A 52,851-nucleotide genomic window follows, 5' to 3' on the forward strand; every position below is an offset into this window, starting at 1 on the left:
GACCTACCCGCTGCTCGGCGGCCTGCGCTCCACCGCCCAGATGATCTCGTACGAGGTCGCGATGGGCCTGAGCATCGTGGCGGTGTTCATGACACGCCTCGGTCAGCGTGGTCACTTGGCGTTGAGGATGCTTTCCATCTCCGCGGCCGCGTCGGCGGTAGCCTTCTCGACCGTCTTCTGACCCTTCATGACCGAGCTGTTCATCGCCTGGGTCACCGTCTTGGTGCGGCTGACCTCCACCCACTTCGGGGTGAGCGGCGTGAGCTTGGTGTTCTGCATCGTGGTGGCGAACGCCGCCATGATCTTGTCGCTGGCGTACTTGTCGCCACCGACCAGGTCCTTGTAGACCGGGAAGAAGCCGAGGCTGTCGGCGAAGGCCTGGTCGTTCTTCTTGCTCAGCAGCACGGTCAGGTAGTCCCACGCGAGGTTCTGCCGCTCGCTGTCCTTCCAGATCGCGATGTCGGAGCCGCCGGCGAAGCCGGGCGCGGCCTTGCCGTCCGGGCCGGGGATCGGGAACGTGCCCCAGACCTTCTCGATCTCCGGGTTGTCCTTCTTGATGGCGCCCTGCTGCCAGCTGCCGCCGAAGGCCATCGCCGCGTTGCCGGTGGCGAACTGGGTCCGGGCGTCGATCTCGTTCCAGCCCGCGGCGGCCGTCGGCGCCACCTTGTGCACCGTCACCAGGTCGGTCCAGAACTTGACGGCCTTCTGCGCCTCCGGCGTGGTGTAGCCGGACTTCCAGGTGTCGCCCTGCTGGGTGGCGATCTCGGCGCCCGCGCCCCAGAGGAACGAGTAGAACGGCAGCTCGGAGTTGCCCGGCAGGGCGATGCCGTACTTGCCCGGCTTCTTGGCCTGCACGGCCTTGGCGGCGGCCACCAGCTCGTCCCAGTTCGTCGGCGGCTTCACGCCCGCCTCGGCGAACCAGTCGGTGCGGTAGTACATCGCCCGGACGCCGGCGTACCACGGCACGCCGTACTGCTTGCCGTCGAGCTGGGCGTTCTTCACCAGGTCGGGGAGGATGTCCTTGCCCTCGGCCCAGCCGTTCATCTTGTCGGTGACGTCGGCCAGCGCCTCCTGCGCCGCCCAGCCCTGGGTCTCGGTGTTGCCCAGCTCGGTGACGTCCGGCCCCTCACCGCCGGCGAGGGCGGCCTGGAACTTCTTCGGCGCCTCGAGCCAGGGGATGTACTGGACCACCACGTCGGTGTCCGGGTGCTTCTGCCGGAACTCGGCCTCGACGCCGTCGAGGAACTTGGTCTGGGCCTCGCTTCCCTCGCCCATCATCCAGACCGTCAGCTTGCTGTTGTCTGCGGCCTTCTCGTCATCGGAGCCACCGCAGCCGGCCAGCACCATCGCGGCCGAGGCCACGACGGCGGTGACCGGGGCCAGCCGCTTCCACCTGTTCACGCCATATCTCCCTCGCGCCACTTGGCACTAACCTTCTCCGCCGCACCTTAGTAGGAAAAAATCCTTTACGACAGTGGGCGGTCAGGCGGAAGAGAGGCGACGGTACCGCAGGGGAGGATCCTGCGGGGGTCGCCACCAGGGCGAATCCGGTCGTACCCACGCGAACGGGCGCCCGACCTGCCGGTCGGGCGCCCGTCGAGTCCAGGCTGTGATTGTTACCGGTGGGTGATGCTGCGGCGACGACCCACGCCGGCGACCAGCGCCACGGCGATGGCGGCCAGCACGACCTGGACCAGCAGCTCCCCCCAGTCGATACCGGCGGTCTCGGTGGCGATGCCCACCGCCCGAGCCAGGACGGTGCCCAGCAGCGCGGCGCCGACACCGATCAGCATGTGCAGCCACATCGGCATGTTCTGGCGGCCCGGCACGAGCAGGCGACCCAGAGCGCCGACGATCAGACCAACGATGAGCGCAGTGATGATGCCCCAAACGGTGAGCTCCACGTCGCCCTCCTTCTGATGAAAGAAATGAGTTCCACGTTCTGTGGTGTTCCTGTCGTGACCGATAGGTTCCCTGCCCGCCACAGCCCCAAACCGGCTTTCCGGGACACCGGATGGCCCGCCCGCCCAGACGGGACGCCGACCGCGAAAAAGGGCCGGGCCGGGCGGCGTCACGGCCCGGAATGCGGAGTCCGGACACGTGCTCACGCGGGCCGCGCGCCCACCGGTCGGCCCCGCCCGGGGGCGTCCGGGAGGCCGACCGGACCGTCGGCGGACGCGAAACGGGCGCCCGACCCGGTGGTCGGACGCCCGCCGAACGCGGTGCGGGGGTTACCGGTGGGTGACGCTGTGGCGACGACCCACGCCGGCGACCAGCGCCACGGCGATGGCGGCCAGCACGACCTGGACCAGCAGCTCCCCCCAGTCGATACCGGCGGTCTCGGTGGCGATGCCCACCGCCCGAGCCAGGACGGTGCCCAGCAGCGCGGCGCCGACACCGATCAGCATGTGCAGCCACATCGGCATGTTCTGGCGGCCCGGCACGAGCAGGCGACCCAGAGCGCCGACGATCAGACCAACGATGAGCGCAGTGATGATGCCCCAAACGGTGAGCTCCACGTCGCCCTCCTTCTGCGAATAATCAATTCCACGGTCTGTGGTGTTCCTGTCGTGACCGCAAATGTGCCCGGGTCGTGGAAAAGCCAAACCGGCTCGCACTCGGACAGGCGGCGTCGGCTGTCAATGGCCCGCCGCGGCGAATACCGCCCGCGGAACCGTCCACGCAGGTGGCGGCCCGTCCCGTCGCGGGTCGGCCCGTCCTCGGGGCGGGCCGCAAAAATTCTCCGGACGCGAACGGCCGGCGCCCCGGCCCGGGCGGGACCACCGAGGTCCGCTGCCCGGCCGGGGCGCCGGCCGTCGTACGTCGTCATCCGCCGGCGATGGCGTTGAAGCTCACCGGGGTGCCGTGCGGACCGGCGGCGCGTCACTTCTTGCCGGGGGCCTTGCCGTCCCCCGAGTCGGACGAGAGCGCGGCGATGAAGGCCTCCTGGGGGACCTCCACGCGGCCCACCATCTTCATCCGCTTCTTGCCCTCCTTCTGCTTCTCCAGCAGCTTGCGCTTGCGGCTGATGTCACCGCCGTAGCACTTGGCGAGCACGTCCTTGCGGATCGCGCGGATGGTCTCCCGGGCGATCACACGGCTGCCGATGGCCGCCTGGATCGGCACCTCGAACTGCTGGCGCGGGATCAGGTTGCGCAGCTTCGCCGCGATGGTGACCCCGTAGTTGTACGCCTTGTCCTTGTGCACGATCGCGCTGAACGCGTCCACCGGCTCGCCGTGCAGCAGGATGTCGACCTTGACCAGGTCGGACGACTGCTCGCCCGAGGGCTCGTAGTCCAGCGAGGCGTAGCCCTTGGTGCGGCTCTTCAACTGGTCGAAGAAGTCGAAGATGATCTCCGCGAGGGGCAGCGTGTAGCGCAGCTCCACCCGGTCGGCGGAGAGGTAGTCCATGCCGAGCAGGCTCCCCCGGCGGCCCTGGCAGAGCTCCATCACCGCGCCGACGTAGTCGTTCGGGGTGAGCACGGTGGCGCGCACGACCGGCTCGTACACCTCGGCGATCTTGCCCGTGGGGTACTCGCTCGGGTTCGTCACGACGATCTCCTGGCCGTCCTCCGTGATGGCCCGGTAGACCACGTTCGGCGCGGTCGAGATCAGGTCGAGGTTGTACTCGCGCTCCAGCCGCTCCCGGATGATCTCCAGGTGCAGCAGGCCGAGGAAGCCGCAGCGGAAGCCGAAGCCGAGCGCACCCGACGTCTCCGGCTCGTAGTCGAGCGCGGCGTCGTTGAGCTTGAGCTTGTCGAGCGCCTCGCGCAGGTTGGGGTAGTCGGAGCCGTCGATCGGGTAGAGGCCCGAGTAGACCATCGGCTTCGGGTCCTTGTAGCCGCCCAGGGCCTCGGTGGCCGGCCGGGAGTTGATGGTGACCGTGTCACCCACCCGGGACTGGCGGACGTCCTTCACGCCGGTGATCAGGTAACCCACCTCGCCGACGCCGAGCGCGTCGGCCTTCACCATCTCCGGCGAGATGACGCCGATCTCCAGCAGCTCGTGCACGGCGGCGGTGGACATCATCTTGATCCGGTCACGCGCGCTGATCCGCCCGTCGATGACCCGGACGTAGGTGACCACGCCCCGGTAGACGTCGTAGACCGAGTCGAAGATCATCGCGCGGGCGGGCGCCTCGGCGTCGCCGACCGGGGGCTTGAACTGCCGGACGATCTCGTCGAGCAGGTACGGCACGCCCTCGCCGGTCTTGCCGGAGACCCTGATGCAGTCCGCCGGGTCGCCGCCGATGAGGCGCGCCAGCTCCTCGGCGTACTTCTCCGGCTGGGCGGCCGGCAGGTCGATCTTGTTGAGCACCGGGATGACGTGCAGGTCGTTCTCGAGCGCCAGGTAGAGGTTCGCCAGGGTCTGCGCCTCGATGCCCTGGGCGGCGTCGACCAGCAGGATCGCGCCCTCGCAGGCGGCCAGCGACCGGGACACCTCGTAGGTGAAGTCGACGTGGCCCGGAGTGTCGATCATGTTGAGCACGGCGGTCTCGCCGGCCCGGTCACCCTCCCGGACGGTCCAGGGCATCCGGACGGCCTGGCTCTTGATCGTGATGCCGCGCTCGCGCTCGATGTCCATCCGGTCGAGGTACTGCGCACGCATCTGCCGGGGGTCGACCACGCCGGTGAGCTGCAGCATCCGGTCGGCCAGGGTCGACTTCCCGTGGTCGATGTGGGCGATGATGCAGAAGTTCCTGATGCGCGCCGGGTCGGTGGCACCAGGAGCGTTCGCGCCGGAATCGAGCGTCGGTGGCACAGCGGTCCGTTCTGGTCGGCTGACGTGAGCGGGCCGGCGCGACGCCGGCCCCCTCTATGCTCCCACGTCGCCGCCGCGCGCCCGCTGCGCGGGCGATCCCCGCCGCCGAGGATCGCCTGCGGACCCCACGCCGGGCCCGCCGGCGCACGGCGTCACTGCCCCGACGCCCCGGCCGGCGTCACTCCGCGGGCGGCTCGACGAAGAGGGCGGCGAGCCGGGGCAACCGCCGCCTGGCCTCCTCCTCGTCGTCGAAGTCCCAGAGGTCGTTGAGGTCCGGCACCGGCGCCGGCTCCCGGTCCGCCGGCAGCTCGGTGGCGGTGGCCCTGCGATAGGCGTCCCACGGCACCGCCAGCATCTCCTCGGCCGAGAACTCCTCGCCGCTGAGCGCCGCCGCCCGCACCTGCGGCAGCCCGGCCAGCGAGTCCGGGTCGCCGACGGCGCGGGCGAAGACCTCGCGGCCCTGGGCCATCAGCCAGCCCCGGAAGTGGTGGAAGCCCTCGTCGGACACCCCGCCGTTGATCAGGTAGGCCGCACCCCAGAGGTCGGCCTTGTGCGAGGCCGACAGCACCCGGGCCTGGTGGCGGGCGTACCCGACGATGTCGTCCGGGTCGCGCTCGGCGAGCAGGGCGACGGCCCGCGCGGCGACCGCGTGCGGCTCTCCCCCGCCGCCCACCCGGGCCCGGTCGATCAACTGCCAGAAGTCGTCGGTCCTCATGGCCTGGCAGTCTGGCAGACCGCGCCGCCCGTCTGGCCGCAGCGGGAACACCCCGACGAGTCGCGGCCCGTGTCACAGGGCACCGTGCCTCGTGCCCGTGCAGCATGGTGGCATGACCCCGACGTTCCCGCCCCCGGTGCCGTACCACGCCACCGCCCGCCGGCCGGCGTGGGAGACGCTGCCCGCGGCCCTGCGCACCGCGATCGCCGCCCGGATCGGCGCCCCGGTGGTCGCCGCCCGCGTGGCCGGCGCCGGCTTCACCCGGGGCTTCGCCGCCGTCCTCACCACCGCCGCCGGGGATCGGGCCTTCGTCAAGGCCGCGTCCGCCGCCGAGCAACCGCGCCTGCTCGACTGGTACGCCCGGGAGGCCGCGATCCTCGACCGGCTCCCGGACGGCCTGCCGGCTCCCCGCCCCCGCTGGACGCTGTACGAGGCCGGCTGGTTCGCGCTCTGCCTGGACGCCGTCGACGGCCACACGCCCCGGCTGCCCTGGGACCCGGCCGAGCTGACCGCCACCCTCGCCGGGTACGCCGAGGTCGCCGCCGCGCTGGCCGCGCCCCCGGCCCCGCTGGCCGCGCTCGGGCTGCCCCACCTCGCCGACCTGGCCCGCGAGGACATCCTCTGGTGGGGCGAGGTGGCCGCCGGCCGGGAGCCGTCGCCGCCGCTGCCCGAGCGGGTGCGCGACCGCCTGCCCGACCTGGTCGCGCTGGAGTCCCGCCTCCCCGGGTACGCCGCCGGGGCGAGCGGCCTGATCCACGGCGACCTCCGGCTGGACAACGTGCTGATCGACGGGACCGGCCGGGCCTGGCTCTGCGACTGGACCTGGCTCTGCCACGGCCCCGCCTGGTTCGACCTGGCCAGCCTGCTCCTCACCGCGTACGCCGGCGGCCTGGACGCCGACGCGCTCTTCGCCCGGCATCCGGCGGCGGCGGGCGCGCCCCCGGACGCGCTGGACGTCACGCTGGCCGCCCTGTCCGGCTACTTTCTCACCACGGCCGCCTCGGCACCCGCGACGGCGTCGCCGCACCTGCCGGCGCACCAGCGGTGGAGCGGCGAGCAGTCACTCGCCTGGCTCGCCCGCCGGCAGGGCTGGGCCTGACCTCCTGTGCCCTCGGCCGGCACCGGGCCTCTCCGCACGCGCCGGCCGGACTCCCCGCCCCGGCTGCCCGTGCCCGGCCGGTGTCCGGCTCCCGACCGGCCCGTGCCCGACCGGCCCGTGCCCGACCGGCCCGTGCCCGACCGGCCCGTGCCCGACCGGGCACGCCTCACCAGGGCCTGGGCGGAGCCGTTTTGGCTCGTCCCGGGCGACCTGGTAACCTGGCTTTTCGCGCAGCGATGACGCATGCTCGTCGCGCGCAGAAGCAGACCAACCCGAGCTATCAAGACGAGGCTGTCGCGTGGCGAACATCAAGTCCCAGATCAAGCGCAACCGGCAGAACGAGAAGCGCCGGCTGCGTAACAAGTCGGTCAAGTCGTCGCTGAAGACCGCCGTCCGGAAGTTCCACGAGGCCGCGGAGGCTGGTGACGTCGAGAAGGCCACCATCCTCATGCGCGACGCCTCGCGCAAGCTGGACAAGGCGGTCAGCAAGGGCGTGATCCACTCGAACCAGGCCGCGAACCGCAAGTCCGCGATCGCCAAGCGCGTGGTGTCGCTCTCCGCCTGACGCGGCGACCTCAGACCTGACCGGAAGCCCCGGGCACTCCCCGGGGCTTCCGGCTGTCTGCCCCTTCTGCGTTCCGCACCACCACCCGGCCGGGAGAACCCGGCCGGGCTTCCGGCGTGCCGAGGATCACGGCCGAGCGGGCCGACGATCACGGCTGGGCGGGCCGACGATCACGGCCGAGCGGGCCGACCGGTCTCCGTCCCGTCACCGGCCGCCCGCGCCACCGGCTCGGCCGTGACGACCACGCCGGGCACGCTGTGCGTGATCCAGTCGACCCTGGCCCGCCCGACCACGGGCTCCATCTGCTGGCGGAAGCGGTCCCGCTCCTGCTCCGGTACGAGGGCCGCGGACCGGACCACCATGGCGGCCACCATGTCGTTGAGCTTCACCATCACCGCCACCGTCGCGGGCAGGATCAGCACCGCCCACCAGGTGACCAGCTCGGCGAGGGCGAGCAGCGCGGCGAGCGCGACGGCGCCCTCGAAGAAGAGGAAGCAGAGCACCCCGCCCGGGTTGACGACGCGCAGCCCGAGGACCCGGGCGTAGAGCGGCCGGTAGCGCTCCTCGTCGGCGGGGATCGTGGCCCACGAGCCGCGAAGGGCTCCGCTCACCGGGCGCCACCCTGCCGGGCGGCCGCGACCGAGAAGACGGCCCGCTCCAGCGCGTACGCCCGGTCGTCCGCCCCGCCCTTGACGGCCGCGTTGCACTCCGCGGCGGCCCGCATCGCCTCGACCAGGCCCTCGGGCGTCCATCCGCGCCCCTGGCGCTGCGCCCGCTCGATCTTCCACGCCGGCATGCCCAGGCTGCTCGCCAACTGGTAGGGGCTGCCCCGCCCGGCGGACGCGACCCGGGCCACGGTGCGTACGCCGTCGGCAATCGCGTCGGCGATCGGCACCGGGTCGACCCCGACGTGCAGCGCCCAGCGCAGCGCCTCCAGGGCAGCCGGCACGTCGCCGACCATGGTGGCGTCGGCGACCGTGAAGCCGCTCACCTCGACCCGGCCCCGGTAGTAGCGGGCGACCGTGTCAGCGCCGATCCGGCCGTCGGTGTCGGCCATCAGCTGGGAACAGGCGGCGGCCAGCTCGCGCAGGTCGTTGCCGACCGCCGCGATGAGCGTCTCGGCGGCGTCGTCGGTGCACTTCCCGCCGGCACGGCGGATCTCGTCGCGGACGAACGCCACCCGGTCGCGGTGCCCCTTGAGCTTGGCCGCCGGCACGACCGTCGCGCCGGCCGCCTTCAGCCCGTCGGCGAACGCCTTGCCCTTGGCCCCGCCGAGGTGCAGCACGACGAGCTGCACCTCGGGGTCGGGGTTCTTCGCGTACGCCAGCAGGGCCGCCACCAGGTCCTTGCGGGCGTCCTGGCCGGCGCGGAGCACCAGCACCCGCCGCCCGCCGAAGAGGGAGGGGCTGAGCATCTCGGCGATCTCGCCGACGGTCAGGGCGCCGGCCTGGTACTCGCGGACGTCCACGTCGGGGTCGACACTGCGGGCCCGGGCGACGGCTTCGGTGACCGCGCGCGTGGCGAGCAGCTCCTCGTCGCCGAGGACGAGCAGAATGGGAGCGAGGCTGGCGGCGGTCACGCCGCCCATATTCGCACGGCCGGCGGCCCGATCCAGCCTGCTCATCCGCACTGTGACGGCAGAGCCCGCACTCAGTGCAAATCCAGACATTTATCTCAGTACACCGCCAAAGCCGAGAATTGACATCGACTCCTACGGCTGCCGCCCCGGCGGGGTGCCGCGCGTCACGACCGCGAGGCCCGACCGGCCGAGCACCGCCGCCACGTCCCCGTCGGTGTCGGTACGCAGCACCCGCGCCCCGCCCCGGGCCAGCCGCCCCAGCACCGCCGGGTGCGGATGCCCGTACGTGTTGCCGACCCCGACCGGCACCAGGGCGACCGCCGGGCGGACCGCGTCCAGGAAGGCCGGATCCTGGTAGGCGGAGCCGTGGTGCGCCACCTTCAGCACGTCGGCCCGCAGCCCGCCCGGCACGGCGCTGTCGAGCAGCGCCCGCTGCTCCTCGGTCTCGGCGTCGCCGGCGAGCAGGATCCGCACCCCGGCAACCGTGGCGAGCAGCACCAGCGAGTTGTTGTTCGGGTCCGACCGGGTGCCCCGCAGCGGGTGGGGCGGACCGACGACGACCAGGTCGAGCACGCCCTCCCGGTACCGCCAACCGGCCCGGCCGGCGACCACCTCGGTCGAGTGCGCCGCCGCCTCGGCGCGGACGAGGTCCCGCCCGGCCGCCGGCTCCGCCCACTGCGGAGCGAGCACGGCGTCCACCGGCCGTCCCCGGAACACGCCCGCCACACCGCCCGCGTGGTCGACGTGGAAGTGGCTGAACACCAGCAGCGCGACCTCGCGTACGCCGAGCCGGCGCAGACAGCCGTCCGCCGCCGCCGGATCCGGCCCGGCGTCGACCACCACCGCCCGGCCCGGGGCGACCGGCAGCACGACGGTGTCGCCCTGGCCGACCGCGCAGGCGGCGACCACCCAGTTCGCCGGGGGCCAGCCGGGGGCCGCCAGCCGCACCGGCAGCGCGCCGGCCACCACCGCGACGACGACCACCGCCACCAACCGGCGGACCACCGGGCGTCGGGCGGCCACCAGCAGCGCGACGGTCAGCCCGGCCAGCAGGAGGGCCCCGGGAACCCCGCCCGGCCACGGCAGCGTCCCGGCCGGCAGCCGCGCCCCGTGCCGCGCCACCGTGACCAGCCACCAGGCCGGCCAACTGGCCAGCCACGCGAGGAACTCCGCCCCGGCGGGCCAGACGGGCGACACCGCCGCCGCCAGCACCCCGAGCACCGTGGCGGGCGCGATCGCCGGCACCGCGAGCAGGTTCGCCGGCACGGCGACCAGGCTCACCGTGCCCGAGATCCCGGCCACCACCGGGGCGCAGGCGAGCTGCGCGGCGGCCGGCACCGCCAGTGCCTCGGCGAACCCGGCCGGCACGCCGCGGCGGCGCAGCCCGTCGCGCCACCTCGGAGCGAGCAGCAGCAGGCCGCCGGTGGCCAGCACGGAGAGCGCGAAGCCGGCGTCACCGGCCAGTTCCGGGTCGAACAGCAACAGCACGGCCACGCCGGCGGACAGCGCGGGCAGGGCCGCCCGGGGACGCCCGGCCGCCAGCGCGGCCAGCCCGATCGCGCCCATCGTGGCGGCCCGCACCACGCTCGGCGAGGGGCGGACCAGGACGACGAACCCCACCAGGGCCAGCCCGCAGAGCCCGGCGGCCAGCCAGGGGCCGGCCCGCGCCCAACGGGCCAGCAGCAGCGCGCCGCCGACGACGATGGCCACGTTGGAGCCGGAGACGGCGTTCAGGTGGGTCATGCCGGTGGCGAGGAAGTCCTCCTCCACCGTGGGCGGCAACCGGCTCGTGTCGCCCACGACCAGGCCGGGCAGCAGGCCGCCCTGCTCGTCGGGGAGCGGCGCGCAGGCGCGTTGCAGGCCGGCGCGGAGCGCCCCGGCCGCCCGCTGCGACGTCGGCGCCGCACCGTGCCGCTCCGGCGGGCCCGCCGCGCTCAGCACGGCGGCCGTCAGGTCCCCGCCGCGCGGGACGGCCAGCCTCCCCTCGGCGGTCAGCCGCTGCCCGGGCAGCAACCCCTTCCAGCCCGGGTCGGTGGCGAGGACCAGCACGCGGACCGGCGCGACGACCCGCCGCCCGTCCGGGCCGGTGACCCCGGTCAGCTCGCTCGGCACGAGCATGGTGGCCGGCCGTCCGGCGACACCGCGTACGGGGCGGGGGTCGTCGCGGACGACCAACTCGGCGGTGACGACGGCACGCTCCTCGACCAGTGCGCGTACCGGCCCGGCGTCGCGGAGGGACACCCGGGCGGCGGTCGCCGTCGCGCCGCAGACCACGCCGATCAGCACCGCGACGGCGATCCAGCCGTAGCGCCGGGCGGGGGCGGACGGCCGGCCGAGGACGCCGACGAGGTGGAGCCCGGCCAGGCCCGCCACCCCGGCGGCCACCGCCGCCAGCAACAGCGTCACGCCGGCGGTCAGGTGCAGCCCGGCCAGCGCGGCGAGCCAGGCCGCCACGGCCAGGCCGGCCAGCCGCAGGTCCGGCTCCTCCGCCGGCCGGCGCCCCGCAGCACCCGGCGTGCCGCCGACGGCGGCCGTCACCGGCGACGGTCCCTCGGCCCGCGCCGGCGGTGCGCCCGCCGTCACACCGTCACCAGGTCCTTGAGCTGCTCGTACCGGGCGTCGCCGATGCCGTCGACCTGGCGCAGGTCGCCGACCGAGCGGAAGCCGCCCTGCTGGTCGCGGTGGGCGAGGATGCGCTGGGCGAGCACCGGACCCACTCCGGGCAGGGCGTCGAGCTGCGCGAGCGTCGCGGTGTTCAGGTTGAGCCGGCCGCCCGCGCCGGGCGCCGCTCCCGGCGCCCCGCCGGGAGCGGCGCCGGGCGGTGGTGCCGCGCCCGGCGCGGCGGCGACGCCGACCAGGATCAGCTCCCCGTCGGTGACCTTGCGGGCCGGGTTGAGCAGGGCCACGTCCACTCCGGGCAGCGCCCCGCCGGCCGCCTCGACCACGTCGGCGACCCGCGCGCCGGCCGGCACCCGGACCAGCCCGGGACGGCGTACCTTGCCGGCGACCGCGACCACCAGCTCGCCGGCGGGGGACGCCCCCGGCTCCACCGGCCCGGTCGCCGACACCACGGGCGGCTCGGCGGTGGCCACCGGCCGGACCGGCTCGGCCTGCGGTCGGGACCGCCAGGCCCAGAAGCCGGCGCCGAGCACCACCAGCACGGCGACGACGGCCAGCGCCCGCACACCCCGCCGCCCGGGATCGAACGCGCCCGGCCCCGGCAACCGGGAGGACGTCGCCGCCGTGGTCCCGGGCGGCGGATCGGATTCCGGCGGCGCCGTCCGCCCGGCCGGGGCCGGGGCGGGGGCGGGGGCCGGCGCCGACCGGAACGCCGCAGCGGTGTCGGGACCCGACCCGGGCCACGACTCCGGGTCCGTCCCGGCCGGTGCCGGCGGAGACCATTCGGTGTGCTCGGCGAACCGGGCCTCGCGCGCCGGCCTACCCGCCGAGGGCGGGCCCGTCACCAGCCGGCGCAGCCGTTCCCGGACCACCGTCTCCTCGTCGTCTGACACGACGCGAGGCTAGGACCGCGGTGGCCGTCCGGAGGGGGTCGCGAGGCCGGCTGTGGACGGCGCGGCCCCCTGTGGACAACCGCCTGATCATGCCCAAGCTGTGCTAAGCCCCGGAAAGCCGCAGGTCAGCGCGCCTCCGGATCCGGACCGAAGACCGACCGCCCCCCGTCGACCGGCAGGGTCACCCCGTTGACGAAGCCCGCCACCGGCGACAGCAGGTACGCGACGGCCTCCGCCACCTCCTCCGGCCGGCCGATCCGGCCGACCGGGTGCAGCCGGGTCAGCTCGGCGTCGATCCACTCCGCCGCGGCCGGCTCCTGCCCGGCCAGGAAGGCGGCGTGCCGTTCGGTGGCGATCGAGCCCAACGCCACGGTGTTGGTCCGGATGCCCCGCGGGCCGTACTCGACGGCCAGCGACCGGGTCAGCCCCTCGACGGCGGCCTTCGCGGTCGCGTACGGCAGGCAGCCGGGCACCGGCCGCCGAGCCTGGTGGGAGGAGACGTTCACGATGGCTCCGCCCGTGCCGGCCGCCAGGTAACGGCGCACCGCCGTCGCCGCACCGACCACGGCGGGACGCAGGTTGCGCCCGATCAGGTCGAGCACCTCGCCGACCGGATCGGCGTGCAGCGAGGCGTCCCGGAACACCGCCGCGTTGTTGACCCAGCCGGTCAGCGGCCCGGTCTCCTCGGCGAGGTCGGCGGCCCGGGCGGCGACCTGCTCATCGCCGGCGTCACCGACGACCGCCGCCAGCCGGTCGGCGGCCGGGTGCGCGGTCAGCCAGGCCACCGCGTCGGGATCGTGCTCCACGACCACGACCGCGTCCCCCGCGCCGAGGAGCCGCTCCACGACCGCCCGGCCCACCCCGCGCCCGCCACCGGTCACCACACAGGACATCGCATCCTCCCCGATTCCGTCAGCGGCGCCGCCGGGCGCGCGCCGGCCGCCCCCACTGCCCCGTCCGGTGGGGCAGCTCGACAGCGTCAGCGGGGCGTGACCGTCGCGGGATCGACGTTAGTCGGTGGCGGGCGGCCGGCGGTGCACGACCACGCAGGCCAGGCCCGGCCCGGCGTGCGCGGCGACCACCGCGCCCGCCTCCGAGACGTACGCGTGGTGCAGGCGTTCGCCCAGCCGGGCGGTCAGTGTCTCCAGCAGCGCCTCGGCCCGCTGCGGCGCGGCCAGGTGGTGCACGGCCAGGTCGACGTCGTCGTCGCCGGCCGCCTCGACGGCCAGGTCGACGAGGCGGGCCACGCCCCGGCTGGCGGTGCGCACCTTGTCCCTGACGACGATCGCCCCGTCCGGCATGTGCATGATCGGCTTGACCGACAGCGCGGTGCCGAGCAGCGCCTCCGCGGCGCCGATCCGGCCGCCCCGGCGCAGAAACTCCAGCGTGTCGACGTAGAACCAGATGCTGGTGCGGTCGACCGCCGCCAGCGCGGCGTCGCGTACGCCCGGAAGGTCCCCGCCCCGCTCGGCCGCCGTGGCGGCGGCGACGGCCGGGAAGCCCAGGCCCATGCCGGTCGAGCGGCTGTCGACCACGGCGACCCGGTCGTCGAACTCGGCGGCGGCCAGCCGAGCGGCCTCCACCGTGCCGGAGAGCTCGGCCGACAGGTGCACCGAGACGATCCCGTCGGCGCCGGCGTCGAACAGGTCCCGGTACGTCCGCGCGAACTGCTCCGGGGCGGGGCGGGAGGTGCTCACCGAGACCCGCCGCCCGCCGAGTGCCCGGGTGGCGTCGACCGGGGTGACCTCCACCCCCTCCAGCCCCTCCGCGCCGTTGAGCACGACGGTCAACGGCACCACTGTCAGCCGGCGGGCGTGCAGCAGTTCGGGCGGGAGGTAGGCGGTGGAGTCGGTGACGACCGCGACGGGCATGCCCGGCACGCTAGCCGATTGCGGCGGGTAACGCCGGGGTCAGACGGCCTCGGTGGTGGCCGGCACAGTGATCAGGCCGACATTGTGGGCGCGCAGGTGCCAGCCTCGGGCGTCGTCGTGCCGCAGCTCCGTCCAGTGGCAGTTGGACAGCGACCCGACGGTGCGCAGCACCGCGTGCTCCCAGCCGAGCAGTTGGCCGACGCCCTGCCGGGCGCCGCCGCCGTGGGTGGTCACCACGACGGTGCCGCCGGGGGCCAGGTCGGCGGCGTCCTGGAACGCCGCGCCGATCCGCTTGCCGAGGTCGTCGAGGGTCTCGATGCCGGAGCCCGGATCCGGGTCACCGGCCCGCCAGCGGGCGAACTCGGCGGGGTGTCGCTCGGCCGCCTCGGTGAGCACGAGCCCCTGCCAGAGCCCGAAGTGCCGCTCCCGCAGCCGCGGGTCGGTGCGCACCGGCAACCCGGTCAGCGCCGCGAGCGCGGCGGCGGTGTCCGCCGCGCGGCTCAGGTCGCTGGCGACGATGGCGTCCGGCCGCAGCGCGGCGAGCAGGGGCGCGGCGGCGCGGGCCTGCTCGCGGCCGAGGTCGTTGAGCGGCACGTCGGTCTGCCCCTGGACCCGGCTGGCGGCGTTCCAGTCCGTGTTGCCGTGCCGCCAGACGATCAGGCGGGTCATTCCGCGGCGGCGGAGCCGGTGCCGGACTCGGCGTCGACCAGGTCCCGGTCGACGAACGGGATCGTCGGGCAGTCCTTCCAGAGCCGGTCGAGGGCGTAGAACTCGCGCTCCTCGGTGTGCTGGACGTGCACCACGATGTCGACGTAGTCCAGCAGCACCCACCGGCCGCCCCGCTCGCCCTCGCGCCGGACCGGCTTGGCCTTCTCCGGAAGCTGGAGCAGGCGCTCCTCGATGGCGTCGACGATGGCGAGCACCTGACGCTCGTTCGGGGCGGCGGCGAGCAGGAACGCGTCGGTGATGGCGAGCTGGTCGCCCACGTCGATGATGACGATGTCCTGCGCCTTCTTGTCGGCCGCGGCCTGGGCGGCGGCGATCGCCAACTCGTGAGCGCGTTCGGAAACTGTCACCGTTCTCCTTCGATCAACCGTGCGATCCTCCAAGCGTCTCACACACGGCGGAATCCCGACTCGTCAGTTCTGACGCGTTACCCGGCCGAACCACCTGATACCGGGTCGAATCACTGCTGGTAGAGACGCCGTTTGGCGATGTACTGCACCACACCGTCCGGCACGAGGTACCAGACCGGCTCCCCGCGGGCGACCCGCTCGCGGCAGTTCGTGGACGAGATGGCCATCGCCGGCACCTGCACCAGGCTCACCGTGTCGGCGGGCAGGTGCGCGTCGGTGAGCTCGAAGCCGGGCCGGGTCACCCCGATGAAGTGGGCCAGCTCGAAGATCTCGTCCAGGTCCTTCCAGGAGAGGATCCGCTCCAGCGCGTCGGCGCCGGTGATGAAGTAGAGCTGCACCTTCGGGCCGTACTCGGCGTGCAGGTCACGCAGCGTGTCGACCGTGTAGGTCGGCCCGCCCCGGTCGATGTCGACGCGGCTGACCTGGAAGCGGGGGTTGGAGGCGGTGGCGATCACCGTCATCAGGTAGCGGTCCTCGGCCGGGCTGACCGGCTGGTCCTCCTTCTGCCACGGCTGGCCGGTGGGGACGAAGACCACCTCGTCCAGGCCGAACCGGTCCGCCACCTCGCTGGCCGCGACGAGGTGCCCGTGGTGGATCGGATCGAAGGTCCCGCCCATGATGCCGATCCGCCGGATGTCCTCCTCCATCCGATGATCGTAGGCCGGGCACGGTCGACGGCGACCCGGGGCCGCCGGCCGTCCCGGCCACCGGTCCGCTCAGGCCGACCGGGCCACCAGCGCCCGGCGCAGGTCGTCGTCCAGGTCGGTGACCCAGCGCCGCAGGCCGGGCGTGAGGTCGTCCCGGGTCAGCAGGGCCGCGGCCAGCTCCCGGGTGGGCTGCGCCACGGCGTACCGGGGGAAGGCCCGCACGGTGACCGCGTCGGCCACCCAGGGGGTACGCAGCTTCGCCGCCGCCGGCATGTCGGCGAAGTACCGCTCGACGTACGGTGCGGTCAGCTCGGCCTGCTCCGGCTGCCAGAAGCCCTCGGCGGTCGCCTCCACGAGGCGGTTGGACAGCTCGGTGTTGCGCACCACGATCTCCCAGGCGACCCGCTTGGCCTCCCCGTCCGGCAGCGCCGCCCGGCAGCAGGCGGCCCGCTCCGCCCCGGTGGCGCTACGGTCCGCGGCCGCCTCGGCGGCGATCTCCGCCTCGCCGGCCGCGCCCAGCACCACCAGGCGTAGCAGCAGCGCCCAGCGCAGGTCGGCGTCGACGGCCAGGCCCTCCGGCGCGCCGTCACCGGCCAGCCACCCGGCGAGCAGCCCGGTGTCGGTGGTGGCCGCGATCAGGCCGCGGGCGGCGGCGAGCTGCAACGAGCCCCCGGCCGGCGCCCCGGCGAGCAGGGCCGCGCACGCCCCGGCGACCCGGAGCAGGGCGGCGTCCCGGGCGAGCGGGTCCAGGTAGCGGTCGATCAGCCGGCGGCTCAGGGTGAGCACCTCCTCGGCGATCGTCACCTCCGTCTCGGCGGGCAGCGCCGCGGCGACCAGGGCGACCAGCGAGGTGACCGGGCGCTCCCCGTCGGTGGCCGCGTCGAGCGCCTCGCCCCAGAGCAGGGCCCGGGCCAGCGGGTCGGCGAGCCCCGGCAGCACCATGGGCACCGCGTCGACCGAAGCCGGGTCGAGGCGGATCTTGGCGAAGGTCAGGTCGCCGTCGTTCGGCAGCAGCAGCCCGGTGGCCGGCTCGCCGAGCAGCGGGGTCAGCGTGGTCCGCCCGCCGTCGGCGTCCGGGTCCAGGTCGACCTCGAAGCGGCTCGCCGTGCCGTCGGCGTACCGGCCCACGCCGACGCGGTGCGGGCGCAGCACCGGGTGCGACGCGGGGGCGGTCTGCACGATCGCCGCGTCCCGCCAACGCCCGTCGGCGTCGACCGAGGTCTCGATGCGCAGCGTGTTGACCTGCGCGCTGCGCAGCCACCGGTCGGCCCAGGCGCCCAGGTCCCGCCCGCCGGCGTCGCCGAGGGCGGCCAGCAGGTCGGTCAGCGTGGCGTTGCCGAACCGGTGCTTCGCGAAGTGCGCGTTCAGCCCGGCGAGGAACGCCTCGTCGCCCAGCCAGGCGACCAGCTGCCGCAGCACGCTGGCCCCCTTGGCGTACGAGATGCCGTCGAAGTTGAGCAGGGCCTCGGCGGCGTCGGCGACCTCGGCCGGGGCGACGGGGTGGGTCGACGGCCGCTGGTCGGCGGTGTAGCCCCAGGACTTGCGGCGGATCGCGAAGGTCGTCCAGGCCCGGTCGAAGCGGGTCGCCTCGGCGGTCACCCGGGTGCCCAGGTACTCGGCGAAGGACTCGTTCAGCCAGAGATCGTCCCACCAGCGCATGGTGACCAGGTCGCCGAACCACATGTGCGCCATCTCGTGGGCGATGGTGGTGGCGCGCACCTCGCGCTGGCTGTCGGTGACCGCCGAGCGGAACACGTAGTCGTCCCGGAAGGTGACCAGTCCGGGGTTCTCCATCGCGCCGGCGTTGAACTCGGGCACGAACGCCTGGTCGTACTTGCCGAACGGGTAGCGATCGGCGAAGAGTTGGTGGAAGCGGTCGAGGCACTGCTTCGTGACGGTGAGGATCTCGTCGAGGTCGGCGTCCAGGTGGGCGGCGAGGGAACGGCGGCAGTACACGCCGAGCGGGATGCCGTCGTGGGAGTCGCGGCGGACGTGCCAGGGGCCGGCGACCACCGAGAAGAAGTACGTGGCCAGCGGGGCGGTGGGGGCGAACTCCCAGCGCCCCGGCCGGGGGTTCGCGGCGAGCGCCCCGTTGGCGGCGACCGTCCACTCCGCCGGGGCGGTGACCGAGAGCGTCACCGGGGCCTTCAGGTCCGGCTGGTCGAAGGCGGCGAAGATGCGCGGCGCCTCGTCCAGGAAGGACATCGCGTACAGGTACGTCTCGCCGTCGGCCGGGTCGACGAAGCGGTGCATCCCCTCGCCGGTGTTCGAGTACGCCATCTCGGCGGTGACGGTGAGCGTGTTCTCCGCCGCCAGGTCGGCCAGCGGGAACCGACCGTCGGCCAGCGCGGCCGGGTCGAGGTCCCGGTCGTTGAGGCGTACCGTCAGCAGCTTCGCGGGCTTGACCTCGACGAAGGTCTGCGCCCCGGCGGCGGCCCGGAACCGGATGGTGGCAGTCGAGCGAAACCGCTCGCCGTCGCCGGTCAGGTCGAGGTCCACCTGGTAGGACTCGACGGTGATCGCCGCGCCACGCGCGGTCGCCTCTACACGGGTCAGGCTCGGCATCCGCTTATCCTGCCCGATGGGGATCCGCACGTGTTTCCCATGACCCCGTGGCACTGGAGGACTGAACCATGGCTTCGCACCCCAAGGGTGACTTCGACCTCTCCCGGGCGGTCTGGCAGCGGGCCGAAGGCGACACCTCCGAGAGCGCCGTCGAGGTGGCCTTCGTCGACGACCTGATCGGCATGCGCAACTCCGCCGAGCCGGACGGCCCGGTGCTGGTCTTCACCCAGGCCGAGTGGGACGCCTTCGTCGCCGGTGCCCAGGACGGCGAGTTCGACCTGGACTGAGCCGAGGAGGCCGGTCGGGTCGGTCGGCGGCACCGCCGTCGGCCCCCCGTCCGCCCCGCGGGGCGGGCGGGCCGGGGCATCCCGTGGGCCGCGCGCCCCTAGTCGCCGTCGCCCCAGCCCAGTCCGCCGGGGCCGGGGGCGTGGTGGAAGCCGGGGTGGTCGGCCACGTCGACGCAGCGCTCGCCGTCCGGCCCGGACGCGCCGCAGAAAAGCCGCTCGGCGTGCTGCCACGCCTCGGCCGGCGACAGCGCCGACGCGCCCAGGGCCAGCTCGGGTCGCAGCAGGCTCAGCGCCTCCGCGTATCCGACGGCGACCTCCCGGGCCGACTCCAGGTCGGGCGCGGTGAAGCCGAGGTGCACGGTGAAGAACCGGCCCGGCCGGGCCGGGCGGCGAGGCGGCGCGATCAACGGGGCGCCGGCCGCGTCCCGTGCCGCGCCGAGCACCCCCAGCGCCTGCCGCTGCCGCCAGTACGGCGGCCTGTTGTCCCGCATGGGTCCTCCCGTGGCGATCGTGGACGCGGCCCTCCCCCAGGTGACCCGCCCGGGTTCCGGCCCGGCTGCCTGCCGTCGGCACGCCGTCGGCGGCCCGACCGGACCGCTCCCCCGAGCCAACCAGCTTTCCGCTCCCCTGGGAGGGGCCAGCGGGCGCGCCGTGCGCTGGCCCCCTCCCCTCACGTTCCGCCATCCGGCCGGACGTGGCCGGCGACCGGGAACCGCGTGCGAGTCCCGGGCGGCACCGGGTGCGCACCGGACCAGCCCGGCGGGACGGGGTCCCCGACCGCCCGCCGCCCCGGACCGGCCAGCCAGCCAGACCGCCCACCACCCGGCACCGGCCGCACACCGGCCAGCCAGACCGACCGCAGCCCGGCACCGGCCGCACGCCGGGCTGCGCGGGATTGCGTCACGCCGGCCTGGGTAGACGCAGAGGCATCGACGAGACCGGCCGGCCGGCAACGGCCGCCGCCCGCGGCAGGAGGCCCGATGGCGACCATCCCGACGGAGCGCAGCCCGGAGAGCTCGGTGGCGTTCCTGCGCGACGGCTACCGTTTCGTCGGCCGCCGCTGCGACCGCCACGGCAGCGACATCTTCCAGGCCCGGCTGCTGCTGGAGCGCACCATCTGCCTGCGCGGCCGCCCGGCGGCCGAGCTGTTCTACGACACCGAGCGGTTCGTCCGCGCGGGTGCGACGCCGATGCGGGCGCAGCGCACCCTGACCGGCCGGGGCGGCGTGCAGGGCCTGGACGGCGCCGACCACCGCGACCGCAAGGCCATGATCATGTCGATCATGACGCCGACCGCGGTCCGGCACCTCGGCCAACTCTTCGACGACGAGTGGCGGGCCCGCGTCCCGGCCTGGGAGGCGGGCGGGCCCGTCGTGCTGTACGACGAGGTCGGCCGGATGCTGACGCGCGCGGTCTGCGCCTGGGCGGGCGTGCCGCTGGCGGCCTCCGAGGTCGACCGGCGCACCGCCGACCTGCACGCGATGATCGAGGGACCGGCGGCGCTCGGCCCCCGGCACTGGCGCGGCCTGCTGGGCCGCCGCCGGGGCGAGCGCTGGATCGGCGGCGTCATCGACCGCGCGCGCGTCGGCACGTTCCCGGCGCCCGAGGGCAGCGCGCTGCGGGTGATCGCCGAGCACCGCGACGCCCACGGGCGGCTGCTCCCCCGCCGGATCGCCGCCGTCGAACTGCTCAACGTGCTGCGCCCCACCGTCGCCGTCGACCGGTTCGTCGTGTTCGCCGCGCTCGCGCTGCACGACCACCCGTCCTGGCGGCAGCGGGCCCGCGAGAGCGAGGAGGCCACCGAGAGCTTCGTGCAGGAGGTACGCCGCTTCTACCCCTTCTTCCCGGTGGCCGCCGCCCGGGTCCGTCGCTCCTTCGACTGGCAGGGTTACCACTTCCCGCGTGGCCGGCGGGTGCTGCTCGACCTGTACGGCACCGACCACCACCCGGAGCTCTGGCCCGAGCCGGAGCGGTTCCGCCCGGAGCGCTTCACCGGCTGGCGGGGCGACCCGTTCCGCTTCGTCCCCCAGGGCGGCGGGAACCAGCTGTCCGGCCACCGCTGCGCCGGTGAGTGGATCACCATCGAGCTGATGAGGCGGGCGGTGACGAACCTGACCACCGCCATGCGCTACGACGTGCCCCCGCAGGACCTGGCGCTGAGCCTGAGCCGGATGCCGGCGCTGCCGCCCAGCGGCTTCGTGATCACGAACGTCCGCCGCACCGCCTGAGTGCACCACCCCCGGCCGGTCTGGTCGGTCGGCAACCGGTGACCGGGGACGGGCCGCCCGCTCCCGGCGCGCCGCCCGTGGCCGCCCGGCGGAACCGGCGAACCGGTTTGACCGGCCGATATGCGGGCACCTGCTGCGGGCACCCACCGTCACCGGGAGACACCGTTGTCCTTCGACGCCAGCGAGTACGGCCGGCACGTGGCCGAGGTCTACGACGAGACGTACGCCCACCTCGCACCGGACGCCGCGGTGGAGCGGCTGGCCGCGCTGGCGGACGGCGGCCCCGTGTGCGAGTTCGGCGTCGGCACCGGCCGGCTCGCGCTGCCGCTGGTCGCCCGGGGGCTGACCGTCGCCGGCATCGAGGGCTCCCCCGAGATGGTCGCGGGGTTGCGGGCGAAGCCAGGCGGCGACGCGGTCGAGATGGCCGTCGGCGACTTCGCGCAGACCCGGGTGCCCGGCGAGTTCGCCCTGGTGGTGCTGGCGTTCAACACGATCTTCGCGCTGCCGGACCAGGCCGCCCAGGTCGCCTGCTTCCGCAACGCCGCCGCCCACCTGCGCCCCGGCGGCCGGTTCGTGGTCGAGGCCTGGGTGCCCGATCCCGGGGCCTTCCGGGCCGGCGGCGCGCTGCGCCCGGTGCGGGTGGCCGAGGACGCGGTGCTGCTGGAGGCGGCCCTGCTGCACCCGGCCGAGCAACGGATGATCACCACGAAGGTCCGGTTCAGCAACGCCGGGGTGCGGTTGCTGCCGGCCAACCACCGCTACGCCTGGCCCGCCGAGCTGGACCTGATGGCCGAGCTGGCCGGGATGCGCCGGGAACACCGGTGGCAGGACTGGACCGGGCGGCCGTTCACCGACGACAGTCGCGACCACGTGTCGGTCTACCGGCGCCCGGCGCGGCCGTGACCGCCCCCGCCCGCCCGGCGGGCGACGCGCCCGGCCCGGACCACCACCGCGCGGTCGGGACCACCGGTGACCACCGCGCCACACCGACGCCGGCGGCCGGGACCGCCGACGACCGCGGGCTGCCGATCGCGTACGTCCTGCCGCTGCGCTGGACCGACGACGCCGGGCTCCCCGAGCTGACCGGCTACCTGCGCTGGCTCGGCTCGCGGGTCGACGTGACCGTGGTGGACGGGTCGCCGCCGAAGCTGTTCGCCCGGCACCGGGTGGCCTGGCGGGGACTGGTCCGGCACCTGCCACCCGATCCCGCCGTACGGGGCGTCAACGGGAAGGTGACCGGCGTGCTCACCGGCGTCGCCGCGGCCCGGCACGAGCACGTGGTGATCGCCGACGACGACGTCCGGTACGACGAGGCGGGGTTGCGCGCCGTGCACCGGCTGCTCGACCGGGTGGACCTGGTCCGGCCGCAGAACTACTTCGACCCGCTGCCCTGGCACGCGTGGTGGGACACCGGGCGGACCCTGCTCAACCGGGCCCTCGGCGCGGACTACCCCGGCACCCTGGCGGTGCGCCGGAGCACCTTCCTCGCCATGGGCGGCTACGACCCGGACGTGCTCTTCGAGAACCTGGAGCTGATCCGCACCGTGCGCGCGTACGGGGGCACCGAGGCGGCACCCGCCTGGCTGCACGTACGCCGGCTGCCGCCCGACACCGCCCACTTCCTCGGCCAGCGGGTGCGCCAGGCGTACGACGACCTGGCCCAGCCGGCCCGCCTGGTGGCCTCGCTCGCGGTCCTGCCGGCGCTGGCCGCGGCGGTCGCGGCCCGGCGACCGGGGCTGCTGCTCGGCGCGGCCGCGACCACGGTGGCGCTGGCCGAGGCGGGCCGGCGCCGGGCCGGCGGCAGCGCGGTCTTCCCGCCGACCGCCGCCCTGGCGGCCCCGCTCTGGGTGCTGGAACGCGGCGCGTGCAGCTGGCTCGCCCTCGGCCGGCGGCTCCTCCTCGGCGGGGTCCGCTACGCCGGCGGCCGGGTCCGGCGCGCCGCCCACTTCGACCGCACCCTCCGCCGCCGCCTCCGCTGACCCGCCCCACGCCCACGCCCACGCGATCTTGCACTTCCTGCCCGGACAGTCCGGACACAAAGCCGCAAAAGGCGGGGCACAAACTGCAAGATCGCGGCGGGCGGCGGGCGGCGCGGGGGCGGGACGCACGCGACAGCTCGCGGCCACTCTCCGGAACGTTTCCGGGAGTGGCCGCGAGCTGCGGCGTGCGGTGGCCGGGTCGGTCAGTACCGCACCTGTTCGCGCGACTGCTGCGCCTGGTCCTTCACCTCCTGCGCAACGGAGCGGGTGTCGTCCTTGACGGCGTGCACGGCCTCCTGCGCGGTGGACCTCACCGACTCGGTGGCGTGCTGCGCCGGCTCACGCAGCTCTTCCTTCAGCTCGCCGGCGACCTCGCCCAGCTTCTCCTTCACCACCCCGGCGTGCTCGCCGGCCTTCTCCTTGACCTGCGTCGCCACCTGCTGCTCACGACGGGTGGCCGGGATCAGCGAGGAGGCGAGCCAGCCGACGCCGAAGGCGATCAGGCCGGCGGCCAGCGGGTTGCCCTCGGACTTCCGCCGGATCGCGTGCGGGGCCCGGTGCGCGGCGTCGCCGACCGTCGAGGCGGCCGAGTGCGCCCGGTCGCCGACCGTCGAGGCGGCCGAGTGCGCCCGGTCGCTGACGGCGGACGCCGCCGACGAGGCGTGGTCGCCCACCGAGTGGGCGCGGTGCTTGGTGCTGTGACCCAGGTCGGAAGCGGTTCCCATCACCTTGTCCCTCACATTCTGCAGTGCGTTGCGGGCCCGCTGCTTGCGGTCGTCGACGATGCGGGCGGGGCTGACCTTGTACGCCAGCGCGTCCACGTCGGAGCTCAGGTTGCTCCGGGTGGCTTCGATCTCCCGGCGGATCTGGTCCGGGTCGGTGCTCATCGGGGGACCTCCTGCGGGTGGGGCTTGAGCGCGTCGGGAATCCGCTGCACGCTCTCGTTGGTCTGCTTGAGGCCGCGAATCCGCTCGGCGTTCTTCTTGGCCATGGAGTAGAGGACCGCGGCGATCGCCCCCCAGATGACGGCCACGACCAGCGCCGCCCAGCCGGCGTCCATCACGTTGGACAGCCCGGCCCAGAGGGCCAGCGACAGGAACAGGGCCACCATGTAACCGCCGAAGCCGGCGCCGCCGAAGAAGCCGGCGGCCTTGCCCGCCCTCTTGCCCTCCTGGCGGATCTCGGCCTTGGCGAGTTCGACCTCCTGCCGCATCAGGGTGGACAGGTCGGCGGTGACCTGACGCATCAGCTCACCGATCGAGCTGCCCCGGACCTCGTCCGCGTCGTGGGGGTGGTGACCGGAGTTCAGCCCCGACCCCTGCGTCGGCATGCTCATGCCGCCGCCTCCCTTCGGATGACTCGTGGGCTCACGGACGGGTGGTCCCGCTCGACGGCACGCCCGGCAGCGGATCGGTCCGGGTCACCGGCGGCAGCGGCTGACCGACGCCACCCGCCGGGTCGGCGTAGCCGGTGGTGGTCTGCGGATCGGCGTACCCGCCCGGGGCCGGGTCCAGGTAGCCGCCCGGCGGCACGGCGTCCGGCACCGCACGCTGGGCCGGCGTCGGCGGGATGACCGCCGTCCGGTCCGGGTCGTAGCCGGCACCCGAGCCGTACGCGGAGTGGCCGTTGCCGCCCTGGCCATCGCCGGCGGCGGAGATGTTCCTGGTCAGCCGGCCGGCGAGCACGCCCAGCACGGCCGCGCCGACGAGGAAGGTGCCCGGGTTGCGGCGGGCGTAGTCACGCACCTCGGCGATGATGTCGCCGGGCTCCCGCTGCTCCAGCCAGCCGGCCACGCCGTGCACCCGGTCGGCGGCCTGGCGGGCGATCTCGCTCACCGGCCCGGCCTGACCGCCCTGCTCTGCCATCGAGCGCATCTCGTCGGCCAGCGAGCGGAGCCCACCGGCGGCGCGCCGCTGCTGCTCACCGGCCTGGCTGGCCACCTGGCTGCGGGCCTCGCCGTAGAGGTTGCGCGCCTGGCGGGTCGCCTCGCCGACGACCTCCCTGCCCTGCTCCTTGGCCGTCCCGGCGACGGCACCGCCGGCCTGCTTCGCCTCCGACCCGACCTGGCGGGCCTGCTCGCGGACGCCGCCGCCGTTGGTCGACTCCTGCCCGTACGTGGAAGTCGTGGGTGACAGATCGTAAGTCATGATGTCCCTTCCGCTCGGAAAGTCGTCGCGGCTGTGCTGGGGGAATGCGACCGGCCATTGCTGCCGCCGCCTCCTCTGACCTACCCTCCGTCGCCGCTTCCATACCTCGTTCGTGACTTCTCCTGCGGCCCGTCGGGTGCGGACTACAAAATGGAGGATCGTCGGGCCGGATGCCGGTGCCATCACGGACAGTGACGGCCGGTCGCCGCGACCCGCGCCGCGGGCAGGGCGTTCCGCGGGTCCACGGAGGTGACATCGATGGCACGGAACGCTCGCGGCGCCCCGCCGGGACGGAAGCCCGGGGTGCAGTTCGCCGCGGTGGCCGCGGCCGGGATCTTCGCCCTGGTCGGGGTGCTCGGGTTCATCCCCGGCATCACCACCGGCTACGGCGACATGACGTTCGCCGGTCACCACTCCGAGGCCCGACTGCTCGGCCTGTTCCAGGTGTCGATCCTGCACAACGCGCTGCACCTGGGCTTCGGACTGGCCGGGCTGGTGCTGGCCCGCACCGTCGCCGGGGCCCGGATCTTCCTCGCCGGCGGCGGCGCGCTCTACCTCGGCCTGTGGCTGTACGGCTTCGCGATCGACCGGGAGAGCGTGTTGAACTTCATCCCGGTCAACGACGCCGACAACTGGCTGCACCTGGCCCTCGGCTTCGGCATGCTCGCCCTCGGGCTGCTGCTGTCCAACCAGGTCGGCACCGGCGGCCGTCTGGACAGGCCCTTCGACCGCCCCTGACCGCAGACGGCCCGGGATCGCGACAAGGAGGTCGTCATGCTCCGCCGGCTACGGGACCACGCGCTGACGATCTCGATGTTCGGTGCCTTCCTCGTCTTCCTCGCGTTGCAGAGCGTGTTCGGCTGGCACGCCCGCAACGAGGAGTTGACCGATCTCGGCGCGGCGCCCGTGGCCTGGCCGGCGTACCTGCGCAGCGGGCACTTCGCCGAGGCCGTCTTCGAGAACTGGGAGTCGGAGTTCCTCCAGATGGGCGGCTACGTCCTGCTCACCGCGTACCTGGTGCAGCGGGGCTCGGCCGAGTCGAAGCCCGTCGGGCAGACCGACCGCCCCGCGGACGACGAGCGACGCGCCACCCCCGACTCACCCTGGCCGGTGCGGGCCACCGGCCTACCGCTGGCGGTCTACCGGAACAGCCTCTCGATCGCGCTGCTGCTGATCTTCGCCGGCTCGTTCCTCGGCCACCTGGTCGGCGGCACGGCCACCTACAACGAGGAGCAGGCGCTGCTGGCCGGCGCGCCACCGATCGGCGTCCGGGAGTTCCTCGGCACCAGCGAGTTCTGGTACCAGTCGATGCAGAACTGGCAGAGCGAGTTCCTCGCGGTCGGGATGCTGATCGTGCTGAGCGTCTTCCTGCGTCAGCACGGGTCGCCGGAGTCGAAGCCGGTCACCGCCGCGCACTCGCACACCGGCGACTGACCGGCCGGCCGGCGCCGGACGCGGGCGCCGTCAGGCCGGCACGCGCAGCCGCTTGGCGAAGCAGACGCTGTACGGGTTGCTGACGTACTCGCCGTACACCGGGATCGGCTCGTACCCGCAGGAGGTGTAGAGGCCGATCGCGGCCGGCAGGTACGTGCCGGTCTCCAGGCAGACCACCGCGTGCCCCTGCCGGAAGGCCAACTCCTCCAGCGCGGCCAGCAACTGCCGGGCGATGCCCCGCCCCCGGTACGCCGGACGGACGTACATCCGCTTCAGCTCGCCGGTGCCGTCGTCGAGCGCCTGGATCCCGCCGCAGGCGATCGCCCGCCCGCCGGCCACCACCACGAGGTAGCGGATGTCGTCGTGGGTCACGGTCGCCTGGCCGTCCAACCCGCCGTCCGCCTCGCGCAGCTCGCGCTGCTGGGCGGTGACCAGGGCGTCGATCTCCGGGTCCGTGGCGGGGCGGGACTCGATCAGCATCAGGCCACGCTAGGCGGCGCGGATTTCGGGCAGGTTTCCGGCAGTCGACCCGCTCACGGAGCGCGACGAGCTATTCGGCGTCGCCCTCCTCGACCCCGTCGTACGGGCCGACCTCGTCCGACGGGCCGGCCTCGACCTCGTCGGCGGGGCGCTGCCGGCGGGCCTTGCGGGCGGCCAGCCGCTCCGCCGCGGAGGCGCGGGTCGACTTCTCCTCCAGCCGGACGTCCGTGCCCCGGTTGCCCGGGACGAAGTCGGCGCCGGCGTAGAGGGTCGGCTGCCAGTCGAACTCGCGGTCGCCGATCCGGACGAGGTCGCCCGGCTCCGCGCCGGCCTTCCCGAGCTTCTCCTCGACGCCCAGGCGCGCCAGCCGGTCGGCCAGGTAGCCCACCGCCTCGTCGTTGTCGAAGTTCGTCTGCCGCACCCAGCGCTCGGGACGGACGCCGCGCACGAGCCAGCCGCCGTCCGGCGCGGCCTCGATCGTGAAGCCGGCGTCGTCGACCGCCCTCGGCCGGATCACGATCCGGGTCGGCTCGGCCGGCGGCGCGGCGCTGCGCGCCTGCTCCACCAGCTCCGCCATGGCGTACGTCAGCTCCTTCAGCCCCTCCCGGGTGGCCGCCGAGACCTCGAACACCCGGAAGCCGCGCTCCTCCAGGTCGGGGCGGACGATCTCGGCCAGATCCCGGCCGTCCGGCACGTCGACCTTGTTCAGCGCCACCAGCCGGGGCCGGTCGGCCAGGCCGCCGTACTCGGTCAGCTCGGCCTCGATGGTGTCGATGTCGGCCACCGGGTCCCGGCCGGGCTCCAGGGTGGCGGTGTCGATGACGTGCACCAGCACCGAGCAGCGCTCGATGTGCCGGAGGAATTCCAGGCCGAGGCCCTTGCCGGTGGCCGCCCCCGGGATCAGGCCCGGCACGTCGGCGACCGTGAAGGTGTGGTTGTCCACCCGGACCACGCCCAGGTTGGGCACCAGGGTGGTGAACGGGTAGTCGGCGATCTTCGGCTTGGCGGCGGAGATCACCGAGATCAGCGACGACTTGCCGGCCGACGGGAAGCCCACCAGGCCGACGTCGGCGACGCTCTTGAGCTCCAGCACCACGTCGAGCTGCTCGCCGGGCTCGCCCAGCTCGGCGAAGCCGGGGGCCTTGCGCCGGGCGTTGGCCAGCGACGCGTTGCCCCGGCCGCCGCGCCCGCCCCGGGCGACCTCGAAGGTCGTGCCGGCGCCGACCATGTCGGCCAGCACGGTGCCGTCGAGGGCCTGCACGACGGTGCCGTTCGGCACCTTCAGCACGAGGTTGTGGCCGTTCGCGCCGTCCCGGTTCGACCCGGCGCCGCCCTTGCCGTTCTCGGCCTTGACGTGCGGGCGGAAGTGGAAGTCGAGCAGCGTCGTCACCTGCGGGTCGACCACGAGGGACACGCTGCCGCCATGCCCGCCGTTGCCGCCGTCGGGGCCGCCGAAGGGCTTGAACTTCTCCCGGTGGATCGAGACACAACCGTGCCCGCCATCGCCGGCCTGCAGGTGCAGGACGACCCGGTCAACGAACGTCGCCACGGGCGTCAATCCTTCCAGCGAGGTCGACTCCCCGCACGAGAAAAGGCGAAGCGGGCCGGGACACGAGGTCCGCGGCCCGCTGCGCCGGAGAAACTACTGCTGCGGCACGATGCTGACGGTCTTGCGACCGCGCTTGGTGCCGAACTGGACCGAACCGGCGGCCAGCGCGAAGAGCGTGTCGTCTCCGCCACGGCCGACCAGGTCACCGGGGTGGAACTTGGTGCCACGCTGACGGATGAGGATCTCACCCGCGCTGACGACCTGACCACCGAAGCGCTTCACGCCGAGCCGCTGGGCCGCGGAGTCACGACCGTTGCGCGAGCTGGACGCACCCTTTTTGTGAGCCATCTGAGGACGACCTACTTCCCGCTGGAGATGCCGGTCACCTTGACCTGGGTCAGCGGCTGACGGTGACCCTGGCGCTTGTGGTAGCCGGTCTTGTTCTTGAACTTGTGGATCCGGATCTTCGGGCCCTTGGTGTGCGCGGCGATCTCGCCGGACACCGCGACCTCGGCAAGCTTCGCCGCGTCGGTCACCAGGTCGTCACCGTCGACGAGGAGCACCGCGGTGAGCTTCACCGCGTCGCCGGGGGCACCGGCGAGCTTCTCGACCTCGATCACGTCGCCCTCGGCGACCTTGTACTGCTTGCCGCCGGTCTTGACGATCGCGTACATCGGAGGCGGACTCCCTGTCGTTGAGGCTGCTGGCGGGTGTTCCCGCGCCGGCTCGCCGGGTAGCAGAGGCACGGCGGCGCGGGCGCGCGGGAACTCGGCACACCAAAGTGCGCCGCAGGCTAGCGTACGCCATGGGAGGGCCGACGCCCAAACCGGCCCCGCAGGTCAGCGGGCGCAGAGCTGGTCGAGCCGCTGCCGGAGCCGGTCCAGCTCGGTCTCGTCGATCGCGTCGACGTCGGTGCCCAGCGTGCCGACCTCGGCCGCCATGTCCGCGAGCAGCGTCTTGAGCTGGGCGTCCTCGGCCCGGCCCGACTCCCGCCGCAGGGCGGCCCGCCAGTCGGTCAGCGCCGCGGAGATGCGCTTGCGGGCGGTTTCGGCCGCGGCGCCGTCGTTCGCCCCGACCGCCGCGACCATCTTGCCGAGTTCCTCGACGTACGTCCGCACGGCGATGTCCCCGGCCGCCTGTGCGGCGGCGCACACCTCGGGGGCGTTGCCGCCCGCCGCCCCGCTGCCGGCCCCCGGCCCGCCACCCGGCCCGGTGCCCGTCGCCCCGCCGCCCGGACCGCCGGTGGGCCCGCTCGACGCGGTGCCCGAGGCGGCCGGCTCCGGCCGCTCGGCCGCGCACCCGGCGCCGGTGAGCAGGACAGCGGTGACCGTGGTGACGGCAAGCAGACGGCGCATCGTTCTTCTCCTGACCGGGGTGGCCGATCGTGGCCGGGGATCGACCATACGACAAGGCCCCCTCCCCGGGACATTGCCGGGGAAGGGGCCCTGCCAAACGCCGGGCTGGTCAGCCGGTCACGGCCGGGTGCGCCGCCGCGCGCCGCTGCGCCGGGACCGGCGCCGGCCGGAGCCGCCCTCCGGCTCGTCGCCGTCGGTGTCGGCCAGCGCGTCCGGGTCGTCCGGGGCGGCCAGCCGGGCGGACTCGCCCGTCTGGCTGTCGGCGACCACGGGCGCGGCGGGGGTGTCCGTCTCGTAGCGGGACAGGTCGTAGCCCATGGTGTCGTGGTAGTCGGCGTCCGGGCTGGTCGCGGTGTCGGGCTCGGTGACCTCGGCCACGGTCCGCTCGACCGGCGCGCTCTTGCGGGCCCGCTTCCGGGACGCGCCGCCGCCCTGCTCGGTGGCCGGGGCGGCGACGGCCGAGGCGACCGCCTTGACCTTCTCCCCCGCGCCGCCGCCGGAGCGCGGCTTCTCCGGCACCGGCTCGGTGTGGATGATCAGGCCCCGGCCCTTGCAGCACTCGCAGGTCTCGCTGAACGCCTCCAGCAGGCCCGCGCCGATCCGCTTACGGGTCATCTGCACCAGGCCGAGCGAGGTGATCTCGGTGACCTGGTGCTTGGTGCGGTCCCGCCCCAGGCACTCGGTCAGTCGGCGCAGCACCAGCTCGCGGTTCGACTCCAGCACCATGTCGATGAAGTCGATCACCACGATGCCACCGATGTCGCGCAGCCGGAGCTGGCGGACGATCTCCTCGGCGGCCTCGAGGTTGTTCCGGGTGACCGTCTCCTCCAGGTTGCCGCCCGCGCCGGTGTACTTGCCGGTGTTGACGTCGACCACGGTCATCGCCTCGGTGCGGTCGATCACCAGGTGGCCGCCGGACGGGAGGAAGACCTTCCGGTCCAGGCCCTTGAGGATCTGCTCGTCGATCCGGTACGTGGCGAAGACGTCCGTGGTGCCGACGTGCCGGCGCAGCCGGGCGACCAGGTCCGGCGAGACGTGCGACAGGTACGACTCGACCACGTCGTACGACTCGTCGCCCTCGATCACCAGCTCGCGGAAGTCCTCGTTGAACAGGTCCCGGACGACCCGGATGACCAGGTCGGGCTCCTCGTAGAGCAGCACCGGGGCGCCGCCCTCGGCCGCCTTGGCCTGGATGTCCTCCCACTGCGCCTGCAACCGCTTGACGTCGCGGGCCAGCTCGTCCTCGCTGGCGCCCTCGGCGGCGGTCCGGACGATCACGCCCGCGCCGTCCGGCACCAGCTTCTTCAGCACGTCCCGCAGCCGCTTGCGCTCGGTGTCGGGCAGCTTCCGGCTGATGCCGGAGGCGTTGCCGTTGGGCACGTAGACCAGGTGCCGGCCGGAGAGCGCGATGTGGCTGGTCAGCCGCGCGCCCTTGTGGCCGATCGGGTCCTTGGTGACCTGCACGAGCACCGAGTCGCCGGAGCGGAGCGCCTGCTCGATCGAGCGGGCCCGGCCCTCCAGGCCGGTGGTGTCCCAGTTCACCTCGCCGGCGTACAGCACGGCGTTGCGGCCGCGCCCGATGTCGACGAAGGCCGCCTCCATGCTGGGCAGGACGTTCTGCACCTTGCCGAGGTAGACGTTGCCGGCCATGGTGCCGGAGGAGTTGCGGGTGACGTAGTGCTCGACCAGCACCCCGTCCTCGAGGACGGCGATCTGGGTCCGGTCGCCGCGCTGGCGTACCGCCATCACCCGGTCGACGGCCTCCCGGCGGGCCAGGAACTCCGACTCGCTGAGAATCGGCGGCCGGGTCCGGCGCTGCTCACGGCCGTCGCGGCGGCGCTGGCGCTTGGCCTCCAGGCGGGTCGAGCCGGAGACGCCCTGCACCTCGTCGACGGTCTTGCGCGGCTCGCGGATCTTGACGACGGTCGGCACGCCGTCGTCGGCACCGGGCTCGACGTCGCCGGCGCCCCGGCGACGGCGCCGCCGGCGACGGCGGGTCAGCGCGTCGCCGCCCTCGGCCTCCTCGTCCTCCTCACCTTCGGCCTCTTCCGCCTCGGCCTGCGCGGCCTCCTCGGCCTCCTCGTCCTCGATGTCCTCCGCGCCGCCCTTGCCCCGGCCGCGGCCCCGGCGGCCCCGGCGGCGGCGACGGCGGGCGGCGGCGTCCTCGTCCTCTTCCTCGTCCTCGGCGGCCTCCTCGGTCGGCTCCTCCTCGGCCTCGACGGCCTCGGCCACCTCGACGTCGCGGCGGCCACGCCGGCGGCGGCGGGTCGGCTCGGCCGGCTCCTCCTCGGCGGCGGGCTCCACGGCGGCCGGGGCGGGCGTGACGACCCGGGCCAGCGGGATCTCCTCCGGCTGCGGGGCCATGAAGAGCACGGTGGGCGCGGAGAGCGCGGCCCGCCGGCGGCGGGTGCGCGGCTCCGGCTCGGCGGGGGGCTCCTCCTCGGCGGCCGGTTCCGCTGCGGGCGCGGCGCCCGGCGACACCTCGCCGGCGCGGGTCTCCGCGCCGCCGGCGGGCGGGGCGGCGGCGCCGAACTCGGTGCCGGCCTGCGGCTCGGCCCCGGCGGGCTGCTCGGCCCCGCCGGGCGCGGCCTGGGCGGCCTCGTCACCGGCGGCCGGCTCGGCGGTGCCGGCCGGGGTCTCCGCGGCCGGCTCGGCCGCCGCGGGGGCGGCCTTCTTCCGGCGGGCACGGGTGGCCTTGACCGGCTTCGCCGCCTCGGCGGGGGCCTCCTCCACCGGGACCGCAGGCTCCCCGGCGGCCTGCGACGTGGGCTGCTCGGCCGGCGCCGCGGACTCCCCGGCGGCCTTGGCGGTGGTGGCCTTGCGGCGGCGGCGCGTCGCCTTCGGGGCGGCGTCGAGGTCGCCGGAGACCGGGGCGAACACCTCGGCCTGGGGCGCCTCGGCGCTGCCCGGCACGGCCTCGGTCGACGCCTCCACCGGCACGTCGGTCTGCTCGGGCTGGTTCAGGGGCGCGGCGCGGCGCCGGGTGGTACGGCGTCGGGCGGGCGCGACCGGGGCCTGTCCCGCCTCGGTGGCTCCGGCGTCCGCCATGCCGACGGCGGCGTTCTCCGCCCCGGCGGTGCTCCCCGCCTCGGTGGCGCTGCCGGCGCCGGTGGCGTTCTCGGTGGTGCTGTTGTCAGCGGTCTCGTCGGCCGGCTGTGAACCGGTCCGTTCGCCGCCCTCGGGCTCGTTCTCGAGCATGGACGTTCTCCAGTTCTGGCTGCCCCGGGCGCGGGTGAGCGCTGCCACGCAGGGTTGCCGCAAAAGTGTTTCCGCCGGGCGCGCAGGGTGCGCGACCGCCGAAGTCTGCCTGCCTGAACGCCGACCGTCGGTCAGCGTTCACCGATGGTTGCCCCGTCGCGGTCCGCGTCCAACGGATCCGCGATCGCATCCTGCGCGGTCAGCGTGCCCTGTGCCAGCCGGATCACCCTCGGGGAGACCGGCGGCTCCAGGTCGGCCACCACGCGGAGGCCGGAAAGGACGTCATCGGGCCGCACGGCGGGGGTGACCTGCCGCACGACCAGTTCGAGTATCGCACACGGTACGGCCGGGACCCCGGAAGGCGTCTCCGTCGACGCCGCGACATCGATCCGAATCACCGCCGATCGGGCGTCGAAGGTGCGCCGACCCTGTTTGGTCATCCGCTCGACGAGCACCTCGTCTGCGGCCGTGAAGGCGGAAACCGCCCGTTCCAGGACGGCGGGGTCGACCTCGGGCAGCTCGATCCGCCAGTGCGACGCCTCGATCCGGTCGGCAAGACTCCCGCCGCCGGCCACGACGGCGTCGAGCACGTCGAGCCCCGGCGAGAGCGCGGCGTCCAGCGCGGCGCGCAGCTCCTGCGGGTCGACCGGCTCGCGGAGGCCGATCTCCAGGTATTCCGCCTCGCTCGCGACGCCGGTGGGGGCCGCGCTGGCGTACGAGATCTTGGGGTGCGGGGTGAAGCCCTGGGAGAAGGCGATCGGCACGCCGGCCCGGCGCAGCGCCCGCTCGAACGCCCGGGCGAAGTCCCGGTGCGACGTGAAGCGCAGCGGACCGCGCTTGGCGTACCGGATCCGGACGCGCTGGACGACCGGGGCCTGGCCGCCCTCTGGCTGTGGTTTCCTACTGATCGTCGTGCTCCTCGATGTCAGAGACCGGCTGATCGTGAAGGCACCCGCGCGACAACGCGCATGCCGCTGACGACAGCCGCATGATCAACCCGGTGCGCGGCGGGCGGCACGAGGGCGCCACCCGCCGCGGCGGGCTACTGCTGGGCGCCGGTGGGGAGCTTCAGGCCGTTGATCGGGGTGAGCGGGAGGAGTTTCTTCCCGGTCGGGCCGATCTGGATCTCGGTGTCCATGGCGGGGCAGACGCCGCAGTCGAAACACGGGGTCCACCGGCAGTCGTCCTGCTCGTACTCGCTGAGCGAATCCTGCCAGTCCTGCCAGAGCCAGTCCTTGTCCAGGCCCGAGTCCAGGTGGTCCCAGGGCAGGACCTCCAACTCGTCACGCTCGCGGGTGGTGTACCAGTCGAGGTCCACCCCGAACTGCGGCAGCACCTCGGCCGCGGCCTCCACCCAGCGCTGGTAGGAGAAGTGCTCGCTCCAGCCGTCGAACCGGCCGCCGTTCTCCCAGACCTTGCGGATCACCGCGCCGACCCGGCGGTCGCCCCGGCTGAGCAGGCCCTCGATCAACGAGGGCTCGCCGTCGTGGTAGCGGAAGCCGATCGCCCGGCCCAGCGAGCGGTCCGAGTTGATCGCCTGCTTGAGCAGCTTGAGCCGGCCGTCGATGACCTCCGGCCGCTCCATGGACGCCCACTGGAACGGGGTGTGCGGCTTCGGCACGAAACCGCCGATGGAGACGGTGCAGCGGATGTCCTTGGACCCGGTGGCCGCCCGACCCGCCCTGATCACCTCGTGCGCCATGTCCGCGATCTCGAGGACGTCCTCGTCGGTCTCCGTGGGCAGGCCGCACATGAAGTAGAGCTTCACCTGCCGCCAGCCGTTCGTGTACGCGGTGACGACGGTGCGGATCAGGTCTTCCTTCGACACCATCTTGTTGATGACCTTGCGGATCCGCTCCGACCCGCCCTCCGGCGCGAAGGTCAGGCCGGTGCGCCGCCCGTTGCGGGACAGCTCCTGCGCGAGGTCGATGTTGAACGCGTCGACCCTGGTCGACGGCAGCGAGAGCGAGACGTTGGTGCCCTCGTACTGCTGGGCGAGGCCCGAGCACATGTCGCCGATCTCGGAGTGGTCGGCGGACGACAGCGACAGCAGGCCCACCTCGTGGAAGCCGGAGAACTCCAGCCCCTGCTGCACCATCTGCCCCACCGTGGTGATGGAGCGCTCGCGCACCGGCCGGGTGATCATGCCGGCCTGGCAGAACCGGCAGCCCCGGGTGCAGCCCCGGAAGATCTCCACCGCGTACCGCTCGTGCACCGTCTCGGCGAGCGGCACCAGGGGCTTCTTCGGGTAAGGCCAGGCGTCCAGGTCCATGGTCGTGCGCTTGTGCACCCGGAACGGCACGTCCGCCCGGTTCGGCACGACCCGCTGGATCCGGCCGTCGGGCAGGTAGTCCACGTCGTAGAAGCGCGGCACGTAGACGCTCTCGGTGCGGGCCAGGCGCAGCAGCAGTTCGTCGCGCCCGCCCGGGGAGCCCTCCGCCTTCCACTCCCGGACGATCGCGGTGATCTCCAGGACGGCCTCCTCGCCGTCGCCGAGCACGGCGGCGTCGACGAAGTCGGCGATGGGCTCCGGGTTGAACGCCGCGTGACCGCCGGCCACGATCACCGGGTCGGCTTCGGTGCGGTCGACGGCGAGCATGGGGATGCCGGCCAGGTCGATCGCGCTGAGGAGGTTGGTGTAGCCCAGCTCGGTGGAGAAGGAGATGCCGAACACGTCGAAGTCGCGCACCGAGCGGTGCGCGTCGACCGTGAACTGCGGCACGCCGTGGGCGCGCATCAGCTTCTCCAGGTCCGGCCAGACCGCGTACGTCCGCTCGGCGAGCACGTCAGGCAGCTCGTTGAGCACCTCGTAGAGGATCTGCACGCCCTGGTTGGGCAGACCGACCTCGTAGGCGTCGGGATACATCAGCGCCCAGCGCACGGCCGCGGTGTCCCAGTCCTTGACCACCGCACCCAGCTCGCCACCGACGTACTGGATGGGCTTGGTCACCTGGGGCAGCAGCGGCTCCAGCCGGGGCCAGACGGAATTGGCCGCGACGGGACGCGGCGTGGTGGACGGGACGCTCATGATGCCCAAGGGTACGCGCCCCGTCGGCGGTGGCCGCGCGGACGCCGCGGCCACGCCGGCCGGCCGGTCGCCGCTGCTCCACGCCGGGGCGACCACCCGGCCCCGCCCCCCGGGGGGCCGGCGGTGGGACGGTGGCCGGGATCGCCGCCCTGGCGCGTCGGTACTAACCTCGGACCGGCGCGAGAGGAGATTGCCGCGATGCCGCAGCCGCAGCCGGGACCGGACCGGCCGGCCGACGGGAGCACCCCGGACCAGGGTCGGGATCCGGCGGTCACCGAGGAGCCCACGTCCTCCCCCGTAGCGCCCGTTCCCGCCGGCCGCACGGGCCTGGAGGGCACCCGAGAGGTGCCCACGGACGGGCCCGAGGCGACCCCGACCGACCGCGCCGAGATCGCCGACACCGATGCCACCGCGCCGTCGCGTGCCGCCGCCCCGTCGGACGCTGCCGCTGCGCAGGGCGCCACGGCCCAGCAGGATGCCGCCGCCCAGCAGGGCTCAGCCGCCGGGCCCGAGGACACCGCATGGCCGGGCCCGGCCACCGGGCCGGAGGACACCGGGAGCGGGCCGGAGGAGTCCGACGCCGCCGGGCCGAAGGCCCCCGTCGGACCGCAGGGCACGCGCATGCTCCCCGCCGACCAGCCCGCCCCGGACAAACCGGCGGTCGGACCGCAGGGCACGCGCATGCTCCCCGCCGACGAGCGGCCGGCCGAGGCGCCCGCGCCCCGGTGGAGCGGCTCCGCACCGGTTCCTCCCCCGCCGCCGCGCAAGCGGGCCTGGGGCGAGTCGGCCGAGCCCACGCCGGTGCCGTCGATCCCGGCGGAGCCGCCGGAGCACCGCACCCCGGTGGACCCGTGGGCGGGCGCGGACACCGGCGGGTGGGAGCTGCCGCCGGCCGAACTGCCGCCGCTGCCCCCGACGCTGCCGTACCCGGCCCGGCCGCACCCCGCGCCGCCGGCGCCGCCTGCCCACTCCCCCGCGCCGCCACCTCCGCGGCGTCCCGCCGCGCCGCCGGTCGCCTACCCGGTTTCACCGCCGGTCGCGTACCCGGTGTCGCCCCCGCCGGTCTCCCGGACGCCCGTGCCGGTGCAGCGGACGGCGCCCCCACCCCCGCCGCCCGCGCCGCCGAGGCAACGGCGGACGAAGACGCCGCCGGCCGCGCCGCCGCCCGGCTTCCAGGCCCCCAAGGGGTACGTCCCGGTCGCCGTCCGCAAGCGTCGCCGCTGGCCGTGGGTGCTGCTGCTCACGCTGGCCTGCTGCTGCGGCTGCCCGGCCTACTACGGGGTGCCGGTGGCGACGCAGTACCCGGCCAGGGCCACCCTCCCGGCCGAGGTGGCCGACCTGCGGCTACGCGACGACAACGGCAGCAAGGAGACCGCCAGGCAACTGGAGGCGGAGGTACGCAAGGCGCACTGGCTGGCCGAGGAGACCTTCGCCGGCGTCTACGCCACGCCCAACGGCAAGCGGGTGACGGTCTTCGGCGGCACCGGCTTCCGATTCACCCCGGAGTCCGACGCGCAGGACGAGATCACCCGGCTCACCGAGCAGTACTCCCTCGGCGAGGCCCAGGTGGTCGACACCGGCGTACGCGGCCGGCACGAGCGCTGCGCGGTGGGCCGCGCCGACGGCGACGACGTGGTGGTCTGCACCTCGGTCGACCACGGCAGCATCACCACCGCGGTCTTCACCCGGCTCTCCGTCGACGACAGCGCCGCCCTGCTCGGCACCCTGCGGGAGCAGATCGTCACCGCCGACCAGGGCTGAGCCCCGGGCTCAGCCCTGGCTGTCTCCCGTGACCGGGCTCAGGCCGGGCTGTCGCCGGGGGCGGTGGAGTGCGCGCGCGGCGGGGCGTAGCGGGCGACGTACTCCTGGCCGGTGAGCTTCTGGATCTCGGTCATGATCTCGTCGGTGATCTCCCGCAGCGACGTGCGGTCGTCCGGCCGGCCGGTGAAGTCCAGCGGCTTGCCGAACCGTACGGTGATCTTGGCGCGACCGGGACGGGGCACCCGGGTGCCGATGGGCTGGGCCTTGTCGGTGCCGATCATGCCGACCGGGATGACCGGCACGCCGGCCGCCACCGCCAGCCGGGCCGCGCCGGTGCGCCCCCGGTAGAGCCGGCCGTCCGGCGAACGGGTCCCCTCGGGATAGACGGCGACCAGGTCGCCGGCCTTGAGCACCGGGATGGCGGCGTCGAACGCGGCCAGCGCCGCCCGGCCGCCGGCCCGCTCGACCGGGATGGCCCCCAGGCCGGTGAGCACGAACTTGGAGAAGGCGCCCTTCGGGCCGGTGCCCTTGAAGTACTCCGACTTGGCCCAGAACGCCAGGTGCCGGGGCACGACCGTGCCGAGGAAGAGCTCGTCGGCGACGGAGAGGTGGTTGCCCGCGAAGATCGCACCACCGGTCTCCGGGATGTGCTCCAACCCCTCCACGGTCGGACGGAAGGCCAACCGGAGCGCGGGCGCCACGGTGAGCTTGCCGATGGTGTAGAGCAGGGGCACTGGTCCTCCGGCGGATCGTGTGCGGGCAGGCGGTGTCACGGTAGCGGACGGGTCCGCGTGGCCCCGCGGGGGTGGCGGGGCCGACCGGCTGGTGAGCGGGCCTGTCGGGCGCGGGCGGGGCCGGTGGTGGCAGCCCGGCGGAGCACGCCGGACCGCCACCGTCTCAATGCCTCATACCCGCCGGACGGCGACCGTCACCCGGTCGCCCTCGCCGACCTCGCCGGTGAAGCCCGCCACCCCGTCGGCGAAGTCGACGGTGTCGGCCAGCACCTCCCGGGCGACGAAGTCGGTGTACCCGGCCACCGCCGCGCGCACCTCCTCGGAAGCCGACAGCAGCAGCGCGATCCGGTCGGAGACGTCCAGGTCGGCGTCCCGGCGGGCCTGCTGCACCACCCGGACGACGTCCCGCGCCAGCCCCTCGGCGGCCAGCTCGGGGGTGACCTCCGTGTCCAGCACGACCACGCCCTCGCCGCCGGGCAGCGGCGCGGAGTGCTCGGCGTCGGCGGCGACCAGGCGCAGCTCGTACTCGCCCTCGGCGAGGGTGACGCCGGCGGCCACCGGGGCGCCGTCGACCAGCTCCCACTCGCCCGCCTTGACCGCCTTGATGACCTGCTGGACCTGCTTGCCGACCCGGGGGCCGAGCGCGCGCGGCACCACCGTCAGCACCTGCTGGCAGTACGCGGACACCTCGCCGGTGAACTCCACCGCCTTCACGTTGACCTCGTCGGCGACCAGGTCGGCGAAGGGCCGCAGCTGCTCCGCCGCCGGGGAGGCGACGGTCAGCTTCGACAGCGGCAGCCGCACCCGCAGCCCCTTGGCCTTGCGCAGCGACAGCGCCGCCGAGGCGACCGCCCGGGTGGCGTCCATCGCGGCGACCAGCTCGTGGTCGGCCGGGAACTGCGCCGCGTCCGGCCAGTCGGCCAGGTGCACCGACCGCTCGCCGGTCAGCCCGCGCCAGACTTCCTCGGCGGTCAGCGGCGCCAACGGCGCCACCACCCGGCACAGCGTCTCCAGCACCGTCCAGAGCGTGTCGAACGCGTCCGCGTCGCCGGACCAGAACCGGTCCCGGGAGCGCCGGACGTACCAGTTGGTCAGCGCGTCCAGGTAGGACCGCACGGTGGCGCAGGCGCCGGAGATGTCGTACGCGTCCATCTGCGCGCCGACGGTCGACACCAGCTCGTTCGTCTTCGCCAGCACGTACCGGTCGAGCAGGTGGGTGGAGTCCACCCGCCGCTTCGCGGTGTAGCCGTCGGCGTTGGCGTAGAGCGAGAAGAAGTACCAGACGTTCCACAGCGGCAGCAGCACCTGGCGTACCGCGTCGCGGATGGCCGACTCGGTGACGAGGGCGTCACCGCCGCGCACCACCGGCGAGGACATCAGCATCCAGCGCATCGCGTCCGAGCCGTACGCGTCGAACACGTGGTAGACGTCCGGGTAGTTGCGCAGGCTCTTGGACATCTTGCGCCCGTCCGAGCCGAGCAGGATGCCGTGGCTGACGCAGTTGCGGAACGCCGGCCGGTCGAACAACGCGGTGGCCAGCACGTGCATCGTGTAGAACCAGCCACGGGTCTGCGGCATGTACTCGACGATGAAGTCGCCCGGGTAGTGGTGCTCGAACCAGTCGCGGTTCTCGAACGGGTAGTGCACCTGGGCGAACGGCATCGAGCCGGACTCGAACCAGCAGTCCAGCACCTCCGGCACCCGGCGCATCATGGACTTCCCCGTCGGGTCGTCCGGGTTGGGGCGGACCAGCTCGTCCACCGCCGGCCGGTGCAGGTCGGTCAGGCGTACGCCGAAGTCCCGCTCGATCTCCTCCAGCGAGCCGTAGACGTCCAGGCGCGGGTGGTTCGGGTCGTCGGACTTCCACACCGGGATCGGCGAACCCCAGAACCGGTTCCGGCTGATCGACCAGTCGCGGGCGTTCGCCAGCCACTTGCCGAACGAGCCGTCCTTGATGTGCCCCGGGGTCCAGTTGATCTGCTGGTTCAGCTCGACCATCCGGTCCTTGAACCGCGTCACCGCGACGAACCACGACGACACCGCCTTGTAGACCAGCGGGGTCTCGCAGCGCCAGCAGTGCGGGTAGGAGTGGGTGTAGGTGTCCTGCTTGAGCACCACCCCCCGCTCCTTCAGCTCCCGGATCACCGGCTTGTTGACGTCGAAGACCTGCTCGCCCTGGTACGGCGGGACCAGCGCGGTGAACCGGGTGTGGTCGTCCACCGTGACGATGGTCGGGATGCCGGCGGCATTGCAGGTGTTCTGGTCGTCCTCGCCGAAGGCCGGGGCCAGGTGGACGATCCCGGTGCCGTCCTCGGTGGTGACGAACTCCGCGCCGAGCACCTGGTAGGCGTTCGGGCCCGCCTGCTCGACGAGGAAGTCGAACAGCGGGGTGTAGCGGCGGCCGACGAGGTCGCGGCCGGAGACGGTGCCGACCTGCGCGTACCCCTCCAGTTCCTTGGCGTACGCGGCCAGCCGGGCCGCCCCGACGACGTACCGCGCGCCGTCGCGCTCCAGGACCGCGTACTCGATGTCGGGGCCGACGGCGAGCGCGAGGTTGGACGGCAGGGTCCACGGCGTGGTGGTCCAGACGCCGAGCCGCACCGGCCCGCGCACCAGCTCCGGCGCGCTCTCGTCGGGGGTCAACTCGAACCACACCGACAGCGTCGGGTCGTGCCGATCCCGGTAGACGTCGTCCATCCGGGTCTCGGTGTTCGACAGCGGCGTCTCGCAGCGCCAGCAGTACGCCAGCACCCGGAAGCCCTCGTAGACCAGACCCTTGTCGTGCAGGGTCTTGAAGGCCCACATGACGCTTTCCATGTAGTCCAGGTCGAGGGTCTTGTAGTCGTTGGCGAAGTCGACCCAGCGGGCCTGCCGCGTGACGTAGCGCTCCCAGTCCTGGGTGAACTCCAGCACCGAGGTGCGGCACGCCTCGTTGAACCGGGCCACGCCCAGGTCGAGGATCTCCGCCTTGCTGGTGATGCCGAGCTGCTTCTCGGCGACCACCTCGGCGGGCAGGCCGTGGCAGTCCCAGCCGAACCGCCGCTCCACCCGGCGCCCGCGCATCGTCTGGTAGCGCGGCACCACGTCCTTGACGTAGCCGGTGAAGAGGTGGCCGTAGTGCGGCAGGCCGTTGGCGAACGGCGGGCCGTCGTAGAAGACGTACTCGTTCTTGCCGTCCGTGCCGGCGGGACGGGCCTCGACGCTGGCCTCGAAGGTCTTGTCGGCCGTCCAGTGCTCCAGGACCCGGCGTTCGACCGCGGGCAGGTCCGGGCTCGCCGGGACGGCGGCGGTCGGGTCGTGCAACGGATAGGCCATCAGGGGTCGCTCTCCTCGCGCAGCTCACGGTCATGTGGGTCTGCGAGGACGAGCCGATCCGGTACGCCGTGCCGGCGCCCCGGGTGGCCCGCGGTACCACCCCGCTTGGCGGTCAGGATCGACCGCCCGCTCGTTGGCCGGCTGTGACGGGCCGGACCCGTCCGGTTCTACTGGGCCGGTCACCCGGCTGTTCTTCCGGAGGCTCGCCGGTGATGGCCGGGTCATCGCCTTACGGCCGTCAAGGTTACCCGACCGCCGGCCGGGATCGCCGCCGAGTAACGGCGGCCGCTCGTGGCGCCGCCGCGCTGCCGCCGCTCGCCGCCGTGCTGCTGAGGGTCTTCGAGGCCGAGAGCCGCCGCCGGGCCTCCCTCGACACCCTCTGGTCCCACCCGCGTCGACCATGAGGCTGTCGCGGCACCCCGGCGGGTGGCGACCGCCTCATGGTCGACCGACGGACGGCGAGGTCAGCGGGTCGGGGCGGGCAGGGTGGTCGTCCAGAGGGAGACCCCGTCGCGGTCGCGCAGGTGGACGGTGAAGGCGCCGGACGCGCCGTCGACGGCGACCTCGCCGAAGTGCTGGAAGCCCTCGGCCGGGGAGGTGTTGGCCCGCGGCGGGGCGTTGACGAAGACCGCCTTCGGGCCGAACGTGCCGTCCAGGGCGTTCGGGCCGAACGCGCCGGCGTGCGCCGGCCCCGAGACGAACTCCCAGAACGGGGTGAACTCGGCGACCGACGCCCGGGCCGGGTCGTAGTGGTGCGCGGCGGTGTAGTGCACGTCGGCGGTGAGGAAGACGATCCCGGTCACCCCGGCCCGGTGCGCCGCGCCGAGCACCTGCGCGAACTCCAGTTCCCGCCCGGCCGGCGCGCCCGGGTCACCCTGCGCGACGCCCTCCTGGGCGCTGGCGCCGTCCGGCACCACCAGCCCGATCGGCAGGTCGGCGGCGATCACCTTCCAGGTGGCCCGGGACCGGGTCAGTTCCCGGATCAACCACTCCCGCTGTTCCCGGCCGAGCAGGCCACGCGCCGGGTCGGCGTAGGTGTTGCCGTCGTTGGGGTCCTTCCAGGTCCGCATGTCCAGCACGAAGACGTCCAGCCGCGACCCGTACGACATCCGCCGGTACCGCGGCCCGTCGACCGGCGCCGGCAGCCACTCGTCGAACGCCTGCCGGGCCCGGGCGGCGAGCACGTCGACGCGGCGCTCGGTGTACCGCGCGTCGGTCAGGATCTCCCCCGGGTACCAGTTGTTGGTCACCTCGTGGTCGTCCCACTGGTTGATCTGCGGCACCTCCGCGACGAACGCGCGCAGGTGCTCGTCGAGCAGGTTGTACGCGAACTGCCCCCGGTACTCGGCCAGCGTCTCGGCGACCTTGCTCTTCTCCGGGGTGACCAGGTTGCGCCAGACCCGCCCGTCGGGCAGGGTCACCGTCTCGGCGAGCGGGCCGTCGGCGTAGACGGTGTCGCCGCTGCACAGGAAGAAGTCGGGCCGGGTTGCCCGCATGGCCCGGAAGATCGACATGCCGCCGAAGTCCGGGGCGATTCCCCAGCCCTGCCCGGCGATGTCACCGGTCCAGACGAACCGGACGTCCCGGCGGTCGTGCCGGCCGGGTGCGGTGGTCAGCGCGCCGGTCACCGGTTCGCTGGCCAGCCCCGGCCGGTCCAGGCTCTCCACCCGGACCCGGTAGTGCAGCCGCTCGCCACCGGGCAACCCGCGCAGGCGCACCTTGCCGGTGAGGTCGCCGGTCGGGTCGAGCACCGGTCCGCGTACCCGCCGGGCACCACGGAAGTCCGGCCGGCGGCTCACCTCCACCAGCATCCGACCGGGGCGGTCGGCGCGGGTCCAGACCAGCGCCGAGTCCGCGGTCACGTCACCGCTCTGCACGCCGTGGGTGAGCACCGGTCGGCCGGTCGGCCGCCAGGCCGGTGCGGCGGGCGCGGCGGGCGCGCCGAGCAGGGCGCCGCCCGCGACACCGGCACCTGCGATCAGGCCGGCGCGCAGCAACGTACGTCGGTCAAGTTCGGTCATCGTTCCTCCCGGATCGGGGACTGCCCCCGTGGGTCTACCGGGCGGAGATGACCGGCGGCGGCGTGCCGGGTGACCGGGGCCGGAACTCCGGTGGTCCGGGTGGTCCGGGTGGCCCGGGGTGGCCCGGCCGCCATGACCGGCGTCACAGGCCCGGACCGTCACGCCGAGCCCCGGTCGCGTCGTCGTGTCGGTGTCACCACCACGGATCAGGGAGGTTGTCATGCAGCGGATCAACGCGGCCGAGGTGGCTCCGGAGGCGTACCACGCCGTACTGGGGCTGGAGAAGTACGTCCGGGCCAACGTCGACCACACCGTGCTCCACCTGGTGAAGCTCCGGGCGTCGATGCTGAACGGCTGCGCGTTCTGCGTCGACATGCACAGCCGGGACGCGCTCGCCGAGGGCGAGTCGAGCCGGCGGCTCTTCGCCGTCTCCACCTGGCGGGAGGCGCCCTTCTTCGACGAGCGGGAGCGGGCCGCGCTGGCGCTCACCGACGCGGTGACCCGCCTCGGCGAGCACGGGGTGCCCGACGAGGTCTGGGACGCGGCGGCGAAGGTGTGGCCCGAGAAGGAGTTGGTCGACCTGCTGATGGCCATCGCGACAATCAACGTGTGGAACCGCATCGCCGTGACCTGCCGGACCGAACTCCCGACGGACGTGTGACGGTCACCGACGCGACGCAGGCGGCCGGTGCGCTCGAGGCGCACCGGCCGATGCTGCTCGGCCTGGCGTATCGCCTGCTCGGCAGCCGGCACGACGCGGAGGACGTGCTCCAGGAGGCGTACCTGCGCTGGCTGGGGGCGGACCGGGCGGCGGTCGCCGAGCCGCGCCGCTACCTGTCCCGGGTGGTCACCCACCTGGCGCTGGACCGGCTGCGCGCCCGCCGGGCCGCCCGGGAGACGTACGTCGGGCCGTGGCTGCCCGAGCCGGTGCCGACCGCGCCGTCACCGTTCGGGCCGCTGGACTCCGTCGAGCTGCGCGACTCGCTCTCCACCGCCCTGCTGCACCTGCTGGAACGCCTCACCCCGCCGGAGCGCGCGGTCTACGTGCTGCACACCGCCTTCGACCTGCCGTACGCCGAGATCGCGGAGATCCTGGACCGGTCGGTGGCGGACTGCCGGCAGCTGCACCACCGGGCGGTGGCCCGGATCGGGCAGGAACGGCGGCGGTTCACCGCCGGCCGGGCCGAGCAGGAACGGCTGCTGGACGCATTCCTCGCCGCCGCCCGCGACGGTGACCTGGCCACGCTGACCGGGCTGGTGGCGAGGGACGCCACCGCCTGGACCGACGGCGGCGGCCGGGTCAAGGCGGCGCGCAACCCCGTCACCGGCGCGGACCGGGTCGCCCGCTTCTTCGCCGGCCTGTACGGCCCGGGCCGCCACTTCACCGCGCGCCGGCTGGAAATCAACGGCCAGCCGGCCGCCCTGATCATCCGATCCGACGGCGGCAGGTACGCGCTGACCCTGGGCGCGGCCGGCGGCCGGATCACCGGGTTCTACGTGGTCGGCAACCCCGACAAGCTGCCGTGGACGGCCTGACCGGACGGTCGTGCCGGTCGACGGCCTGGACACGTTGCGGCGGACGCCCTGACCGGACGGTCCGGCACGACCGCTGCTCGCGGCGTCGGTCGGCCGTCAGCCCAGCTCGGGGAACCAGAGCGCGATCTCGCGCTTCGCGCTGTCCGGCGAGTCGGAGGCGTGCACCAGGTTCTCGCGGTTGGACAGCGAGAGGTCGCCGCGGATCGTGCCGGCCGCCGCCGTGCGCCCGTCGGTCGACCCGACCAGCCCCCGCACCACGTCGATGACCTGGTCGCCGGAGAGCACCAGCGCCACCAGCGGGCCGCCGGTCATGAAGTCCTTCAGCGGCGGGTAGAACGCCTTGTCCACGTGCTCGGCGTAGTGCTCGTCGGCCAGCGCGGCGTCCATGGTCCGGGACACCATCGCGTCGATCCGCAACCCCTTGCGCTCAAAGCGGGAGATCACCTCGCCGACCAGCCCGCGGCGGACCGCGTCGGGCTTGATCAGTACGAGGGTGCGCTCATCGGGGCTGCTGCTGGACACGCTGGGTTCCTCCTGTGCGCGGAAGGCGGTCGGGCTGGGTACGGTCAGCCTAGCGACCCGGTCCCGGCGCCGGCGCGGCGGCCGGTCTTTCCCCCGGCGGCCGATCCGGCCTAGCCTGGCCCTTGACCCCCGGGAGGTCCACAGTGGCGAATGGCGGGAACCGGCCCATCGCGCCGGTACGCAAGCTGATCGCCGCGGTGCTCGGCACCGTGGCCACCTTCGTGATCCTCTTCGGGCTGGGCATGACCAGCTGGGCGATCGTGGCGCTCGGGGTCGCCCTGCTGGTGCTGGCCATCGCGCTGGCCACCGTGCGCGGCGGCGGGCGCACCTGGGTGGTCGGCGTGGGCCACGTGCACAGCGCCTCCGAGCCGCCCACCCAGTACGCCTTCGGCCGCTGCGAGCTGCAACTGGTGATCGACGCGCCGGGGCTGCCGCCCCGGTCCAAGAAGATCATCGAGCCGCGGGTGCCGGTGGCGAAGTGGCCGTCGCTGGGGCAGACGCTGCCGATCCGCGTGGCCCTGGACGACCAGCGGCACGTCCGGGTGCTCTGGGACGAGGTGCCCACCCACGCCGAGTCCGCCGCCGCCGTCGCCGCCGACCTCCCACCGGAGTACGCGGGCCCGGATCCACTGGACGACGTGCTGCTCCAGCAGGAGGCGCCGCCGTGGGCCGACCGTGCGCCGGACGACGACTTCCGGGACGACTTCCGCGAGCCGCTGGTCGACCCGCTGGGCGATCCACTCGGCGATCCGCTCGGCGGGGAGCCCGTCAGGCGCCCGGAGGAGCGCGAGCCCGTCGTGGTGCACCAGCGCCCCGGCGGGCCGGTCGTGCTGGAGGGCACCCTCGTCGAGCAGTCCACGACCGGCACCCTGCCACGCCGGGCCACCCCGACGCCCCGCCCGCCGGCCGAGGAGCGGTTCGACCCGCCGGCCCCGGCCGGCGGGCGCACCGACCCGCCCGCGCCGGCGGAGCCGCTCGACCCGCTCGACCTGCCCCTGGACGACCCGATCCTGCCCCGGGACCGGGCGCGCGAGGAGCGGATCAGCCCGGAGGAGCTGGACGAGGCGATCTTCGGCCCCGAGGCGACCACCGGCGCCGACGACGGGGCCGCCGGGGTCGCGGAGGACGAGGACGGCCTCGGCGCGCCGATCGCCGGGGTGGGCCTGACGCTGCTGGTCACCGACCTGCCGCGCTCGCTGGCCTTCTACCGGGACCTGGGCTTCACCGAGGTCGACCGGGGCTCCGGCAACGCCGTCCTCGCCTCCGGGACGACCCGGCTGGTGCTGCGGGAGGTGACCGAGGCGGCGCCGATCAGCCGCCGCCTGGTGCACGTCAACCTCGAGGTGGACGACATCGACTCCGCGTACGAGCGGCTGCGCGGGTCCGGCGTCCGGTTCACGTACGCCCCCCGGGTGGTCAACCGGGGCACGAAGCTGGAGGTGTGGGCGGCGGCGTTCCGCGACCCGGACGGCCACGGCATCGCCCTCACCCAGTGGCGCGAACGCGCCGACGCCTGACCCCGCCGGCGGGCTGTCGGTGGCGGGCCAGCCCGTCAGCCCGTCAGCCCGTCAGCCCGTCAGCCGAGGATGACCCGGCGGACGTGCAGGGCGTAGACCCAGACCAGGGCGAAGACGACGCCCAGCGCGAACAGCGACCAGTGCAGCAGGCCGGCCAGCATCAGCAGTCCCTGCAGGACGGTGCCGGCGTGCCAGGCCCACGGCCGGCGCATCATGCCGGACAGCAGCACCGCCGCCACGGCCAACGCCAGGACCGCGCCGACCGCCGCGCCGCCCAGGTCGCCGCCGACCATGCGGATCGGCTGGATGGCCAGGACCAGCACCAGCGCCTCCAGGATCAGCGTGCCGGCCCCCAGCCCGCGCACCGCCCGCACCGGGTTCCGCAGCCCGGACCGTCGCGGCCCGCCCGCCGGCGGACGGCCCGGGTCGCCCCCGGCGGCCGTGCCCTCCGGGCGGTCGTCGCCCGCGGTGCCCCGCACCGGGCCGGTCATCGCTTCAGCAGCCGGCGGGCGTCGGCCACGGTCACCACCGATCCGGTGACCAACACCCCGACCCCGCTCAGCTCCCCCGGTACGTCCTCCTCGGCCATCGCCACCGCCGTCTCGATCGCGTCCGGCATCTCCTCGGCGACCTCGACCCGGTCGGGGCCGAAGACCTCGGCGGCCAGCGCGGCGAGTTCCCGGGCCGGCATCGCCCGGGGCGAGCTGTTCCGGGTCACCACGACCTGGTCGACCACCGGCTCCAGCAGTTCCAGCAGGCTGGCCGCGTCCTTGTCGCCGAGGACGCCGACGACCGCCACCAGCTTGCTGAACGCGAACTCCTCCTGCAGCGCGGTCACCGTGGCGGCCATGCCGTGCGGGTTGTGCGCGCCGTCGAGCAGGATGGTCGGCGCGCTGCGTACCCGCTCCAGGCGGCCGGGCGAGGTGGCCGTGGCGAACCCCTCGCGGACGGTCTCGACGTCGAGCTGCCGCTTCGCGCCGGCGCCGAGGAACGCCTCCACCGCCGCCAACGCCACCGCCGCGTTCTGGGCCTGGTGGGCGCCGTGCAACGGGATGAAGACCTCCTCGTAGACGCCGCCGAGGCCCTGCAGGGTGAGCACCTGCCCGCCGACCGCGACCGCCCGCCGGAGCACCCCGAACTCGGAGCCCTCCCGGGCGATGGTCGCGCCGACCTCGACGCAGCGTTCCAGGATCGGCCGGGCCGCCTCCTCCTCCTGCGCGGCGGAGATGACCGTCGCGCCGGCGTGGATGATGCCCGCCTTGGCCAGCGCGATGTCCTGGATGGTGTCGCCCAACCACTCGGTGTGGTCCAGCCCGATCGGGGTGAGCACGCACACCCCGGCCTGGATCACGTTGGTCGCGTCCTCGGCGCCGCCCAGGCCCACCTCGACCACCGCCACGTCCACCGGGGCGTCGGCGAACGTCGCGAACGCCAGCGCGGTGGTCATGTCGAAGTACGTCAGCGGCTCCGCCGAGCGCTCGTCCACCAGCCGGGCCAGCGGCTCGACCTCCCGGTACGTGGCGGTGAACCGCTCCTCGCCCACCGGCTCGCCGTCCAGGCTGATCCGCTCCCGGACGGTCTCCAGGTGCGGGCTGGTGTAGCGGCCGGTGTGCAGCCCGAACGCCCGCAACAGCGAGTCGATCATCCGGGCCGTCGAGGTCTTGCCGTTGGTGCCGGTCAGGTGGATCGACGGGTACGCCCGCTGCGGGCTGCCGAGCAGGTCCAGCAGCGACTCGATCTTGTCCAGCTCGAAGGCCATGCGGGTGAACCCGCGGCCCGCCAGCTCGGCCTCGACGGCGGCGAAATCGGTGCGGTCGGTCACGAGGACAGCGCCTCCAGAGCGGCGTCGATGCGGACCAGGTCGGCCTCGGCGACGGCGAGCCGGTCGCGGATCTTGGCAACCACCGGCTCCGGCGCCTTGCCGACGAATGCCGGGTTGTCGAGCTTCGCCCGCGCCTGCGCGGCCTCCTTCTCGGCGGCGGCCCGGTCCTTGGTCAGCCGGGCCCGCTCGGCGGCCACGTCGATCGTCCCCCGGGTGTCCAGGGCCACGCTCACCTCGCCCGGCATGGCGAGCGTCGCGCTGGCCTGGAAGCCGTCGCCGGCCGCGTCCAGCCGCACCAGCGACCGGATGAGCGGCTCGTGCGCGGCGATGCCCGCGGCGGCCAGGCCGTCGAGCCGCGCGGCGACCCGCTGCGTCGGGCGCAGCCCCTGGTCCGAGCGGAACCGCCGGATCTCGGTCACCACCCGCTGGACGGTGCCGACCTCGCCCTCCGCGGCGTCGTCGACGAGGGTACGGTCGGCCGCCGGCCAGGCGGCCGTCATCACCGTCTCGCCCCCCGTGAGCGCGATCCACAGTTCCTCGGTGACGAACGGGATGATCGGGTGCAGCAGCCGCAGCAGCTGGTCCAGCACGTGCCCGAGCACCCGGCGGGTGGCCTCGGCGGCCGCGCCCCCCTCGGCGAGCACCGGCTTGGTCAGCTCCACGTACCAGTCGCAGACGTCATCCCAGGCGAAGTGGTACAGCAGGTCGCACACCTTCGCGAACTCGTACGCCTCGAACTGCTCGTCCACCTCGGCGGTGACGTGCGCCAGCCGGGACAGGATCCACCGGTCGACGGTCGAGAGCTGCTCGGCGGCCGGCAGCGGGCCGTCGGTGTGCGCGCCGTTCATCAGCGCGAAGCGGGTGGCGTTCCAGAGCTTGTTGCAGAAGTTGCGGGAGCCCTGGCACCACTCCTCGCTCACCGGCACGTCCTGCCCGGGGTTGCCGCCCCGGGCCAGGGTGAACCGGGTGGCGTCGGCGCCGAAGCGGTCGATCCAGTCCAGCGGATCGACCACGTTGCCGAACGACTTCGACATCTTCTTGCCGAACTGGTCGCGGACCATGCCGTGCAGGGCCACCACGTCGAACGGCTGCCGGCCGTCCATCGCGTACAGGCCGAACATCATCATCCGGGCGACCCAGAAGAAGAGGATGTCGTAGCCGGTGACCAGGACGCTCGTCGGATAGAACTTCGCCAGGTCAGGCGTCTGCTCGGGCCAGCCGAGCGTGGAGAACGGCCAGAGGGCGCTGGAGAACCAGGTGTCCAGGACGTCCTCGTCCTGACGCCAACCGTCCCCGGCGGGCGGCTGCTCGTCCGGGCCGACGCAGACGACCTCGCCGTCCGGGCCGTACCAGACGGGGATGCGGTGGCCCCACCACAGCTGTCGGGAGATGCACCAGTCGTGCATGTTGTCGACCCAGGCGAAGTACCGCTTGGCCAGCTCGGCGGGCTCGATCCGCACCCGCCCGTCGCGCACGGCGTCGCCGGCGGCCTTGGCCAGCGGCGAGGTGTTCACGAACCACTGCAGCGACAGCCGCGGCTCGACCGTCGTACGGCAGCGCGAGCAGTGGCCCACCGCGTGCACGTACGGGCGCTTCTCCGAGACGATCCGGCCCTGCTCGCGCAGCGCCGCGACGATCGCGGGGCGCGCCTCGAAGCGGTCCAGGCCCTCGAACGGCCCCGGCACGGTGATCACGCCGCGCTCGTCCATCACGGTGAGCGCGGGCAGGTCGTGGCGCTGGCCGATCTCGAAGTCGTTCGGGTCGTGCGCCGGGGTCACCTTCACCATGCCGGTGCCGAAGGACGGGTCGACGTGCGCGTCGGCCACGATCGGGATGCGCCGCCCGGTCAGCGGCAGCTCGACCTCGGTGCCGATCAGGTGCTGGTAGCGCTCGTCGTCCGGGTGCACCGCCACCGCCGTGTCGCCGAGCATCGTCTCCGCCCGGGTGGTGGCGACCACCACCTCGTCGCTGTAGCGGATCGAGACCAGCTCACCGTCGTCGTCGGTGTGCTCCACCTCGATGTCCGACAGGGCGGTCAGGCACCGGGGGCACCAGTTGATGATCCGGTTGGCCCGGTAGATCAGGCCGTCGTCGTACAGCTTCTTGAAGATCGTCTGTACGGCGCGCGACAGCCCCTCGTCCATCGTGAAGCGCTCGCGGTCCCAGTCGACGGAGTCGCCGAGACGGCGCATCTGACCCAGGATGGCGCCGCCGGACTCGGCCTTCCACTGCCAGACCCGTTCGACGAACTGCTCCCGCCCCAGGTCGTGCCGGGACAGGCCCTGGCCGGCGAGCCGCCGCTCCACCACGTTCTGCGTGGCGATGCCGGCGTGGTCCATGCCCGGCAGCCAGAGCGCCTCGTAGCCCTGCATCCGCTTACGCCGCACCAGCGCGTCCTGCACCGTGTGGTCGAGGGCGTGGCCCATGTGCAGGGAGCCGGTGACGTTCGGCGGCGGGATGACGATGGTGAAGGGGGGCTTGTCGCTCTCCGCCGACGCCCGGAAGTGGCCGGCGGCTACCCAGTGCTCGTACCGTCGCTGCTCTACCTCGCCCGGCTGGTACTGGCCGGGCAGGGTCGGGGCGTCGGGGCGTCGGGCATCCAGTCTCTCGGTCACCCTGAAAGTCTACGGAGGGCTTCTCCGGACCCGACGTGCGCCACCTGCCGTTCGCGTACGGTGTCGGCTATGTCCGACGCACATCTCACCGAGCGGCCGGTCAACGACGGCTCCGAGCCGATCGACCTGACCGACGAGCCCATCCAGCTCAGCAACCGGGACGCGGAGCACGCCACCGACCGGCGGGCGGGGTGGTCGCGGCGCCGGCGGGTGGCCTGGGCCGTGGCGGCGCTGGTCGGGCTCGCGGGCGCCGCCACCATCGGTACGGCCGGGTGGCGGGTGGCCCAGCAGAAGGACGCGGACCTGACCACGCCGGACCGGGTGGCGGGACTGGTCCGGGACGACAGCGAACGGGCCCGCAGCACATCGGACTACCTGCGCAGCGGCTTCGCCGCCGACATCGACCTGGACAGCAGCTTCGGCACCGTCTACCGGGACCCGGCAGACGACAAGCGCTCGGTGCTCGTCTTCGGCGGCACGACGCTGCTCTGGCAGCCGGAGCGGGACCTGGACAGCCTGTTCGGCCTGCTTACCGACGAGACCGGCAAGGTGACGGGGCTGCGGGAGGTGCCCGCGGGCGGCCTGGGCGGCGTGATGAAGTGCGGCACCACCAGCGGCGACGGCGGCGACTTCGCCGTCTGCGGGTGGGCCGACCACGGCAGTGTCGTGATGGCGATGTTCCCCGGCCGCTCCGTCGACGACGCCGGCGGGCTGTTCCGCGAGATGCGCGAGGAGATACAGACCCGCAAGTGACGCCCGCCCCGCCTCCTTGTCCGGTTGTTGGTAGCTGAGGGTGGGACCTGGACACCGTGGTGCTCGGCGGCGGATACGCCCCGCTGGCGCCCTGGCTCCGCCCGCCGGTGCTCGCCGAGG

Annotated in this window: 47 protein-coding genes and 1 pseudogene; 14 read left to right on the forward strand and 34 right to left on the reverse strand. The window is 74.1% G+C overall.

From position 1 onward, the window contains the following. Positions 1-94: pseudogene (locus AB0G14_RS24860) on the forward strand (NADH-quinone oxidoreductase subunit H); the annotation flags it as partial. Positions 95-111: 17 nt separating this feature from the next. Here the strand turns inward: AB0G14_RS24860 and AB0G14_RS24865 are convergent. The 5 genes from AB0G14_RS24865 to AB0G14_RS24885 all read right to left on the reverse strand — a co-directional run bounded on the left by AB0G14_RS24865 (position 112) and on the right by AB0G14_RS24885 (position 5,476). Beyond that, positions 112-1,401, reverse strand: a complete 1,290-nt coding sequence (locus AB0G14_RS24865) for a sugar ABC transporter substrate-binding protein (RefSeq protein WP_357701212.1) — start codon at positions 1,399-1,401, stop codon at positions 112-114. Between the two features lie 215 nt (positions 1,402-1,616). After that, positions 1,617-1,904, reverse strand: coding sequence for a GlsB/YeaQ/YmgE family stress response membrane protein (locus AB0G14_RS24870; RefSeq protein ID WP_357701214.1), 288 nt, complete (start codon positions 1,902-1,904; stop codon positions 1,617-1,619). A gap of 327 nt (positions 1,905-2,231) precedes the next feature. Beyond that, positions 2,232-2,519: a GlsB/YeaQ/YmgE family stress response membrane protein gene (locus AB0G14_RS24875; RefSeq protein ID WP_357701216.1), complete on the reverse strand. Its 288-nt coding sequence runs from the start codon at positions 2,517-2,519 to the stop codon at positions 2,232-2,234. Positions 2,520-2,883: 364 nt separating this feature from the next. Beyond that, positions 2,884-4,761: a translation elongation factor 4 gene (gene lepA, locus AB0G14_RS24880; RefSeq protein WP_357701218.1), complete on the reverse strand. Its 1,878-nt coding sequence runs from the start codon at positions 4,759-4,761 to the stop codon at positions 2,884-2,886. A 178-nt stretch (positions 4,762-4,939) separates the two neighbouring features. Beyond that, positions 4,940-5,476: a DUF4240 domain-containing protein gene (locus tag AB0G14_RS24885; RefSeq protein WP_357701220.1), complete on the reverse strand. Its 537-nt coding sequence runs from the start codon at positions 5,474-5,476 to the stop codon at positions 4,940-4,942. Between the two features lie 112 nt (positions 5,477-5,588). Between AB0G14_RS24885 and AB0G14_RS24890 the strand changes: the two genes are divergently transcribed. Both AB0G14_RS24890 and rpsT read left to right on the forward strand, forming a co-directional pair. Continuing rightward, complete coding sequence (locus AB0G14_RS24890) at positions 5,589-6,575, forward strand: phosphotransferase (RefSeq protein WP_357701222.1); 987 nt, start codon at positions 5,589-5,591, stop codon at positions 6,573-6,575. A gap of 298 nt (positions 6,576-6,873) precedes the next feature. Then, positions 6,874-7,140 carry a 30S ribosomal protein S20 gene (rpsT, locus tag AB0G14_RS24895; RefSeq protein ID WP_091104033.1) on the forward strand — a complete coding sequence of 89 codons (267 nt, stop codon included), beginning with the start codon at positions 6,874-6,876 and terminating at the stop codon, positions 7,138-7,140. A gap of 170 nt (positions 7,141-7,310) precedes the next feature. On the opposite strand, the gene AB0G14_RS24900 is transcribed toward rpsT, so the two are convergent. From AB0G14_RS24900 to pepN, 10 genes are all read right to left on the reverse strand, one after another. Further along, positions 7,311-7,751, reverse strand: coding sequence for a hypothetical protein (locus AB0G14_RS24900; protein ID WP_357701225.1), 441 nt, complete (start codon positions 7,749-7,751; stop codon positions 7,311-7,313). Beyond that, positions 7,748-8,728 carry a DNA polymerase III subunit delta gene (gene holA / locus AB0G14_RS24905; protein ID WP_357701293.1) on the reverse strand — a complete coding sequence of 327 codons (981 nt, stop codon included), beginning with the start codon at positions 8,726-8,728 and terminating at the stop codon, positions 7,748-7,750. Before holA ends, AB0G14_RS24900 begins: the two co-directional genes overlap by 4 nt. A gap of 123 nt (positions 8,729-8,851) precedes the next feature. Beyond that, positions 8,852-11,257, reverse strand: a complete 2,406-nt coding sequence (locus AB0G14_RS24910; protein ID WP_357701227.1) for a ComEC/Rec2 family competence protein — start codon at positions 11,255-11,257, stop codon at positions 8,852-8,854. Positions 11,258-11,298: 41 nt separating this feature from the next. Beyond that, entirely contained in the window at positions 11,299-12,231 is a 933-nt protein-coding gene (locus tag AB0G14_RS24915) for a ComEA family DNA-binding protein (protein ID WP_357701229.1), read from the reverse strand. 125 nt (positions 12,232-12,356) lie between these two features. Further along, positions 12,357-13,124, reverse strand: coding sequence for an SDR family oxidoreductase (locus tag AB0G14_RS24920; RefSeq protein WP_357701231.1), 768 nt, complete (start codon positions 13,122-13,124; stop codon positions 12,357-12,359). A 117-nt stretch (positions 13,125-13,241) separates the two neighbouring features. Further along, positions 13,242-14,102, reverse strand: a complete 861-nt coding sequence (locus tag AB0G14_RS24925; protein WP_357701233.1) for a DegV family protein — start codon at positions 14,100-14,102, stop codon at positions 13,242-13,244. Positions 14,103-14,141: 39 nt separating this feature from the next. Continuing rightward, positions 14,142-14,771, reverse strand: a complete 630-nt coding sequence (locus tag AB0G14_RS24930) for a histidine phosphatase family protein (protein ID WP_357701235.1) — start codon at positions 14,769-14,771, stop codon at positions 14,142-14,144. Next, complete coding sequence (gene rsfS, locus AB0G14_RS24935) at positions 14,768-15,178, reverse strand: ribosome silencing factor (protein WP_350710838.1); 411 nt, start codon at positions 15,176-15,178, stop codon at positions 14,768-14,770. Before rsfS ends, AB0G14_RS24930 begins: the two co-directional genes overlap by 4 nt. A 110-nt stretch (positions 15,179-15,288) precedes the next feature. Next, the gene (gene nadD / locus AB0G14_RS24940) at positions 15,289-15,885 is read right to left on the reverse strand and encodes a nicotinate-nucleotide adenylyltransferase (RefSeq protein WP_357701238.1); all 597 of its coding nucleotides are present in this window, start codon (positions 15,883-15,885) and stop codon (positions 15,289-15,291) included. A 69-nt stretch (positions 15,886-15,954) separates the two neighbouring features. After that, on the reverse strand, positions 15,955-18,450 hold the full coding sequence (pepN, locus tag AB0G14_RS24945; RefSeq protein WP_357701240.1) for an aminopeptidase N: 2,496 nt from the start codon (positions 18,448-18,450) through the stop codon (positions 15,955-15,957). Positions 18,451-18,518: 68 nt separating this feature from the next. On the opposite strand from pepN, the gene AB0G14_RS24950 reads away from it, so the two are divergent. Beyond that, complete coding sequence (locus AB0G14_RS24950; protein ID WP_088992395.1) at positions 18,519-18,737, forward strand: DUF397 domain-containing protein; 219 nt, start codon at positions 18,519-18,521, stop codon at positions 18,735-18,737. Positions 18,738-18,835: 98 nt separating this feature from the next. On the opposite strand, the gene AB0G14_RS24955 is transcribed toward AB0G14_RS24950, so the two are convergent. Next, positions 18,836-19,228, reverse strand: coding sequence for a hypothetical protein (locus tag AB0G14_RS24955; RefSeq protein ID WP_357701242.1), 393 nt, complete (start codon positions 19,226-19,228; stop codon positions 18,836-18,838). A gap of 489 nt (positions 19,229-19,717) precedes the next feature. On the opposite strand from AB0G14_RS24955, the gene AB0G14_RS24960 reads away from it, so the two are divergent. From AB0G14_RS24960 to AB0G14_RS24970, 3 genes are all read left to right on the forward strand, one after another. Next, entirely contained in the window at positions 19,718-20,965 is a 1,248-nt protein-coding gene (locus AB0G14_RS24960; RefSeq protein ID WP_357701244.1) for a cytochrome P450, read from the forward strand. 165 nt (positions 20,966-21,130) lie between these two features. After that, positions 21,131-21,868 (forward strand): class I SAM-dependent methyltransferase, encoded by a 738-nt coding sequence (locus tag AB0G14_RS24965; RefSeq protein ID WP_357701246.1) that lies wholly within the window; start codon positions 21,131-21,133, stop codon positions 21,866-21,868. After that, positions 21,865-22,944 carry a glycosyltransferase gene (locus AB0G14_RS24970; protein WP_357701248.1) on the forward strand — a complete coding sequence of 360 codons (1,080 nt, stop codon included), beginning with the start codon at positions 21,865-21,867 and terminating at the stop codon, positions 22,942-22,944. The genes AB0G14_RS24965 and AB0G14_RS24970 overlap by 4 nt, the downstream gene beginning before the upstream one ends. 203 nt (positions 22,945-23,147) lie before the next feature. Here AB0G14_RS24970 and AB0G14_RS24975 read toward each other — a convergent pair whose 3' ends face one another. The 3 genes from AB0G14_RS24975 to AB0G14_RS24985 are packed head-to-tail and all read right to left on the reverse strand — an operon-like array spanning position 23,148 to position 25,091. Then, positions 23,148-23,831, reverse strand: a complete 684-nt coding sequence (locus AB0G14_RS24975) for a DUF3618 domain-containing protein (RefSeq protein WP_357701250.1) — start codon at positions 23,829-23,831, stop codon at positions 23,148-23,150. Further along, positions 23,828-24,280: a phage holin family protein gene (locus AB0G14_RS24980; protein ID WP_357701252.1), complete on the reverse strand. Its 453-nt coding sequence runs from the start codon at positions 24,278-24,280 to the stop codon at positions 23,828-23,830. Before AB0G14_RS24980 ends, AB0G14_RS24975 begins: the two co-directional genes overlap by 4 nt. 31 nt (positions 24,281-24,311) lie before the next feature. Then, positions 24,312-25,091, reverse strand: a complete 780-nt coding sequence (locus AB0G14_RS24985) for a hypothetical protein (protein ID WP_357701254.1) — start codon at positions 25,089-25,091, stop codon at positions 24,312-24,314. Between the two features lie 258 nt (positions 25,092-25,349). On the opposite strand from AB0G14_RS24985, the gene AB0G14_RS24990 reads away from it, so the two are divergent. Further along, positions 25,350-25,829 carry a DUF4383 domain-containing protein gene (locus tag AB0G14_RS24990; protein WP_357701256.1) on the forward strand — a complete coding sequence of 160 codons (480 nt, stop codon included), beginning with the start codon at positions 25,350-25,352 and terminating at the stop codon, positions 25,827-25,829. 36 nt (positions 25,830-25,865) lie between these two features. After that, positions 25,866-26,525 (forward strand): DUF6766 family protein, encoded by a 660-nt coding sequence (locus AB0G14_RS24995; protein ID WP_357701258.1) that lies wholly within the window; start codon positions 25,866-25,868, stop codon positions 26,523-26,525. 30 nt (positions 26,526-26,555) lie between these two features. On the opposite strand, the gene AB0G14_RS25000 is transcribed toward AB0G14_RS24995, so the two are convergent. The 8 genes from AB0G14_RS25000 to AB0G14_RS25035 form a co-directional block, all read right to left on the reverse strand. Further along, positions 26,556-27,005, reverse strand: coding sequence for a GNAT family N-acetyltransferase (locus AB0G14_RS25000; protein WP_357701260.1), 450 nt, complete (start codon positions 27,003-27,005; stop codon positions 26,556-26,558). A 70-nt stretch (positions 27,006-27,075) separates the two neighbouring features. Then, on the reverse strand, positions 27,076-28,554 hold the full coding sequence (gene obgE / locus AB0G14_RS25005) for a GTPase ObgE (RefSeq protein ID WP_357701262.1): 1,479 nt from the start codon (positions 28,552-28,554) through the stop codon (positions 27,076-27,078). A gap of 93 nt (positions 28,555-28,647) precedes the next feature. Then, positions 28,648-28,902: a 50S ribosomal protein L27 gene (gene rpmA / locus AB0G14_RS25010; RefSeq protein WP_013288010.1), complete on the reverse strand. Its 255-nt coding sequence runs from the start codon at positions 28,900-28,902 to the stop codon at positions 28,648-28,650. An 11-nt stretch (positions 28,903-28,913) separates the two neighbouring features. After that, entirely contained in the window at positions 28,914-29,228 is a 315-nt protein-coding gene (rplU, locus tag AB0G14_RS25015; protein ID WP_088982529.1) for a 50S ribosomal protein L21, read from the reverse strand. Between the two features lie 165 nt (positions 29,229-29,393). Further along, positions 29,394-29,909, reverse strand: a complete 516-nt coding sequence (locus tag AB0G14_RS25020; protein WP_357701265.1) for a hypothetical protein — start codon at positions 29,907-29,909, stop codon at positions 29,394-29,396. A gap of 117 nt (positions 29,910-30,026) precedes the next feature. Further along, positions 30,027-33,107 carry an Rne/Rng family ribonuclease gene (locus AB0G14_RS25025; protein WP_357701267.1) on the reverse strand — a complete coding sequence of 1,027 codons (3,081 nt, stop codon included), beginning with the start codon at positions 33,105-33,107 and terminating at the stop codon, positions 30,027-30,029. 131 nt (positions 33,108-33,238) lie between these two features. Next, positions 33,239-33,958, reverse strand: a complete 720-nt coding sequence (locus AB0G14_RS25030; protein ID WP_357701295.1) for a TIGR03936 family radical SAM-associated protein — start codon at positions 33,956-33,958, stop codon at positions 33,239-33,241. A gap of 191 nt (positions 33,959-34,149) precedes the next feature. Further along, positions 34,150-36,135 carry a TIGR03960 family B12-binding radical SAM protein gene (locus tag AB0G14_RS25035; RefSeq protein ID WP_357701269.1) on the reverse strand — a complete coding sequence of 662 codons (1,986 nt, stop codon included), beginning with the start codon at positions 36,133-36,135 and terminating at the stop codon, positions 34,150-34,152. A gap of 681 nt (positions 36,136-36,816) precedes the next feature. Between AB0G14_RS25035 and AB0G14_RS25040 the strand changes: the two genes are divergently transcribed. Next, entirely contained in the window at positions 36,817-37,896 is a 1,080-nt protein-coding gene (locus tag AB0G14_RS25040) for a hypothetical protein (protein WP_357701297.1), read from the forward strand. Positions 37,897-37,934: 38 nt separating this feature from the next. Here the strand turns inward: AB0G14_RS25040 and AB0G14_RS25045 are convergent, their stop codons facing one another. The 3 genes from AB0G14_RS25045 to AB0G14_RS25055 form a co-directional block, all read right to left on the reverse strand. After that, entirely contained in the window at positions 37,935-38,630 is a 696-nt protein-coding gene (locus AB0G14_RS25045; protein WP_357701271.1) for a lysophospholipid acyltransferase family protein, read from the reverse strand. 171 nt (positions 38,631-38,801) lie between these two features. Continuing rightward, positions 38,802-41,945, reverse strand: a complete 3,144-nt coding sequence (gene ileS, locus AB0G14_RS25050) for an isoleucine--tRNA ligase (protein WP_357701273.1) — start codon at positions 41,943-41,945, stop codon at positions 38,802-38,804. 464 nt (positions 41,946-42,409) lie between these two features. Continuing rightward, on the reverse strand, positions 42,410-43,966 hold the full coding sequence (locus AB0G14_RS25055; RefSeq protein WP_357701275.1) for an alkaline phosphatase D family protein: 1,557 nt from the start codon (positions 43,964-43,966) through the stop codon (positions 42,410-42,412). A gap of 220 nt (positions 43,967-44,186) precedes the next feature. Between AB0G14_RS25055 and AB0G14_RS25060 the strand changes: the two genes are divergently transcribed. Together AB0G14_RS25060 and sigJ are read left to right on the forward strand one after the other, a co-directional pair. Continuing rightward, positions 44,187-44,627, forward strand: a complete 441-nt coding sequence (locus AB0G14_RS25060) for a carboxymuconolactone decarboxylase family protein (protein WP_357701277.1) — start codon at positions 44,187-44,189, stop codon at positions 44,625-44,627. Continuing rightward, positions 44,624-45,502 (forward strand): RNA polymerase sigma factor SigJ, encoded by an 879-nt coding sequence (gene sigJ, locus AB0G14_RS25065; RefSeq protein WP_357701279.1) that lies wholly within the window; start codon positions 44,624-44,626, stop codon positions 45,500-45,502. Before AB0G14_RS25060 ends, sigJ begins: the two co-directional genes overlap by 4 nt. Before the next feature lie 96 nt (positions 45,503-45,598). Here sigJ and ndk read toward each other — a convergent pair whose 3' ends face one another. Continuing rightward, entirely contained in the window at positions 45,599-46,024 is a 426-nt protein-coding gene (gene ndk, locus AB0G14_RS25070; protein ID WP_357701281.1) for a nucleoside-diphosphate kinase, read from the reverse strand. Positions 46,025-46,167: 143 nt separating this feature from the next. On the opposite strand from ndk, the gene AB0G14_RS25075 reads away from it, so the two are divergent. Continuing rightward, the gene (locus AB0G14_RS25075; RefSeq protein WP_357701283.1) at positions 46,168-47,541 is read left to right on the forward strand and encodes a VOC family protein; all 1,374 of its coding nucleotides are present in this window, start codon (positions 46,168-46,170) and stop codon (positions 47,539-47,541) included. A 59-nt stretch (positions 47,542-47,600) separates the two neighbouring features. Here AB0G14_RS25075 and AB0G14_RS25080 read toward each other — a convergent pair whose 3' ends face one another. Genes AB0G14_RS25080 through AB0G14_RS25090 form a run of 3 tightly spaced genes read right to left on the reverse strand, consistent with a single transcriptional unit; the run spans position 47,601 to position 51,978 of the window. Beyond that, positions 47,601-48,032, reverse strand: a complete 432-nt coding sequence (locus AB0G14_RS25080) for a DUF4233 domain-containing protein (RefSeq protein ID WP_357701285.1) — start codon at positions 48,030-48,032, stop codon at positions 47,601-47,603. Further along, the gene (locus tag AB0G14_RS25085; RefSeq protein ID WP_357701287.1) at positions 48,029-49,363 is read right to left on the reverse strand and encodes a folylpolyglutamate synthase/dihydrofolate synthase family protein; all 1,335 of its coding nucleotides are present in this window, start codon (positions 49,361-49,363) and stop codon (positions 48,029-48,031) included. The genes AB0G14_RS25080 and AB0G14_RS25085 overlap by 4 nt, the downstream gene beginning before the upstream one ends. After that, on the reverse strand, positions 49,360-51,978 hold the full coding sequence (locus AB0G14_RS25090) for a valine--tRNA ligase (protein ID WP_357701289.1): 2,619 nt from the start codon (positions 51,976-51,978) through the stop codon (positions 49,360-49,362). Before AB0G14_RS25090 ends, AB0G14_RS25085 begins: the two co-directional genes overlap by 4 nt. Before the next feature lie 69 nt (positions 51,979-52,047). Here AB0G14_RS25090 and AB0G14_RS25095 point away from each other — a divergent pair, with 69 nt between their 5' ends. Next, entirely contained in the window at positions 52,048-52,731 is a 684-nt protein-coding gene (locus tag AB0G14_RS25095; RefSeq protein WP_357701291.1) for a hypothetical protein, read from the forward strand. Positions 52,732-52,851: the final 120 nt, after the last annotated feature.

The organism is Micromonospora sp. NPDC023814, assembly GCF_040639595.1.
Classification (GTDB): Bacteria; Actinomycetota; Actinomycetes; order Mycobacteriales; family Micromonosporaceae; genus Micromonospora.

Excerpts from the sequence above, each read along its gene's own strand:
- AB0G14_RS24925 (WP_357701233.1), bottom strand. The coding sequence starts at position 14,102 with ATGCCCGTCGCGGTCGTCACCGACTCCACCGCCTACCTCCCGCCCGAA.
- AB0G14_RS24985 (WP_357701254.1), bottom strand. The coding sequence starts at position 25,091 with ATGACTTACGATCTGTCACCCACGACTTCCACGTACGGGCAGGAGTCG.
- AB0G14_RS24920 (WP_357701231.1), bottom strand. The coding sequence starts at position 13,124 with ATGTCCTGTGTGGTGACCGGTGGCGGGCGCGGGGTGGGCCGGGCGGTC.
- AB0G14_RS24885 (WP_357701220.1), bottom strand. The coding sequence starts at position 5,476 with ATGAGGACCGACGACTTCTGGCAGTTGATCGACCGGGCCCGGGTGGGC.
- AB0G14_RS25055 (WP_357701275.1), bottom strand. The coding sequence starts at position 43,966 with ATGACCGAACTTGACCGACGTACGTTGCTGCGCGCCGGCCTGATCGCA.
- AB0G14_RS25025 (WP_357701267.1), bottom strand. The coding sequence starts at position 33,107 with ATGCTCGAGAACGAGCCCGAGGGCGGCGAACGGACCGGTTCACAGCCG.
- ileS (WP_357701273.1), bottom strand. The coding sequence starts at position 41,945 with ATGGCCTATCCGTTGCACGACCCGACCGCCGCCGTCCCGGCGAGCCCG.
- pepN (WP_357701240.1), bottom strand. The coding sequence starts at position 18,450 with ATGCCGAGCCTGACCCGTGTAGAGGCGACCGCGCGTGGCGCGGCGATC.
- rplU (WP_088982529.1), bottom strand. The coding sequence starts at position 29,228 with ATGTACGCGATCGTCAAGACCGGCGGCAAGCAGTACAAGGTCGCCGAG.
- nadD (WP_357701238.1), bottom strand. The coding sequence starts at position 15,885 with ATGGAGGAGGACATCCGGCGGATCGGCATCATGGGCGGGACCTTCGAT.
- AB0G14_RS25035 (WP_357701269.1), bottom strand. The coding sequence starts at position 36,135 with ATGAGCGTCCCGTCCACCACGCCGCGTCCCGTCGCGGCCAATTCCGTC.
- AB0G14_RS24960 (WP_357701244.1), top strand. The coding sequence starts at position 19,718 with ATGGCGACCATCCCGACGGAGCGCAGCCCGGAGAGCTCGGTGGCGTTC.
- AB0G14_RS25020 (WP_357701265.1), bottom strand. The coding sequence starts at position 29,909 with ATGCGCCGTCTGCTTGCCGTCACCACGGTCACCGCTGTCCTGCTCACC.
- AB0G14_RS24980 (WP_357701252.1), bottom strand. The coding sequence starts at position 24,280 with ATGAGCATGCCGACGCAGGGGTCGGGGCTGAACTCCGGTCACCACCCC.
- AB0G14_RS24990 (WP_357701256.1), top strand. The coding sequence starts at position 25,350 with ATGGCACGGAACGCTCGCGGCGCCCCGCCGGGACGGAAGCCCGGGGTG.
- AB0G14_RS25080 (WP_357701285.1), bottom strand. The coding sequence starts at position 48,032 with ATGACCGGCCCGGTGCGGGGCACCGCGGGCGACGACCGCCCGGAGGGC.
- AB0G14_RS25000 (WP_357701260.1), bottom strand. The coding sequence starts at position 27,005 with ATGCTGATCGAGTCCCGCCCCGCCACGGACCCGGAGATCGACGCCCTG.
- AB0G14_RS24950 (WP_088992395.1), top strand. The coding sequence starts at position 18,519 with ATGGCTTCGCACCCCAAGGGTGACTTCGACCTCTCCCGGGCGGTCTGG.
- AB0G14_RS25095 (WP_357701291.1), top strand. The coding sequence starts at position 52,048 with ATGTCCGACGCACATCTCACCGAGCGGCCGGTCAACGACGGCTCCGAG.
- AB0G14_RS24995 (WP_357701258.1), top strand. The coding sequence starts at position 25,866 with ATGCTCCGCCGGCTACGGGACCACGCGCTGACGATCTCGATGTTCGGT.
- AB0G14_RS24930 (WP_357701235.1), bottom strand. The coding sequence starts at position 14,771 with ATGACCCGCCTGATCGTCTGGCGGCACGGCAACACGGACTGGAACGCC.
- AB0G14_RS24975 (WP_357701250.1), bottom strand. The coding sequence starts at position 23,831 with ATGAGCACCGACCCGGACCAGATCCGCCGGGAGATCGAAGCCACCCGG.
- AB0G14_RS24890 (WP_357701222.1), top strand. The coding sequence starts at position 5,589 with ATGACCCCGACGTTCCCGCCCCCGGTGCCGTACCACGCCACCGCCCGC.
- AB0G14_RS25060 (WP_357701277.1), top strand. The coding sequence starts at position 44,187 with ATGCAGCGGATCAACGCGGCCGAGGTGGCTCCGGAGGCGTACCACGCC.
- AB0G14_RS24955 (WP_357701242.1), bottom strand. The coding sequence starts at position 19,228 with ATGCGGGACAACAGGCCGCCGTACTGGCGGCAGCGGCAGGCGCTGGGG.
- AB0G14_RS25040 (WP_357701297.1), top strand. The coding sequence starts at position 36,817 with ATGCTCCCCGCCGACGAGCGGCCGGCCGAGGCGCCCGCGCCCCGGTGG.
- rpmA (WP_013288010.1), bottom strand. The coding sequence starts at position 28,902 with ATGGCTCACAAAAAGGGTGCGTCCAGCTCGCGCAACGGTCGTGACTCC.
- holA (WP_357701293.1), bottom strand. The coding sequence starts at position 8,728 with ATGGGCGGCGTGACCGCCGCCAGCCTCGCTCCCATTCTGCTCGTCCTC.